Consider the following 56733-nt stretch of genomic DNA (forward strand, 5'->3'; position numbering starts at 1 on the left):
CTAGAGTCGGAATCGAGCTTTTAGTCCCGCCCACCCCTTCAAGTCTAAACATACAAGCGAGCCTGCTCGCGAATGCGCCGTCTCAGTCAACATCATCGTTGAGTGAACAACCGCCTTCGCGAGCAGGCTCGCTCCCACAGGGGATTGAGTTGATTTCGAGATATTTGAATTTCGCGGAGTTTTTGCCCCTATGAAGCACACCGTCATCCTTGTCGTGCTCGACGGCCTCAACTACGAGGTCGCGCGTCACGCCATGGGGCATCTGCAGGCTTACGTTGGCGCAGGACGCGCCGCGCTCTACCAGTTGGAGTGCGAGCTGCCGGCCCTGTCCCGACCACTTTACGAATGCATCCTCACCGGCGTGCCGCCGATCGACAGCGGCATCGTCCACAACAACGTCTCGCGCCTGTCCAACCAGCGCAGCATCTATCACTACGCCCGCGATGCCGGTCTGAAAACCGCCGCTGCGGCGTACCACTGGGTCAGTGAGCTGTACAACCGCTCGCCGTTCGTGGCGGCACGGGATCGGCATACCGATGACCCGACGCTACCGATCCAGCACGGCCACTTCTACTGGAACGATCACTACCCGGACTCGCACCTGTTCGCCGACGCGGAAAACCTGCGTCTGCGCCATGCACCGGACTTTCTGCTGATCCATCCGATGAACATCGACGACGCCGGGCACAAGCACGGCCTCGACACCCCGCAATACCGCAACAGCGCGCGCAGCGCCGACATCATCCTCGCCGACTACCTGCAAGGCTGGCTCGACGCCGGCTGCCAGGTGCTGGTGACCGCCGACCACGGCATGAACAACGACCGCTCGCACAACGGCCTGCTGCCGGAAGAGCGCCAGGTGCCGCTGTTCGTACTCGGTGATGCCTTCAGCCTGAACAGCGAAGCTGCACCCAAGCAGACCGACATCTGCGGCACCGTCTGCGAGCTGCTCGGCGTGCCCCACGACAAACCTGTGTGCCGGGAGTTGCTCAAGTGAACTCAATGACTCGCGGCAAATGGCTGGCCGCCCTGTGCCTGGTGCCTTTCGCACTGTTCTTTATCGTGTTCGAAATCGCCCCGCTGATCTGGGTGATGATCAACAGCCTGCAATCGGAAGAATTCGGTTGGGGCTTTGCCAACTTCAGCAAGATCTTCAATTCGAAGTTCTATCTGCAGGCGATCCAGTACAGCCTCGAAATCAGTTTCTGGTCGAGTGTGTTCGGCATCATCATCGCGGTGCTGGGCGCCTACTCCCTGCGCCGGGTCGACTCGAAACTGCGCAACTTCGTCAACGCCTTCGCCAACATGACCAGCAACTTTGCCGGCGTGCCCCTGGCCTTCGCGTTCATCATCCTGCTCGGCTTCAACGGCAGCATCACCATCATGCTGAAGCAGGCCGGGATCATCGAGGACTTCAACCTGTATTCGAAAACCGGGCTGATCATCCTCTACACCTACTTCCAGATTCCCCTCGGCGTCTTGCTGCTGTACCCGGCATTCGACGCCCTGCGTGAAGACTGGCGCGAATCCGCCGCACTGCTCGGCGCCGACAGCTGGCAGTTCTGGCGCCACATCGGCCTGCCGGTACTGACCCCGGCCCTGCTCGGCACCTTCGTGATCCTGCTGGCCAACGCCCTCGGCGCCTACGCCACGGTCTACGCGCTGACCACCGGCAACTTCAACGTATTGCCGATCCGGATTGCGGCGATGGTCTCCGGCGACATTTCCCTCGATCCGAACCTGGCCAGTGCCCTGGCCGTGGTGCTGGTGGCGCTGATGACCCTGGTGACCGTCGTGCATCAACTGCTGCTGAAGAGGAGCTACCATGTCTCGCGCTGAATCCGGACCGGCCGGCGTCTACCACCGCGTCGTGGTCTATCTGTTGTTCGCCATCCTGCTGCTGCCGCTGGTGGGCACGCTGATCTATTCGATCGCCAGCAGTTGGTCGGCCACCATCCTGCCCAGCGGTTTCACCTTCAAGTGGTACCTCCAGCTGTGGAGCGATCCGCGTTTTCTGCACGCCTTCGGCCAGTCGTTGCTGGTGTGCGTCGGCGCGCTGTTCCTGTCGGTGGTGCTGATCCTGCCGCTGCTGTTCGTGGTGCATTACCACTTCCCGAAACTCGATGCGCTGATGAACATCCTGATCCTGCTGCCCTTTGCGGTGCCGCCGGTGGTGTCGTCGGTGGGGCTGTTGCAGCTCTACGGTTCCGGGCCGTTCGCGATGGTCGGCACGCCGTGGATCCTGATCGGTTGCTACTTCACCGTGGCGCTGCCGTTCATGTACCGGGCGATCACCAACAACCTGCAAGCGATCAATCTGCGCGACCTGATGGACGCTGCCCAACTGCTCGGGGCCAGCACCTTTCAGGCAGCCTTCCTGGTGGTGCTGCCGAACCTGCGCAAAGGCCTGATGGTCGCGTTGCTGCTGTCGTTCTCGTTCCTGTTCGGTGAGTTCGTGTTCGCCAACATCCTGGTCGGCACCCGCTACGAGACCCTGCAGGTCTACCTCAACAACATGCGCAACAGCAGCGGCCACTTCACCAGCGCGCTGGTGATCTCCTACTTCTTTTTCGTGCTGGTCCTGACCTGGGTCGCCAACATCTTGAACAAGGACAAAAGCGAATGAGCTATGTCAGCGTCCAACACCTGCAAAAAAACTACGCCGGCACCACGGTGTTCAGCGACATCAACTGCGAAATCCAGAAGGGTGAATTCGTCACCCTGCTCGGCCCGTCCGGTTGCGGCAAATCCACCCTGCTGCGTTGCATCGCCGGGCTGACGCCGGTGGATGGCGGCAAGATTCTGCTCGATGGTGTCGACATCGTGCCGCTTACCCCGCAGAAACGCGGGATCGGCATGGTGTTCCAGAGCTACGCGCTGTTCCCCAACATGACCGTCGAACAAAACGTCGCCTTCGGCTTGCGCATGCAAAAGGTCAACACCGACGACAGCCACAAGCGAGTTGCCGAGGTGTTGAAACTGGTTGAACTCAACGATTTCGCCAGCCGCTATCCGCATCAGCTGTCCGGCGGTCAATGCCAACGTGTCGCCCTCGCCCGCTCGCTGGTGACCCGTCCGCGCCTTTTGCTGCTGGATGAACCGCTGTCGGCCCTTGATGCGCGGATTCGCAAACACCTGCGCGAACAGATCCGTCAGATCCAGCGCGAACTCGGCCTGACCACGATTTTCGTCACTCACGATCAGGAAGAAGCCCTGACCATGTCTGACCGGATTTTCCTGATGAATCAGGGAAAGATCGTACAAAGCGGCGATGCCGAAACCCTCTACACCGCGCCCGTCGACGTATTCGCCGCCGGCTTCATCGGCAACTACAACCTGCTGGATGCCGAGAGTGCGTCGAAGCTGTTGCAACGGCCGATCAACCACCGCATCGCGATTCGCCCGGAGGCCATCGAACTCAGCCTCAACGGGGAGCCCGACGCGCAAATCCGCAGCCACAGCCTGCTGGGCAACGTGATTCGCTACCGCGTCGAAGCCCGGGGCGTGGAACTGGTAGTGGATGTGCTCAACCGCTCGGCGGCGGATCTGCATCCCGACGGTCAGCGCCTGTCACTTTCCATCGATCCCACCGCCCTGTGTGAGGTAGCTTGAAAACAGCTGCAAGCTGCGAGCTACAAGCTTCAAGCTGTAGACTGCGGCATACCTGATTCCAATTCTTGCTGCTCGAAGCTTGTAGCTTGCAGCTGTTCTCGGAGAGAACCGATGGCTCTGGCAATTTTTGATCTGGACGACACCCTGATCCACGGCGACTGCGCCACCCTCTGGTGCGAGCAGATGGGGCGCCTGGGCTGGGTCGATCCTGAGTCGTTCATGCGCAGGAACAACGAGCTGATGGACGCCTACAGCCATGGCAAGTTGCGCATGGAAGACTATATGGACTTCAGCCTCGAACCGATGATCGGGCGTACCCCGGAGGAGGTCGAGCATCTGGTCGGGCCTTGGGTGGAAGACTTCATCGAGCCGATCATCTTCAGCGACGCCACCAAGACCATCGCTGCTCATCGCAAGGCCGGCGACCGGATCCTGGTGATCTCGGCCTCGGGCACGCACCTGGTCAAACCCATCGCCGAGCGACTGGGCATCGACGAGGTCCTGGCAATCGAGCTGGAAGTGGCGCACGGCGTATTCAGCGGCCACACCGTGGGCACCCTGACCTACCGCGAAGGCAAGATCACCCGTCTGCTGGAATGGCTGGATGCCGAAGAGGAAAACCTTGAGGGCGCGAGTTTCTATTCCGACTCACGCAATGATCTGCCGCTGCTGTTGAAAGTGGATTACCCACATGTGGTCAACCCGGATCCGGTACTGCTGGCAGAGGCCGAGAAATCCGGCTGGCCGATCCACCTCTGGAAATAGGCAATTGGCTTGTGGGAGCAGCCTGCTCCCACAACCGTCGATGATCAGCTCAGGCTTTCGTCGATCACCAGCACCAACTTCCCTGCCACCGTGTTGCTCGCCAGCTCGGCGAAGGCAGCCTCGGCATCCTTGATCGGGAACGTCCTGGCCAGTTGCGGCTTCAGGCGACCTTCGGAAAACAGCGGCCACACGTGCTGGCTCAGATCGCTGAACAGATCCGCCTTGAACTGATCGTCACGGCTGCGTAGGGTCGAACCCAGCAGTTGCACGCGCTTGGCCAGCACCTGGGCCAGATCCAGTTTTGCCTCGCGGCCGCCCATCAGGCCGATCAGCACCCAGCGTCCGTCCTGCGCCATCAGCTTGAGATTCAATGCCGAATAGTTGCCGCCCACCGGATCCAGAATCACATCGAACGGCCCGAAATCCCGCAGGCTTTCCAGGTCGTCGGTGCGCACCACCCCGCCCTGAGCACCCAGCGATTCGCAATAGACCAAGCGCTCCGCCGAACCGACGCTGACCCAGCACGGATTGCCGAAAGCCTTGCACAGTTGAATGGCGGCCGAGCCGATGCCACTGGCTCCGGCGTGCAGAAGAATTTTCTCACCCGGTTTGAGCGCCGCAAGTTGAAACACATTCAGCCAGACGGTCGCGTACACCTCGGGCAAGCCAGCGGCCTCGATCAGGGATACACCTTCCGGAACCGGCAGCACATGCCGTCCGTCGACGACCACTTCTTCGGCCATCCCGCCCCCGGCCAGCAAGGCGCAGACCCGGTCACCGACCTGCCAGGACGATCCTGCACCGACCTCGCTGATCACCCCGGAACACTCAAGACCCAGCACCTGGCTGGCACCCGGAGGGGGTGGATAAAGTCCTGCTTTCTGTAATAAATCCGCGCGATTGAGGCCCGCTGCCGCCACCCGGATGCGAACTTGTCCTACATCGCATGTAGGACTTGGTTCATCAACCCATGCCACTTGACCTTCAACGCCTTGCAATGCCTTCACAGTGCCTCCATAGTGAGTCTGGACTGAGCCCGAAGCTGTAGCGCCGGGCTTTTTGCATTATGCGACCGGCCCTGGGGTCTGAACGAACGCTGAACAGCAGTTATCGTACAGAGCGTAGCGGTACCGGCGACTTCAAAGACGGCCTAATATGCGTTATCAATTGTCCCCGCGTCGAATCAGCATGAAGCATCTGCTCCCCAGCACCGCCCTCGCTCTTTTCATCGGTATCGGTCTGTTGCCGGTGTCGGGCACCACATTCGCAGCCAACAGCTGGGACAAGTTACAGCCTGATCGCGACGAAGTGATCGCCAGTCTGAACGTCGTCGAGTTGCTCAAGCGTCATCACTACAGCAAGCCGCCGCTCGACGATGCGCGCTCGGTGATCATCTACGACAGCTACATCAAGCTGCTCGACCCGTCGCGCAGCTATTTCATGGCCAGCGACATCGCCGAATTCGACAAGTGGAAGACCCAGTTCGACGACTTCCTCAAGAGCGGCGACCTCAACGCCGGGTTCACCATCTACAAGCGCTACCTGGACCGCGTGAAGGCGCGTCTGGACTTCGCCCTTGCCGAGCTGAACAAAGGCGTCGACAAGATGGACTTCACCACCAGGGAAACCTTGCTGATCGATCGCAAGGACGCTCCGTGGCTCAAGTCCACCGCCGAACTCGATGACCTGTGGCGCAAACGCGTCAAGGACGAAGTGCTGCGGCAGAAGATCGCCGGCAAAGAGCCGAAGCAGATCCAGGAAACCCTGACCAAGCGCTACAAGAATCAACTGGCGCGTCTGGACCAGACCCGCGCCGAAGACATCTTCCAGGCGTACATCAACACCTTCGCCATGTCTTACGATCCGCACACCAACTATCTGTCGCCGGATAACGCGGAGAACTTCGACATCAACATGAGCCTGTCCCTCGAGGGCATCGGCGCCGTGTTGCAGAGCGACAACGACCAGGTGAAAGTCGTGCGTCTGGTACCGGCAGGCCCGGCCGACAAGACCAAGCAGGTTGCTCCGGCCGACAAGATCATCGGCGTTGCCCAGGGCAACAAAGAGATGGTCGACGTGGTTGGCTGGCGTCTGGACGAAGTGGTCAAACTGATCCGTGGCCCGAAAGGCACCGTGGTGCGTCTGGAAGTCATCCCGGCCAGCAATGCGCCGAACGACCAGACCAGCAAGATCGTGCCGATCACCCGTGAAGCGGTGAAGCTAGAAGACCAGGCCGTGAAGAAGTCCGTGCTGAACCTGAAACAGGACGGCAAGGACTACAAGCTCGGCGTGATCGAGATTCCGGCGTTCTACCTCGACTTCAAGGCCTTCCGTGCCGGCGATCCGGACTACAAGAGCACCACGCGCGACGTCAAGAAGCTGCTGACCGAACTGCAGAAAGAGAAAGTCGACGGCGTGGTGATCGACCTGCGCAACAACGGCGGCGGCTCCCTGCAGGAAGCCACCGAGCTGACCAGCCTGTTCATCGACAAAGGCCCTACCGTGCTCGTGCGTAACGCCGATGGCCGGGTCGATGTGCTTGAAGATGAAAACCCGGGCGCGTTCTACAAAGGCCCGATGGCGCTGCTGGTCAACCGTCTGTCCGCCTCGGCTTCGGAGATCTTCGCCGGCGCCATGCAGGACTATCACCGTGCGCTGATCATCGGTGGCCAGACCTTCGGCAAAGGCACCGTGCAGACCATCCAGCCGCTGAACCACGGCGAACTGAAACTCACCCTGGCCAAGTTCTACCGGGTTTCCGGCCAGAGCACCCAGCATCAGGGCGTACTGCCGGACATCGATTACCCGTCGATCATCGACACCAAGGAAATCGGCGAAAGCGCCCTGCCGGAAGCCATGCCGTGGGACACCATCCGCGCAGCGATCAAACCGGCGAGCGATCCGTTCAAGCCGTACCTGGCCCAGCTGAAATCCGAGCATGACAGCCGTTCCGCCAAGGACGCGGAGTTTGTGTTCATCCGTGACAAGCTGGCCCTGGCGCAGAAGCTGCTGGAAGAAAAAACCGTCAGCCTCAATGAAGCCGAACGCCGTGCCCAGCACGCCGACATCGACGCCAAGCAACTGGCGATGGAGAACATCCGTCGCAAGGCCAAAGGCGAAGAACCGCTCAAAGAGCTGAAGAAAGAAGACGATGACGCCCTGGCGGCCGCCGAGCCGGACAAGGTCAAACCGGAAGACGACGCCTACCTGAGCGAGACCGGGCGCGTGTTGCTGGATTACCTGAAGCTGAGCAACCAGGTCGCAAAGAAGTAAGGTGATGGCAATTTAATGCTGACGATCCCCGGATCGTCATCAAACAGTCATCATTCTGTCGTGCAATAAAGGACTGGGAGCGGTTCTCTTCATCGAGAACGCTCCCAGTCCTTTTTTTATCGCCAGAGATTGCCATGACCACGACCGAACAGCTGAGTGCCTTGAGCTCGATCCTGACTCAAAGCGGATTACACAGCCTGTTCCAGCCGATCATTTGCCTCTCCGAACGGCGCATTCTCGGCTACGAAGCCCTGACCCGCGGCCCGTCCAACAGCCCGCTGCACTCCCCCATCGCCCTGTTCGCCGTGGCCCGCCAGGCCGGACGCTTGAGTGAACTGGAAATCGCCTGCCGCCAAAGTGCCTGTCGTCGTTTCAACGAACAGCAATTACCAGGCAAGCTGTTTCTCAACGTCTCTCCGGAATCCCTGCTCGAAGCGGCGCACCAACCGGGGCGTACGCTGCAATTGCTGCAGGACTTTGGCATCCCGCCGAGCCAGGTGGTCATCGAACTTACCGAACAGACGCCGATCGATGATTTCCAGTTGCTGCAGACCGCACTGCATCACTATCGGGCGATGGGGTTTTCGATTGCCCTCGATGATCTTGGCGCCGGTTATTCGAGCCTGCGTCTGTGGTCGGAGTTGCGGCCGGATTACGTGAAGATCGACCGGCACTTCATCGACGGCATTCATCAGGATGCATTGAAACGCGAGTTTGTCGGATCGATCCTGCAAATCGCCAAGGCCTCGCGTGCGCAGGTAATCGCCGAAGGCATCGAGCTGCCGGAAGAACTGGCAGTGCTGACCGAGATGGGGGTGGATCTGGTGCAGGGCTACCTGCTCGGCCGTCCTCAGGAACACCCGCCGCGCGATGCCCGCGCCTTGATGCCCAAGCACGACAGCAGCGCCGTGGCGCTGAACGATGAAGGCAGCGATCTCAGCGCCCTGCTCAACGATCAACCCGCCGTGAATCGCGACACACCGACCGCCACCGTACTGGAGGCTTTCCGCCGCCAGGCCAACCTCAACTCGCTGGCGGTGCTCGATGAACAGGGCCAACCGTGCGGCATCGTTCATCGTCACTCGTTGTCCGATGCGCTGCTCAAACCCTTTGCCACCGACCTGTTCGCCCGCAAACCGATCAGCCGCCTGATGAACGACGACTTCCTCGCCGTGGAAATGAGCCAGTCGCTGCAACAGGTCAGCCGCCTGATCACCAGCCGCGCCCGCCAACGCATCGAAGAGGATTTCATCATCACCCTCAACGGCAGCTACCTGGGCCTGGGCCGGGTGATTGACGTGCTCAAACTGATCACCGAACTGAAAATCCAGCAGGCCCGCTATGCCAATCCGCTGACCTTGCTGCCGGGGAATGTGCCGATTCAGCAATGTTTGACGAGGTTGCTGCAGCAGGGGCGCGAGTCGGTCATTTGCTATGTCGACATCGACAGTTTCAAACCCTTTAACGATATCTACGGGTATGGACGTGGGGATGAGGTGCTGCTGTGTCTGGCGCAATGCCTCAACGAACGCGTCGACCCGTCTCGCGACTTTGTCGGGCATATTGGAGGGGACGATTTTCTGTTGGTGCTCGGCCCGGAGGATTGGCGCAAACGACTTAACCAGTTGCTGGATGATTTCCAGAGCCAATGCCGACGGTTTTATCGTCCCGAACACCTTGAGGCTGGGTGTTTTGTTGCGCCTAACCGCCAGGGTATACGACAGGAGTTTCCGTTGCTGTCACTGTCCATTGGCGTGGTGCATTTGCATCCTGAAGCGTGTGCACAACTGGATGCGAGTCAGTTGGCAGAGATGGCTTCGCAGGCGAAGCATCATGCGAAGAATGTTCCGGGGTATAGCGTGCATGTTATCGATAGCATACGTGCGCTACCTTTTAACGAGGCGCTCGTTTCAGGTCATCGCTGATTTAAAGGCTCGATAACTACCATGTTGACCGATCCTCTCCAGCGGCTTTCGCAAGATCCTCCCTCCAAGCTTCCTTCGCAAACTTATAGATATCCTGGAAGAAGCCGCGTGGATCTTCTAGAGAGTACCATTCTCCCCGCGGCCAACTTGCTGCTTCGTATTCATCGACCTCGAATAGCTCTTGAAAGTCATAATTTTGCTCCAAGAGCAGCAACTCCAAACTTTCAACTAGCACTAGCTTATGCCTATAGGAAAGGTATGGCAGATTAAGACAATACTTCCTGATAAGAAGCTCTCTATCAGCGGAATCATTAGGATTGTAAACCTCGAGTTCCGCACCTCGAGTTTCCTCCCGATCATAAACGTCGAAAACGCCTATAAACCACATCAAATCCGGTTCAAACTTTTCATTTAAATATGGATCTTTCAACATCACTTCACCACGATCGGAAACGTGGCGAACTAACTTTGGTTAAATAAATTAGCTCCAAAAATTTTCACCATCATTATAAAAACCAAATAAAACAACCATTCTACCAAAAACCCAAAACATATAAAAACCTCAAGCCTAGAATGTAATTCTAGAAATTTTTAACTTTACCTATCTCAGCCTGATATAAGGAAAGACATTCTAGCAACACGCGCATAAAGCCACGCCCATCGACTATCTCGTCAGAAAATAAAAAACTCCTCTTTTCCAAAACCTCAACAAATGTTTCTCCCCTTTCCAAATAATAGGAAATCGTATCAATTATCCAACACCTATCCGATTCAGAGTACCCAACAAATTCCGGTTTCAGAACAGCATCAAAAACCCTAATCAAATCAGAAGAGTCATTTACATCAGCCAGACATATCAGTTCTTCAACGGCCCCTTCATGAGGATAGTCAATGTCAAAAACAAATAGAAAGCCAGGCAAAATTGAAAGTTTTGGATTAGGTTTCATTTGATATCAATCCACATAAGCTGTTATAGCCTCACCATGACTATCGAGTATAACAACAGTTCTTGTTGGCTCTATATATTCCACTTGTTTCCCCCTATACCCCTCCCCTACCTTTCTTCCCATTTCCACTGGGAGCGATGAGAGCGATAGACTCCCAGTCCGTCGGAAAATTAATTTAGCACGATTAATTGCATTCAATTGATCCCTATGACTCATAAATTTAGTTGCAGCTCGCGGAATGCTTGGCTCCATAAGCTTAGTTTTTTTATTTAATTTCATCTCAACTTTACCCGTAGTAGGGTTTTTAGCATATAGCAGACGTTCTTGCTGCGAAGCAAGAGTGGTTTGGGCGCCATGTTTTTGTAAAAAGTGAGATTTTTTGTTAGCGCTCTCCATTTGTTTCAACTCTTTTAATGCAATATTTTCTGCTAACTCATCAATTCTCGCCCTCCGCTCCTGCGCAGTCATCTTCGGTAGCGCTGGCTCCCCCTCATCAACAACCGAACCACTCACCCCATCTGGAACGGGACATCCCGGCTTGTTCGGCGGCGGACAATTGGACGTCAACCCCAACGGATCCACCCACCCCGTCGGATTCGGCACGTACCGGTACTGATTCAACCCACCCGCCAGCTTCACCGGATCCGGCGTCAGGTACCGGCCCACGTCCGGGTCGTAATACCGGTGTCGGTTGTAATGCAGTCCGCTTTCGTCATCGAAGTACTGCCCCTGAAAGCGCAGCGGCTGGTTCAGGTAGTCTTCGGTTGCGAGCTCCAGCGAGGTGACCTTGCCGTAGGCGCTGTATTTGGCCGACCAGACGATCTCGCCGCTGTAGTCGGTCAACTCCTGCGGGGTGCCGAGGTGGTCGAGCTGGTAGTAGAACGGGCAGGCGCGTTTCGGGCCTTTGCCGTCGAGCATCGCCAGCGGGCGGAAGGTGCCGGGTTCGTAGATGAAGCTGCGGTGTTGGGTCGGGCTGCTTTCGGCGATCAGGTGGTCGCCTTGCCAGAAAAACTCGGTGGTCTGGCCGTTGACGGTCTTGCGGATGCGCCGGCCGAAGGCGTCGTATTGGTAGGTGGCGCTGCTGCCGTCGGGGCGGGTCAGGCCGATCAGGCGGTGCTGGCTGTCGTAGCGGTATTCGGTGACGAGGGTTTGCGCGCGGCCGCGGCGTTCGCGGATCAGATTGCCGAAGGCGTCGTAGTCGTAGTGCCGGTCGCCCTGCATCCGCAGGCGATTGCCGTTGATCTGTGTCGGGCCCGGGCGGTCCTGCATCAGCAGGTTGCCGGCCGGGTCGTGGGCAAAGTTTTCCGGCACATCGTCGCGGGTGTGGCGCACGCGGATCAGCCGGTCGAGGGCGTCGTAGGTGTAGCTGCGCTGGCCGTGGCGGGTGTCGGCGATGTGTTCGAGGTTGCCGTTGGCGCTGTAGGCAAAGTCGCGGCGGTACAGCGCACTGCGCTGATGGCCTACGGCGTGGGCGCGTAAGCGGCCCTGTTCGTCGTAGGCATATTCGCTGAGCAGCAGGCCTTGCTGGCGTTGCTGTTCGCGGCCGTGCTGGTAGACGTGGCGGGTCAGCAAGGCGCCGTTGAGGTCGATCGCGGTCAGCGCACCGCCCTTGGCATAGTGATAATCGAGCTTGCTGTTGTCCGGCAGACGCATGCGAGTCAGTTGGCCGCAGGCGTCGTAGGTGTAACGCAAGGTGCCCCAGCCCTGATGCTCGCGCACCAGCCGGTCCTGCAGGTCGTATTCGAAAGCCAGCGGGTGATCCTGGCCGTCATCCACGCCGACCAAACGGCCTAAACGGTCATAGCGGTAGCTGACCTCGACCCCGTCCGGCAGGGTCTTGAGCAGCAATCGCCCGGCGCTGTCGCGCTGGTAAGTGGTGACCAGCGTCGAGCCGTCGTCGCCATACTCGGTCTTTTCCAGCAGATGACCGTTGCGGTCGTAGACATACGCCGTACGCCGGCCATCGAAGCCGGTTTCCTGTCGGATCAGTCCGGTGGGCGTGTAGTCCAGCCGGTACTTTTCGCCCGACTCGTTTTCGATTTCCGTCAGCAGCAGCTGCGCATGGTCGTAGCGGTACCGGAGTTGCGTGCCGTCGGGGTTGATCCGCCGGCTGACCAAATGCAGGTCATCGTCATATTCGTAGCGGGTGATGCGCCCCAGTTCATCGCGTTCGGCGGTGATCTGGCCGTAGGCGCTGTAGGACCAGGCGCGGGTGGCGCCATTCGGCGAGGTGGTCTGGATCAGCCGGCCAACGGCATCCCATGCATGACGGGTGACCGCGCCATGCTCGTCCTGCGCCGTAATCCGCCGCCCTAGCGCATCGTAGGAAAACTTGCGAACCCCACCGTCCGGCAGACTTTCTTCGACCAGTTGGCCCAGGTCGTTCCACACGAACACATGCCGACCCGAATCCGGATAACGGACCGACAGCAACCGCCCCTGCGGGTCGTAGTGGTAATGGGTGACATGGCCGTCCGGATCGACCGCCTCGGTGATATCCCCTTGGGCATTACGCCGGTAGGTCCACACCGCATCGCCACGTGAGCGGCTGTGCAGGAAACCGTTGCGGTACTCGTAGGACGTCGGCGCATCGTCCGGCGGAATCAGCGCGATCAGCCGTCCGGCATCGTCGTAGCGGTATTCGGTGACCGCCCCCAGCGCATCCTGCTCGGCGACCAATCGGCCCTGCGCGTCGTAGGCCTTGAGCTGTTCGCCACCATCGGCGGCGACCTGACGCACCAGCCGCGCCGTAACGTCGTGGACGTAGGTTTCTTCAGTGCCGTCGACGTACTGCACCGTGACACGGCCGGCGTCATCCCAGACGTAACGCGTATCCATCTGCGAAAACGACGCCCAGTGCCGCACGCAGCGCGCCGCTTTGCCGGCACGCTCCCATTCCCAGAAGAAACTCGCACCGCCGGCCAGCTGCCGTTGCAGGATGACGTGCTGGTCGTCGTAGTCGTAACGCTCAGTCTCGCCGACGGCGTTGGACGCCTCGATCAATCGATGGCGGGCATCAAAGCGGTAGCTGACCAGCGTCTGCTCGGTACGCCAGGCAGACTCCCGAAAAACCTGATAATCGACCGCGACCAGATGCGCCCGCTCATAGCGCAGCAACAGGGAACGACCGGCCCCGTTATCGAGGCGCTCAACGCGATCCAGACGATCCCGCGTAATACGCAACCGGTTACCGTACGCATCGCTGACCGCCGTCAGACGCCCAACCCGAAAGTGATAAAACCGCGCCGCGTCCCCCGCCAGCGCAACAATCAACTCCTCCGGCTCATCCCCGAGAAAGATCGCCGCCCGCGACAAGCTGTTGTGAATGGCCGGCCGCTCGACATTCGGCAGCGGAAACCGCGTCCGCCGGTTCTCATGGTCGACCCAGACCACCGAAGCGCCATCAATCTCCAGCCGATGCGCCAGCGAGTGACTCCAGCCAAACCCCAGCCCAACATCAATCTCGGCCGCGCTGCTGCGGTACAACCGGCTGAACTCAAATGGAAGCAGCCCATCGAGCACACCATCGGTCAGCGTTAGCAGCTCTTCACCGGTGACCATCGAAACCGGACAGCCATTGGTGCAGGTCCTCGGTGCACAATCGGCACTGTCACCGTTGGGGTTCTTCGCCTGATCTGGCGTGTCGTCGTGGTGCTCGTCTTTTTTCAGGGAAGCATTACGCCGGGCATCCCAGCGCAATTGCATGCGGCCCTTTTTCACCCCGGCGGCGATGCCTCGTGCGGCGACGGTTTTGTACTGGTTCACGTAGCCGATGAAGGTGCTGACGATGCCGAACATCGCCTTCACCAGGCGCGTCACCGCCGACAGCAACTGAGCGCCACGCTCCGCCAGACGCAAGGTCAGATACGCAATCCCCGCCCCGGCACCGACAAAGGTCAGCACAACGCCGATCAACACATCGATCAGCAGTTGCACCACCACCATCGAGACGGCCTCGGCGGTTTTCCCGGCAATTTCATTAGGTGGCAGCATCTCCAGCCAGAGGCTGGCGGTACGCAGCAACAGACACAGCGCCGCCTCGTCACTGACGAGCAGTTGGAGCTGCTCCATCTTTTCGGGCATCGATACCGCGAACTCGGCCAACGCTGTCGCGCTGTCTCCCAGACGACCACCAAACTCGAGCGGATTCTTGAGAATCTCCGACAACAACCCGATGCTGTCCCACACTCCCTCGATCGCCGCCCAGCTCCCGGCCAGCATGCCGTTCCCGGCTGCTGTGGCCACCGACTGCGACCATTGCGGCTTGAATCTCTGCCACTCGCTGCGCAGCCAGCCATCCAGCTGCCGAGTCAGGCCATCGTAGGATTCGAAAAGCGCATCAACCTGCTGCTCGCTGGCCTCGCCGTGCACCACTACCCGATAAAACTTGCCCGCCTCACCGGTGAACACCCCCTTGCCCTGAGCATCGAGGGTGACCGACTTGACTGCGCCGCCCTCCACCGCCACCACATCGACAACGATGTCACCCAACGGAATGTCGTAGGCCGACTCGAACTTGCTTTCGATCTCCATCGGCCCGGATTTCGGGCATTGCACGACCGCAGAAAAGAAGCGGTTGTCGTCAATCGCGACTGCCGTGCTGTGCTCGCCGAAACGGATGATCCGCTCCATCCCCATCAGCGAAGGCAGATCGGCCGCATGACTGACGCCGTCTGCCGAGCGACTGAGCCAGTGCTTCAGCTGTTCGCGATAGAGATCGAGGGTGCGGGGAAAGCTGTCGAGTTCTTGCTCGATGCGGGTGACGGCATCCATCAGCGCATTCCCATGCGCATGGCGAAACGAAAAACCGGGTCGAACATATGCGTTCCCTCGCGCAAAAATCAGGCGAGGGACTTTGCGGGGGATCAAACAGAAAAGAAGTCAGGCGAGTAGGCAGAGGATGTAGGAGAAGTCTGTAACTGATTTTTATCGAATTGCAGACGCAAAAACGGGGCGGGAGGTTTCCCTCACGCCCCGTTCACAGAACAGATGATTTGCTTATTGAGAGGCGTCTCGGCCGGCCAGCTCTTTCAACTTGAGCTCCGCCAACGGATGCCCGGCCCTAGCGGCCATGGTCCACCAGCGAGCGGCTTCCGAAGGATCCGGCGCTTTGCTCGGTGTACCTGCAAGACTGATGACACCGACTTGATACGCCGCCTTGCCATCCCCGGCCAGCGCCGCCAGTCGCAGCAACCGAACACCTTCCTCACGTGCGCCCAGGCCAACCCCGCGAAACGTCAGGATGTGCCCGTAAAAGCTTTGCGCGCCGACATCGCCCAGATTGGCCATGCGCGCAAACTGCCCTTCGAGCCAGCGCCAGCCGCGGGGCTGACGAACAAACCACGACCAGTGAAACAGCCTACGGGCCAGCCAGTAACTTGCCCGCGCCTTGAGTCGTAAAAACACTCAGGCCTCCGCCGATTCCGGGTATTCGTACTCAAACACCCGTACCACTTCCGAGGCATGCCAGGAGGCGGCGGCAACACCGTCGGACGGCCCGGAAAAACGCCCCAGACGCTCGACACACTCAAAGAAACCGGTGCGTGGCAGACGACTGGCACCCTGGCTGATCACCAGCGAGCTGCGCAACGGTTGTTCGGCTTTCGCGTCCAGTGCGGCGAGATGCTCCAGTGCTGCAGTCAATGTCTGCATGGCCGGCGTGGGCAGTTGCAGACGTTCAAGCAAGGCTCGATAAGTCAAAAGATGGCGCTGCCTGCGCGCCTGATCCAGTTCCCCCAGCAATCCGTCCCAATGTTGACGACTGATGCGTACGCTCACGATTGTTCCCTCCACCCTGGCACCGTCAACTCCCAGGCCAGGCTGCGGCGAATCGCGGCGTTGGGCAGACGCTCGCCACTTTCAATCATGGCCAGGTAAGACGGGCTGATGCCTACCGTGCGGGCCAGCGCCTCAATGGCGATGCCCTTCCCTTCGCGCAAACTGCGTAACTGATCCAGACCTGGAAGAATCGGGTCCGGGGTTGCCGCAAGCGGCTCTGGAGCCGGTTGCGACGGTGCTTCATTGATGCCTGCTGCTTTCAGTAGAGCCTGATACTGAGCCCATGGCAGAACCGCATATTCGGGCTCGCCATCGCGTGCAATTATCTGAATATCCATGACTACCCCGTAGGACAACAACACTTAGCGAGTCGGCACTTTTCCCTAGAAGTGTAATCCTAACAGCGGCCAAGGTCGTGGGGGGTATCTATCTCTGTACGAGGCTGTCGCGATTCAGGACTTTTTCGGCCCCTGAAGCTGAAGTTGCTCGGGCGTATCGGGCAGACGCTCGACCACTCTGAGCTTTTCCGGCGCCTGGCGCTGACGCCACAGGCGGAAGGCGTTCAGTTCATCGTCGAGGGTTTTCATCAGCCAGGCGAGGACGGCGATGTCATCGAGCATGCCGAACATGGGAATGAAATCCGGGATCGCATCCACCGGGCTGAGGAAGTACATCAGGCCGGCCACTACCGAAACGATCGCCTTGGCGCTGATCGCGCGGTACTCGCCGCGCCAGTACGCCAGACACAACGACTGCAATAGACGCAGATCGTCCTTCAGTTTGCCGAGGCGATTGCCTTGGGCAGCGCCTTTGCTGGCCACGGCGAACAACAAGGTCGGCAAGCGGCCTCGAGCCAGCAAGCGTCCGGCCAAAGGCAGGAATCGGGCGAAATTCCACGGCGCTTTCATTTATTTCTCCCGTTGAAATGTTATCCACACAAATTGTGGATAACCTTGTGAACAGAGCTGCATTTCAGCGCTGAGAGCCCCGTTTCATAAGGGCTGCGCTTAAATCGGGCGTTTTTTACTCACATAAAAAATCCCAATATTTCATTGACTTGGCGGCTCCGGGCGTCTAGCGCGAACAACCTTAAAGTCTAGGACTGCCATGACCGGCATCGGTTCGGTCTGTTTACGCCGACCATCGTCCAGATGCAACAACGCCCCGCATAAGCGAGGCGTTGTTGTTGAAACCGGTGCCGATGCTTATTGCTTGGCGGCAGCGGCGTCTTCTTTGGCTGGATCCTTGATACCCAGCAGTTCCAGGTCGAAGACCAGAACCGAGTTGGCCGGGATTGCCGGGCTTGGCGATTGTGCGCCGTAAGCCAGGTCGCTAGGGATGTACAGCTTGTACTTCTCGCCAACGTGCATCAGTTGCAGGCCTTCGACCCAACCCGGAATCACACCGCTGACCGGCAGATCGATCGGGCTGCCGCGCTCTACGGAGCTGTCGAAAACGGTGCCATTGGTCAGCTTGCCGGTGTAGTGAACGGTCACGACATCGGTAGGCTTGGGCTGTGGACCGTCGGCTTTCTTGACCACTTCGTACTGCAAGCCGGAAGCGGTGGTGGTCACGCCAGCCTTCTTGCCGTTTTCTTCGAGGAATTTCTTGCCGGCGGCTGCCGACTCTTCGCTCATCTTGGCCATACGCTCTTCGGCACGCTTTTGCAGCGCGGCGAAAGCTTCGACCAGTTCTTCATCTTTCAGCTTCTGTTCTTTCTTGCCGACGGCATCTTCGATGCCCTGGGCTACCGCTTTGGAGTCCAGATCATCCATGCCTTCCTGAGCAAGGCTCTTGCCCATGTTCAGGCCGATACCGTAGGAAGCTTTTTGCGCCGGGGTTTTCAGCTCTACGCTGGTCTGCGAATCACAACCCGCGAGTACCAGGCTAACCAGGGCAACCGCCGCCGCCAACCGATGCTGTTTCATGCTATTTCCTTGTTCATGCGCCGAAAGGGCAATCGAGTAAAGCCGCGAGCTTATCAGGCCGCCACGACCAATGGCTACCGGCATGAGAGCAGGAATCTTCCGATAAGTTCAGGGATTAAAACGCATTTGGCCAACGCCGTGATGAAGCTTCTGTCATCTGGCTCTGACGACAATTGATGTCACCTCCCACAACACTTGGCGTAATGGCCACTTGCCGCACACCACCCGCCTCAGGCATAACAGCGCAACAAATCGACAAGGATGTTCATCTTGCGCCTCTTATACCGTGTGCTGACGCTGATCGTGGTGCTGCTGGGACTGGTCCTGGCAGTGGTTCTTTACTATGTCGCCAATCCGAAATTGCCCTTCCCGACGCCCGCGAAACAGGTGCATTACCTGGATCAGTGGACTGAGCAAGAGCGCCAGACCTACTACTTCACCCCGCAGGGGACGCAGGTCAAGGGCCTGCGCTATGAGTGGTTCCAGGCGCTGGAGCTGCCGTTCTCGCAGCAACGCTTCGCTTCCCCGGAATACCTCGCGCGTTTCGGTTTTCTGATCGATCCGCAGCAGAAAGCCACGCCGGACAACCCGGGCAATCTGCCGGTGGGTTTCGCCCGTCACCGGAATCCCGGGAGCTCCGAGCAATATCTCGACATCACTTGCGCGGCCTGCCATACCGGCGAACTGCACTTCAATGGCCAGGCAGTGCGCATCGATGGCGGCTCGGCCCAGCACGTGTTGCCTTCCAGCGTTCCTACGTTGCGCGGCGGAAGTTTCGGACAGGCATTGGTCGCCAGTCTCACCTCGACTTACTACAACCCGTGGAAATTCGAACGTTTCGCCCGCCATGTGCTGGGCGACGACTACGACGCGCGCCACGAACAACTGCGCAAAGACTTCAAACGCTCACTGAACACCTTCATCAAAGTGGCCTGGAACGACACCCATCGCGGCCTCTACCCCACCGAAGAAGGCCCCGGCCGCACCGATGCCTTCGGGCGTATCGCCAACGCGACCTTCGGCGATGCGATCTCCCCGAGCAACTACCGCGTGGCCAACGCCCCGGTGGATTACCCGCAGCTATGGGACATGTGGACCTTCGACTGGGTGCAATGGAACGGCTCGGCGCAGCAACCGATGGCGCGCAATATCGGCGAGGCGCTGGGGGTCGGCGCCACCCTGAATTTCTTCGACGCCAACGGTCAGCCACTGCAGGGCGATGAGCGCTATGCCTCCAGCGTACGCGTGCGTGATCTGCACAAGATCGAAGAAACCCTGCAAAAACTGCGACCGCCGGCCTGGCCTGAAGAGGTGCTCGGCGTCGTCGACAAACCCTTGGCGGCCAAGGGCCGAGCCCTGTTCGCCGAGAACTGCGCCGGATGCCATGTGCCGCGCCAGACCCAGGAAGGCGAACGCTGGGTGCAGCACCTGCACATGCTACCGGTGGACGTCATCGGCACCGACCCGAATGCGGCCAACAACATTGCCAATCACCGCTTCGACCTGACCGCTCTGCAATGGAACCCGGCGGAGTTGGAACAAATGGACGTGAAGTTGCACCCCAAACCCAAGGAGCCGCTGGACCTCAGCCAACTGTCGGTGGCCAAGGGACTGGCTTACGTCACCGCCTTCGTGGAGAACCGCGCGTACCGCGAAGCCGGCGTCACTGCTGCCGAGAAACCACAGCTCGACGGCTTCGGTCTGCCAATCGGCGTTCGCGAAAAAGTCGCCTACAAGGCCCGACCGCTGGCCGGCGTATGGGCCACGGCCCCATTTCTGCACAACGGCTCGGTGCCGAGCCTTTATCAGTTGCTGTCACCTCAGGACGAGCGGGCCACCACGTTCTATAAAGGCACCTTCGAATACGACCCGCGCCATCTGGGCTACCGCACCGAAGCCTTCACCAACGGCTTCCTGTTCGACACCCGCATCACCGGCAACCACAACAGCGGCCACGAATTTCGCGCCGGCGAGCGCGGCAAAGGCGTCATCGGCCGACTGCTGCAGCCTGAAGAACGCTGGGCGTTGCTGGAATACCTGAAAGTGCTGGGCGGCCCGCTGGAGGCGCAACTGCCATGATCTTCAACTCCTTCAAAAGACCTTCGATGCTGGCGCGTTTCTGGCTCTGGCTGGGACGGATACTGGGCAAAACCTTGCTGATCTTGCTGGTGATCGGCCTGATCGGCTGGGCCCTGGCGACCACCTGGTTCGCCTGGCAGCACCGTGGTCCGGTGTCGGCACTGGAACAGATTCCAGATGGCGAAGCCGCCATGACCCAGGACGTGATTCAGACCGCGGTGCGCATCGTCGATCAGCACCGCGAAAGCACCCGCTACCTGCGCGACGCCCATGCCAAAGCCCATGGCTGCGTGAAGGCCGATGTGCAGGTGTTGCCGGATCTGGCTCAGGAATTGCGCCAGGGCGTCTTCAGCGAACCGGGCAAGCTGTGGAAAGCGACGATGCGCCTGTCCAACGGCAACGCGTATCCGCAATTCGACAGCATCCGCGATGCCCGGGGCATGGCGCTCAAACTGCTCGATGTGCCGGGCAAGCAGTTGCTGGGTGACCGTCAGGGTCTGAATGAGCAGGACTTTGTGATGTTCAGTCACCCGAACTTCTTTGTCAGCGATGTCGCCGAGTACCGTAAGAATGTGGCGGCGCAGGCTGACGGCAAGAAGGTCATGGCGTTTTTTCCGGGGTGGGATCCGCGCCAGTGGCAAATTCGGCACCTGTTCATTGCGCTGGCGACCCTTTCGCCACCACCAGAGAGCCCGACACGTACGACCTACTTTTCGGTATCGCCCTACAAGTTCGGCGAGGCCAATGCCAAGTTCCGGGTGATGCCGGATCCGGAGCGCTGCCCCGCTTATACCTTGCCGAAACAGAACCGGGATCTGCCGAACTTCCTGCGCAGTGCGTTGAATCAACAGCTGTCGACCGACCGGATGCCGGCGTGTTTCGTGTTGCAGATCCAGCGCCAGGACGCGAACAAGTACATGCCGATCGAAGACACCAGCATCGAATGGCGCGAGCAGGACAGCCCATTCCAGACAGTGGCGAGGATCACCCTGCCCCCGCAGGACTTCGACACCCCGGCGTTGAACCTGCAATGCGACAACCTGTCGTTCAATCCCTGGTTCGGCATCGACGCTCATCGCCCCATTGGCGGGATCAACCGCCTGCGCAAAGCGGTGTATGAAGCGGTGAGTGATTACCGCCACAGCCGCAACTCGGCGCAATAGCAGCGCCAGAAACGAAAAAAGCGACCGTCAAAGGTCGCTTTCTCATGTTCAGGCCCTGCAAAAGCCAAATCCCGGACAGCAAAAAGCCCGCACCAGGCGGGCTTTCTGTGGTGATCTGGCGTTCAGTGTTCCAGATGACCGAATATGGCGCAGCGGACGGGACTCGAACCCGCGACCCCCGGCGTGACAGGCCGGTATTCTAACCGACTGAACTACCGCTGCGCTAAACACTTGAAACGAATGGTGGGTGATGACGGGATCGAACCGCCGACATTCTGCTTGTAAGGCAGACGCTCTCCCAGCTGAGCTAATCACCCTTCGCTTCGGTGTGGCGCGCATTCTACGGAGCGACCCAACCTCTGGCAAGCACTTTTTTAAATAATTTTCTCAGGCCTTCCAAAGGCTTAGAGAAGGGTTGGCCTATGACCCGGCGAAGACAATAATGCCCCCCTTTGTATAAAGGAGAGACTCACCCCATGTGGTTCAAGAACCTGCTTATCTATCGCCTGACCCAAGACCTGCCTGTCGATGCCGAGGCGCTGGAAACTGCACTGGCCACCAAACTGGCGCGTCCATGTGCAAGCCAGGAGTTGACCACCTACGGTTTCGTCGCGCCGTTCGGCAAGGGCGAAGATGCTCCACTGGTGCACGTCAGCGGTGACTTTCTGCTGATCTCCGCCCGTAAAGAAGAACGCATTCTGCCGGGCAGCGTCGTGCGCGATGCGGTCAAGGAAAAGGTCGAAGAGATCGAAGCCGAGCAGATGCGCAAGGTCTATAAGAAGGAACGCGATCAGATCAAGGATGAAATCATCCAGGCGTTCCTGCCGCGCGCGTTTATCCGCCGCTCGTCGACCTTCGCCGCCATCGCGCCGAAACAGGGCCTGATCCTGGTCAACTCGGCCAGCCCGAAACGCGCCGAAGACCTGCTCTCCACCCTGCGTGAAGTGATCGGCACCCTGCCGGTTCGTCCGCTGACAGTGAAAACCGCGCCGACCGCCGTGATGACCGAATGGGTCACCACCCAGCAAGCCGCCCCGGACTTCTTCGTCCTGGACGAGTGCGAACTGCGTGACACCCACGAAGACGGCGGCATCGTGCGTTGCAAGCGTCAGGACCTGACCAGCGAAGAAATCCAGCTGCACCTGAGCACCGGCAAGGTGGTGACGCAACTGTCGCTGGCCTGGCAGGACAAACTGTCGTTCATGCTCGACGACAAGATGACCGTCAAGCGCCTGAAATTCGAAGACCTGTTGCAGGATCAGGCGGAACAGGATGGCGGCGACGAAGCCCTCGGCCAACTCGACGCCAGCTTCACCCTGATGATGCTGACGTTCGGCGACTTCCTGCCGGCGCTGGTTGAAGCACTCGGTGGCGAAGAGACTCCGCAGGGCATCTAAGCCTCTGCGCAGTCTTTGGGTTATCTTCAAACGCCACCGCTTCGGTGGCGTTTTCACATAATAAGGAACAGGCCATGCGCGCACTGGCTGCACTGAGTCGTTTTGTTGGCAACACCTTCGCTTACTGGGTTCTGATTTTCGCGGTGATCGCGTTCTTGCAACCAGCCTGGTTCCTCGGCCTCAAAGGCGCGATCGTGCCGTTGCTCGGGCTGGTGATGTTCGGCATGGGCCTGACCCTCAAACTCGACGACTTCGCCGCCGTCGCCCGCCATCCGTGGCGTGTGGCACTGGGCGTGGTCGCGCATTTCGTGATCATGCCGGGGATGGCCTGGTTGCTGTGCCAGATCTTTCATCTGCCGCCGGAAATCGCCGTCGGCGTGATTCTGGTGGGGTGCTGCCCGAGCGGCACGTCCTCGAACGTCATGACCTGGCTGGCCCGTGGCGATCTGGCGCTGTCGGTGGCCATCGCCGCCGTCACCACCCTCCTCGCCCCGCTGCTGACGCCAGCGCTGATCTGGCTGCTGGCCTCGGCCTGGTTGCCGGTTTCGTTCATGGAATTGTTCTGGTCGATCCTGCAAGTGGTCCTGCTGCCGATCATCCTCGGCGTGGTCGCGCAACGTGTGCTTGGTGACAAGGTGCGCCACGCGGTGGAAGTGCTGCCGCTGGTGTCGGTGGTCAGCATCGTGATCATCGTTGCCGCCGTGGTTGCCGCCAGCCAGGCGAAAATCGCCGAATCCGGCCTGCTGATCATGGCCGTGGTGATGCTGCACAACAGCTTCGGTTATCTGCTGGGTTATTTCACCGGACGCCTGTTCGGCCTGCCGCTGCCGCAGCGCAAGTCCCTGGCGCTGGAAGTCGGCATGCAGAACTCGGGGCTGGGTGCCGCGCTGGCCAGTGCGCACTTTTCGCCACTGGCGGCGGTGCCAAGTGCACTGTTCAGTGTGTGGCACAACATTTCCGGGGCGCTGCTGTCGACCTGGTTCCGGCGGATGAGCGAAAAAGAAGACCGTGAGACGTTGGCACAACAGACGGCCGACTGATTCCGGATCGCGGTGCGGCGCACATTTTTAGGTAGTATGTGCGCCACGCGGGGACGACCCTGTGGCTCAATCGAGTTTTCAATCTGGGGACGGCCCCGTCAATCGATGGAGGTCTTTCATGTCCTGGATCATTCTGTTTTTCGCCGGCCTGTTCGAAGTCGGCTGGGCCGTCGGCCTGAAATACACTGATGGTTTCACCCGTCCGCTTCCAACCGTTCTCACCGTTGCCGCCATGGCAGTCAGCTTGGGATTGCTGGGTCTGGCGATGAAGGAATTGCCGCTGGGCACGGCCTATGCGATCTGGACTGGCGTCGGTGCCGTGGGCACGGTGATTGCCGGGATCATCCTGTTTGGCGAATCGATGGCGTTGATTCGCCTGGCCAGTGTCGCGTTGATCGTCACCGGACTGATCGGGCTCAAGGTCAGCGCTTAAGCCACTGGCCTCATCACGGGCTTGCCCGCGATGAGGCCGGCACAGCCAATGATTATCTGACAGTCCCGCGTAATTCCCCGACCAACACCTGCAGCTCCGCCGGTTGCGCTGCTTCAACGGCGACCGGCGAACCCGCCACCAGCGTCACCCGCGACCACAAGCGCCGGAACAGTCCTTTATTGGGATCGCGGCTGAAGAAACTCCCCCACAATCCCTGCAACGCCAGCGGAATCACCGGCACCGGTGTCTCTTCGAGAATCCGCGTCAGCCCGCCCTTGAACTCGTTGATCTCGCCATCGGCGGTCAACTTGCCTTCCGGGAAGATGCAGACCAGCTCACCTTCCTTCAGATACTGGGCAATCCGGGTGAAGGCCTTTTCGTAGATCTGGATGTCTTCCTGGCGTCCGGCGATAGGAATCGTCCCCGCCGTGCGGAAGATAAAGTTCAGCACCGGCAGGTTGTAGATCTTGTAGTACATGACAAAGCGAATCGGCCGACGCACCGCACCGCCGATCAGCAAGGCATCGACGAACGACACGTGGTTGCACACCAGCAACGCCGCGCCCTCATCCGGAATCGCTTCAAGGTTGCGATGCTCGACGCGGTACATGGAATGGCTGAGCAGCCAGATCATGAAACGCATGCTGAACTCGGGGACGATCTTGAAGATGTAGGCGTTAACGCCGATGTTCAGCAGCGACACCACCAGGAACAGCTGCGGAACCGACAGCTTGACCACGCTCAGCAACACGATGGTGACAATCGCCGAGATCACCATGAACAGCGCGTTGAGAATGTTGTTGGCCGCGATTACCCTGGCCCGTTCGTTCTCGGCGGTGCGCGACTGGATCAATGCGTACAGCGGCACGATGTAGAAACCGCCAAAGATCCCGAGGCCCAGCACATCGATCAACACCGCCCAGGCATGACCGAAACTCAGCACTTCGGTCCAGCTATGGCCAACAGCGCTTTCTGGTATTCCACCGGAATGCCACCACAGCAGCAGCCCGAAAACGGTCAGGCCGAACGAGCCAAACGGCACCAGGCCGATCTCGACTTTGCGCCCGGAAAGCTTCTCGCACAGCATCGAACCGAGGGCAATACCGACCGAAAACACCGTCAGAATCAGGGTAACGACGGTTTCGTCGCCGTGCATCCACTCCTTGGCGTAAGCCGGGATCTGCGTCAGATAAATCGCCCCGACGAACCAGAACCACGAGTTGCCGACAATCGAGCGCGACACCGCTGGCGTCTGCCCCAGGCCCAGCTTCAAGGTCGCCCAGGACTGACTGAAGATGTTCCAGTTCAGGCGCATCTCCGGGGTGGCCGCCGCGGCGCGGGGAATGCTGCGACTGGCCAGATAACCCAGCACGGCGATGCCGACAATCGCGGCGGATACCACCGGCGCGTAATTGGCCGACGACATCATCACCCCGGCGCCGATGGTGCCGGCCAGGATCGCCAGGAACGTGCCCATTTCCACCAGCCCGTTGCCGCCGACCAGTTCGTCGTCCCGCAATGCCTGCGGCAGGATCGAATACTTCACCGGCCCGAACAGCGCGGAGTGCGTGCCCATGGCGAACAGCGCCACCAGCATCAGCGACAGGTGATCGAACAGGAAGCCGACGGATCCCACGGCCATAATGGCGATTTCTGCCAGTTTGATCAGACGGATCAACGCGTCCTTGGCGAATTTTTCCCCGAACTGCCCGGCCAGCGCCGAGAACAGAAAGAACGGCAGAATAAACAGCAGCGCACACAGGTTGACCCAGATGGAGCGGTCACCTTCGATGGTCAGCCGATAGAGGATGGCGAGGATCAGCGACTGCTTGAACACGTTGTCGTTGAACGCGCCCAGCGACTGGGTGATGAAGAACGGCAGGAAGCGCCGGGTGCGCAGCAGGTTGAACTGTGAGGGGTGACTCATCTTCCGTGTGACCCTGTTGTTTTTGGAAAGAGAAGGTAGCGAGTGGCCTGGCTACGCTTATAAGAATCTCGAACCGCGATCCAGGCCACACATTACCTAATCTTTGCAGGTTATTTCTTCAAACCTGCAATGCACGGTGAAACAAACAGCTCACCGCGCCACGCGCCTTGCAGCGTGCGTTTACCGACGATCAGCCACATCACCGCCAGCAACGTCACCAGTACACAACCGACCACACTGAAAAACGTCAGGTGCAAGGTGCTGCCCAGTTTCAGGGTTGCCAGCGAATAAACGCCCAACGGGAAGGTGAAACCCCACCAGCCAAGGTTGAACGGGATGCCATCACGCAGGTAACGCACGGTGATCAGCAGCGCCATCAGCATCCACCACAGACCGAAGCCCCACAGCGTGATCCCGGCGATCAGGCCCAGGCCCGAAGCGATTTCACCGATGCCCGGCAGACCGTTGGCCGCGAAGATCGCCGGGGCATCGCCGCCCAGCAGCAACATGCCCAAGGCGCCGGTGCCGATCGGGCCGAGAGCCAGCCAGCTCGACGCCGCCATGTTTTCGTGGGGCAGTTTGTGCAAGGCCATGCGCAGCAACAGGATGGTCAGGATGCTGAACGCCACCGGCAGAGAAAAGGCCCAGAGCACGTAACTGGTCACCAGCACCACCAGTTGCGAGTGCGCATCGGCGAGATGCGGCGCCAGCAGTCCACCGCTGGCCGCCGCCACTTCCGCGGCCACCACCGGCAACAGCCAGACGGCGGTCATCTGATCGATGCTGTGTTCCTGACGGGTAAACATCATGTAGGGAATCAGCACGCCGCAGGCCAGCGACATCGCCACGTCCAGCCACCACAACACTTCGGCCAGTTGAATGACCCCATCGCCCCAGCGCGGCAGACCGAACAGCAGAAAGCCGTTGATGATGGTCGCCAGGCCCATGGGAATGGTGCCGAAGAACATCGATACCGTGGAGTGCCCGAAGATCCGCCGAGCTTCGTCGAAGAACAGAATCCAGCGGGCGGCGTAGGCAGCGGTAAACAGCACGAACAACAGAATGTTGAACAGCCACAGCCCTTCGGCCACGGCGTGCAGGCCGGGAATGGAAACGGGCAATTGCGCCAGCGCCAAGGCCAGCACGCCGGTGCCCATGGTGGCGGCGAACCAGTTCGGGGTGAATTGGCGGATCACTTCACGCGGGTGCTGAAGCTGGCTGAATGGCTTGATGCCGGGTTTGGCGCTGTTGGGGCAAATCATCATGAACTCCTGTCCTCAGGTGAGGTTGAGCTCATGGTAGAACCGAATCGAATATCTATATAACGGGTAATATCTCTAACTGTTATCTGTTTTGTAGATATGAAGTCAGACACTGCCTTCGGTTTCGATCACCAGAATCCGCGCCGCGCCCTGAGGATGAGCGACGTGTTCAGTGCCGATGGACGCGTAGAAGATGTCGCCAACATCAAGCAAGACCTGCTTCTCCTCACCTTCTTCGCGGTAGTGCATGAGCACTTTGCCGTCGAGCACCACAAACACTTCTTCACCGTCATTGACGTGCCATTTGTAAGGCTGATCGGTCCAGTGCAGACGCGTGGTGATGCCGTTCATGTTGGCGATGTCGAGCGCGCCCCAGGCGCGCTCGGCGGTGAAGGTCTTGCTGCGGATGATCTTCATGCGTCGGTCCGTGAGAAGAAGGGGCTGGCCAAGGCTAACCGAATCCAGAGGTGTTATGGAGCGCTGCAAGTCTTGGCCGCTTGCGCCCGGAAACTCATCAGCAGCGCACCGACCGCCAGCACAATCAGCACCGCGCCATACACATCGGTGGTGGTCAGCAGGCCCACGCTGTGGGTGAAATGTCCGGCCAGCAACGCCGGCAGGCAGAACGCCAGGTAACTCAGCACATAAAATGCCGACATCAAACCGGCACGCTCATGGGGCAATGCCAGCGGCACCAGACTGCGCACCGCACCGAGAAAACCAGAGCCAAAGCCACAACCGGCCACCAGCGTGCCAAAGAAGAACAGCGACAGACTGGCGCTGTGCACGCCCAACAGAATCAGCACGATACCGGCCGGCAGCAGGCTCGCCCCAAGTTGCAGCGCCCGGGAGGCGTGACGATTGCGCAAGGTGAAGATCATCAGCGCACCGGTCACCGTCAGCGCCGCCACGGTGGCGCCGCCGATCAGGTTAGAAGTGGAACCGGTGGCCGTGCGCACCAGCGACGGTGCCAGCGAGGCATAGAAACCACCGAGCGCCCAGGTCGCGGTGTTCAACGGCAACACTCGCCACAGTGTCGAACGTGCCTGGACCGGCACGTGCAGGGTCGGCCGCAACGAGGCCCACGCCCCGGCCTGCGGCGAGACGCTCTCCGACAGGCGCCACACATAGATGCCCTGCAACACAAACAGCGCGAGCAGCAGCCAATAGGTCAATTGCAACGGCGCCGGGGCGAATTCCGCCAGCAAACCGCAGCCCATGCCGCCCAACGCCATGCCCAGCAACGGCGCAACGCTGTTGATCAGCGGCCCCTGCTGGCGATCAATGTCCAGCAGCGTCGCACTCAACACAGCGGTGGCCATGCCGGTGGCAAAACCTTGCAGCACCCGCGCGCCGATCAGCCAGCCCACGCTGTCGGCGTAGATAAACAGCAGCATCGCCAGCGCATTGAGCGTCACGGCGGTGAAGATTACCGGTTTGCGTCCCAGGTGGTCCGACAGCGAACCGACCGTCAGCAATGCGGCCAGCAGACTGAGGGCGTAGACGCCGAAAATCAGGGTCAGTACTGCTGCCGAAAAATGCAGCTGATCCTGATACAGGTGGTACAACGGCGTCGGCGCAGTGGAAGCGGCGAGAAAACTCAGTAAGGTGATCGCCAGAAACCACAGGCTGGAACGGTTGGAAGCAAGGCTGGTCATGGGCACACTCCGCAAAAGCTAATTTTTTGCTTTTGCGGAGTGTGCTCTTGGCTTGCGCTTAAAGCAAATTCTTTGTGTTAAGGTCTGCCGCATGGCTATTAAAGAAGGTTTACGCCCCGGCGGTCGCAGCGCCCGGGTGCAGGAGTCGATTCACTCGGCAGTCCGCGCGCTTCTGCAAGAACAGGAGCGCTCAACGGTGACCGTCCCGCAAATCGCGGCGCGCGCCGGGGTAACGCCATCAACCATTTATCGGCGCTGGGGCGATCTGGCGACCTTGCTGGCCGACGTTGCCCTCGCCCGCATGCGCCCCGACAGCGAGCCGGCTGAAACCGGCAGTCTGCGCAGCGATCTCCGCGCGTGGGCCGAACAATACCTCGACGAAATGAGTTCGGAACCCGGGCGCAACATGATGCGCGACGTGCAGGCAAGTGCGACGCCGGGCTATTGCGTGGCGATCATCGGCGCGCAGTTGCAGACCATCATCGAGCGCCACCCCAAGGAACCGGCGCCGAGCGTGGATCGGCTGATCAATCTGGTGGTGTCCCCGGTGGTGTTCCGCATTCTGTTTTCGGCAGCGCCGCTGGAAGTCGGAGAACTGCACCGCTTGATCGACATCGCGCTGAAACCGGACTGACCGCAGAACCGGCCGGTTCTGTTCCTGCGACACCCCGCCGCGCCACGACCTTGGTCGACACTGACTAACCGCCGCGCCCGTGCGAGACTGTCTGACCGGGCGCGAGTCCGGTCGTTTTCTGTCGGGAGTGTTCCATGTCGTTGTCCACCGGGCTGATCGCCGCCGTCGCCCTGGCCTATATGGCCATCATGTTCGCCATCGCCTTCTACGGCGACCGTCGCAGCACACCGCTGCCGCCACGGGTGCGTGCCTGGGTGTACAGCCTGTCGCTGGCGGTCTACTGCACCAGCTGGACCTTCTTTGGCGCAGTCGGCCAGGCCGCCGAACAACTCTGGTCATTTCTGCCGATTTACCTCGGGCCGATCCTGCTGCTGCTCGGTGCGCCGTGGGTGCTGCAGAAAATGGTGATGATCAGCAAGCAGGAGAACATCACCTCCATCGCCGACTTCATCGCCGCCCGCTACGGTAAATCCCAATCGCTGGCGGTGGTCGTCGCGCTGATCTGTCTGGTCGGCGTCCTCCCCTACATAGCCTTGCAGCTCAAAGGCATCGTCCTTGGCGTGAACCTGCTGATCGGTGCCGGCGCCGACGCCATGGGCACCCGCGCCCAGGACACCGCGCTGATCGTGTCGCTGGTGCTGGCGCTGTTCACCATCGTCTTCGGTACGCGCAACCTCGATGCCACCGAGCACCACCGGGGCATGGTGCTGGCGATTGCCTTTGAATCGCTGGTCAAGCTGTTCGCCTTCCTCGCCGTCGGCGCCTTCGTCACTTATGGCCTGTATGACGGCTTCGACGACCTGTTCAACCAGGCGATGCTCGCCCCGCGCCTGGAGGAATACTGGAAAGAAACCATCAACTGGCCGTCGATGGTGGTACAGACCGGCGTGGCGATGATGGCGATCATCTGCCTGCCCCGCCAGTTCCACGTGACGGTGGTCGAGAACATCGACCCACAGGATCTGCGCCTGGCCAAATGGGTGTTCCCCGCCTACCTCGCACTGGCCGCGCTGTTTGTAGTCCCTATCGCCCTGGCCGGTCAGATGATGCTGCCCAGCTCGGTCATCCCCGACTCTTTCGTCATCAGCCTGCCATTGGCCCAGGCCCATCCGGCGCTGGCGATGCTGGCGTTTATCGGCGGTGCGTCGGCAGCCACCGGCATGGTGATCGTGGCGAGTGTGGCGCTGTCGACCATGGTCTCCAACGACATGCTGTTGCCGTGGCTGCTGCGCCGCAACAATGCCGAGCGGCCGTTCGAAGTGTTCCGCCAGTGGATGCTCTCGGTGCGTCGCGTCAGCATCGTGCTGATTCTGTTGCTGGCCTACGTCAGCTACCGTTTGCTCGGCTCGACCGCGAGCCTGGCGACCATCGGCCAGATCGCCTTCGCCGCCGTCACCCAACTGGCCCCGGCGATGCTCGGCGCGCTGTACTGGAAACAGGCCAACCGGCGTGGTGTATTCGCCGGTCTCGCCGCCGGTACGTTCCTGTGGTTCTACACCTTGATCCTGCCGATCGCTGCGCGCAGCCTCGGTTGGTCGCTGGACAGTTTCCCCGGACTCGCCTGGCTGCACAGCAACCCGTTGAACCTGCCGATCACCCCGCTGACCCAAGGCGTGGTGCTGTCGCTGGCAGGCAACTTCACCCTGTTCGCCTGGGTCTCGGTGCTGTCGCGCACCCGCGTGTCGGAGCACTGGCAGGCCGGGCGTTTTATCGGCCAGGAAATCAGCGCCCGGCCGAATGCACGCTCGATGCTGGCGGTGCAGATCGACGATTTGCTGCAATTGGCGGCACGCTTTGTCGGCGAAGAACGCGCGCGCCAGAGCTTCATTCGCTTCGCCTACCGTCAGGGCAAAGGCTTCAACCCGAACCAGAACGCCGACGGCGAATGGATCGCCCACACCGAGCGTTTGCTGGCCGGTGTCCTTGGCGCTTCGTCAACGCGAGCGGTCGTGAAAGCCGCCATCGAAGGTCGAGAAATGCAGCTGGAGGACGTCGTGCGGATCGCCGACGAAGCCTCGGAAGTGCTGCAGTTCAACCGCGCGCTGCTGCAAGGCGCCATCGAGAACATTACCCAGGGCATCAGCGTGGTCGACCAGTCGCTGAGACTGGTGGCCTGGAACCGCCGCTATCTCGAGCTGTTCAACTATCCGGACGGTTTGATCAGCGTCGGCCGACCGATTGCCGACATCATTCGCCATAACGCCGAGCGTGGTTTGTGCGGTCCCGGTGAAGCGGAAGTCCACGTCGCCCGGCGCCTGCACTGGATGCGCCAGGGACGCGCCCACACCTCCGAGCGACTGTTCCCCAATGGCCGGGTGATCGAGCTGATCGGCAACCCGATGCCTGGCGGCGGTTTCGTCATGAGCTTCACCGACATCACCGCGTTCCGCGAAGCCGAGCAGGCTTTGACCGAGGCCAACGAAGGGCTGGAGCAACGGGTCAGCGAACGGACCCAGGAACTGTCGCAACTCAACGTCGCGCTGACCGAAGCCAAGGGCAATGCCGAGGCGGCCAACCAGTCCAAGACCCGCTTCCTCGCCGCCGTCAGTCACGACCTGATGCAGCCCTTGAACGCCGCACGGCTATTCTCCGCCGCCCTCTCCCATCAGGAAGACGGCCTGAGCGCCGAGGCGCAGAAACTGGTGCAGCATCTCGACAGTTCGCTGCGTTCGGCCGAAGACCTGATCAGCGACCTGCTGGACATTTCCCGCCTTGAGAACGGCAAGATCAACCCGGATCGCAAGCCGTTCGCGGTCAATGAGCTGTTCGATATTCTCGGCGCGGAATTCAAGGCACTGGCTCAGGAACAGGGCTTGAGTTTCCGGGTACGGGGCAGTCAGTTGCGCATCGACAGCGACATCAAGTTGCTGCGGCGGATTCTGCAGAACTTCCTCACCAACGCTTTCCGCTACGCAAAAGGCCCGGTGCTGCTGGGCGTGCGTCGGCGCAAAGGCGAGATTTGTCTGGAAGTGTGGGATCGCGGGCCGGGGATTCCGGAGGACAAACAGCAGGTGATCTTCGAGGAATTCAAACGCCTCGACAGCCACCAGACCCGCGCTGAGAAAGGTCTCGGCCTGGGCTTGGCGATCGCCGATGGCCTGTGCCGCGTGCTCGGCCACACCTTGCGTGTGCGCTCATGGCCGGGGCGCGGCAGCGTGTTCAGTGTCCGTGTGCCATTGGCCAAAGCACAGACCGTGCAACCGCCGGCAGCGGTGGAAATCAATGGCAAACTGCACAGCGGCGCGCAGGTGCTGTGCATCGACAATGAAGACAGCATTCTGATCGGCATGAACAGCCTGCTCACGCGCTGGGGCTGTCAGGTCTGGACCGCGCGCAACCGCGAAGAATGTGCGGCGCTGCTCGATGACGGCGTGCGGCCACAATTGGCGCTGGTGGACTATCACCTCGATCACGGCGAAACCGGCACCGAGTTGATGGCCTGGTTGCGCACAAGGCTGGGCGAGCCGGTGCCCGGCGTGGTGATCAGCGCCGACGGGCATCCAGAAACCGTGGCGCAGGTGCATGCAGCGGGGCTGGATTATCTGGCCAAACCGGTGAAACCGGCGGCGTTGCGGGCGTTGTTGAGTCGCTATTTGCCGCTCTAGCAGAGCGGCTTATTCAGGCAGTTCGACCAGGCCGTCGGCGTCGGTCATCGCGCGCTCCAGCAGATCCGCTGGCAGGCTTTTGCTGGCACGCGCGCCGAGCAATTTGAGCTGTTCGCTGCGGCTGACCAGGTTGCCGCGCCCTTCTGTCAGCTTGTTGCGCGCCGCGCTGTAGGCTTTGTCCAGTTGCTGCAAGCGATTGCCGACTTCGTCCAGATCCTGAATGAACAACACGAACTTGTCATACAGCCAACCGGCGCGCTCGGCGATTTCCCGGGCGTTCTGACTCTGGCGCTCCTGCTTCCACAGGCTGTCGATCACCCGCAGGGTGGCGAGCAGCGTGGTCGGACTGACGATCACGATGTTGCGATCAAAAGCTTCCTGAAACAGTGACGGCTCGGCTTGCAATGCAGCGGAAAACGCCGCTTCGATGGGCACGAACAGCAAGACGAAATCGAGGCTGTGCAAGCCTTCCAGACGCTTGTAATCCTTGCCGGCCAGGCCTTTGACGTGGCTGCGCAAGGACAGCACGTGCTGCTTCATGGCGATCTGGCCGATGGCATCGTCGTCCGCCGCCACGTATTGCTGATAGGCGGTGAGGCTGACCTTGGAGTCGACCACCACCTGCTTGTCGCCCGGCAGGTAAATGATCACGTCCGGCTGGAAACGCTCGCCATCCGGGCCCTTGAGATTGACCTGGGTCTGGTACTCGCGGCCCTTCTCCAGCCCGGCATGCTCAAGCACGCGTTCGAGAATCAGCTCGCCCCAGTTGCCTTGGGTTTTCTGGCCCTTCAGGGCGCGAGTCAGGTTGGTCGCTTCGTCGCTGAGGCGCAGGTTCAGTTGTTGCAGACGCTCCAGTTCCTTGGCCAGCGAAAAACGCTCGCGGGCTTCGGCCTGGTAGCTTTCCTCGACGCGCTTTTCGAACGACTGGATACGCTCCTTTAACGGGTCGAGCAACTGGCCGAGGCGCTGCTGGCTGGTTTCGGCAAAGCGTTGTTCGCGCTCATCGAAGATCTTGCCGGCCAGTTCGGCGAACTGTGCGCGCAGCTCGTCACGGGAACCTTGCAGGTCATCCAGGCGTTGTTGATGGCTTTCCTGTTGCTCGCGCAATTCGGCATTCAGCGAAGCCGCCTGGGCGTCCAGGCGCCGCAATTCGGCTTCCTTGTTCGCGCGTTCGAGGTTCCAGGCATGGGCGGCGTCACGGGCGTCGTCGCGCTCGATCTGCAACAGCTCGACTTCCCGGCGTACGGCGGCGAGCTCCGCTTGTTTCGAGGCATTGGCCTGGCCGAGGTCGGCGACTTCATCGCGGCAGGCTTCAAGTTGTGCAGTAAGGCCGTCCTGGGCCATTTGCGCCATGGCCAGCCGCTCCTCGAGCAACGCGACTTCAGACTGGTTCTGACTGGCCCGACGTTGCAGTTGCCAGGCCAATGCCAGCAACGGCACCGCCGCACCTGCCAGCCCCAGCAGGATGCTGGTCAAGTCCATCGCCATAGTGACTCCCGCCGATCCGATAAAGCCTGAAGGTTAACCAAGGCGTCTGGTCTTGGACAGCTCAGTCTTCGATCAGGCCGAGTTCCTGTTGCGCGCGTCGGTCACCGGCGCGGGCGGCCTGGCGCAGCAGGTCCTGGCCGATCCGGCGATCCCGGGCATTGCCGCACTCGCGACACATCAACTGGCCGAGGCGACTCTGCGCCGCGACCACCCCTTCCCGGGCCGGTTGCTTGAGCAGGCGGCCGGCGAGGTGCTTGGCATTTCGGCTGTCGCCCAGGCGCGGGCTGTCGAGCAGCCATTCGGCTACGCGCACGGAAAATCGCTTGGGAGCGGTAACACGAGGGGGTTGGGAGGTAACAGATTCTGGAGCTGAACGAAACTTCATAAAACACTGTGGGACAGATCGGAAGGCGCGCCACTCTACTCTTTTTTTCGCACAGGTAAAGTCGAAAAAAACCCGGCACGCCCGTGCTAGAGCAAGCGCTCGGGACAATCCACAGAAGCTGTGGATAACTCAGTGGACAACCGCCCTCCAGTCGCCGCAAAGCCTTGTGGAACGGGGCTCGCAGTCAAACTGACGATTTTTTCACCAGTTAAAAAAAGCGATGTTTTTCATTGACTTAAACTTTCGATGCAGGCAGCCATCGGGGTCAGGATTGTTGTGACAGCGCCGTTACAGTCTGCGCAACTAATGTGCACAAGTACCTGTTACGCGGTTATATCGATGCGCCTTTTCGGGTCGTTTTGGCATTCGTGCTGGGGATAAGCCGCTGCGCAGAGCGTCAGAATCTTTCGGGTCGTGGCGACCGACGGAGGTAAAGTGAGCCAGATCGGGGCAGGCGGGGAGCCCGGGCAGCGGATTCTGATTTTTTTGATCATCGGGTTTGCCTTCTGCGGTTCGTTCCGTTAGTATCCGCGGCGTTAGTACCAAGCTGAAAGTCAATTCCGGTCGAACACACCCCCACGGTCAAGTTTCTCTCACAGAGACCTTCACTGAAAAAAGCGGGATCGACCCCTCGATGGTTTCCAGGTAAATCTTGCGACGACACAGTCTTTGAATCGAATGCAAAGAGTGTTGCGAAGACCACTTACTCTGACCGAACCAACCTGCAAATTGATCAGGATCTTCACCAAGGGCCCAGAACCTCTGCCCTTGATATGTTGCCTGTCCTCCTAAGTACCTACCTGCCAGCCCAAGCGCGCCAACTTTTATAGCGCTCGAACTGGCTGCCTTGTTCCAGTCGGGTTCTTCGTTCGACCAATGGTGGTTGACGTTACTGGAACGTTTTAACGTTGCACGGTTCTTATCCGTGTCATTTGTAGGAACACCTAATAACTATGTCGACTCAAATCCAGACTCAGGATGCCATTCGCACCCTAACCAACGCTTTTGCTCCAATGAACTGCCTGATCATGGCCGCTCGCAAAGGCTGCTTCAGCTTCACCGTGGTCAATGAACACGGGATCGCCCGCCACAGCGAGCGTCTGTACCCCGATCAATACTCCAGCGCCGAACCGCTGCAGGCCGTGATTGATCGCACCCGTCAGGCATTGATCGCCTGAGAGGCCGAAATGGCTGCAAAAGCAAAAGCCCCGCTGAAAATGCGGGGCTTTTTATTGCCCGATGTTTCACTTTTACCTCTTTCCGCTTAAGCACCAACCGGTATAACGGTTATAACGGCGCGCCGGAAATATTTTAAAAACAGTCCTTTACGTCGCGAATATGACACTACACTTCAACTCAAGCGGCGTGATCCGCTTCCGGCGAGCCTGAGTCGATCCACAGCTGCCAAGCTCCCCCTTCAGGCCTCGCCGCCCAATAACAAGATCCGAGGGTTTTATGGGTATCGCTGCCAGCGAACTGTGCCGCTATGTGATCCGTCCTACGCTGATCTACCTGGGACGTCACTGCGCAACCGCCGAATCCCTGCTGCTGGGCATTGCCGCCAGCCAGTCCGCCCTTGGTTCCGCCCTGCATGACCGTCGTGGCCACGGCCTGTACCGGATTGCCGAACACCGCCACCAAGCCCTTTGGGACCATTATCTTGCGCTGGATCCGGAACGCGCCAGCCTGGTTCGCGGCCTCGCCAGCCAGCATGCCTTCCTCAGCGGCCCGCACCTCGAACTGACCGTCAATTTGCGTTATGCCACAGCCATCGCCTGGCTGCTGGTCGAAGAACAAAACACTCCCCTCCCCGAGCCGGACGATCTGCTGGGCATGGCGCGTATCTGGCGTCAGACCTTTCAGCCCCAAGGTCGTCTGCGCGACTTCACCTGCGCCTGGCAAACCTGTGTTTCACCGCTGAATCAGGTCGCTTGCTGACGCGCTGTTTTCACAACATCGCCCAACAGGCAGTGATTTTGGTCGGATTGTCCTACAAAACCGCTCTAACTCAAGGCATACGGACTATAGCGCCGGGACGAAAATGTTGGTAATTTTCGCCCCGGTGATCACCAGGAGTTCTAATAATGAAAAAAGTCATGCTCAAAACCACCCTTAGCCTTGCCGTAACCGTGGCATCCACCCAGATCTTCGCAGCTGGCTTTGCCATCAACGAACACAGCATCAGCGGGATGGGGACTGGGTACGCCGGGCGATCTTCTTCTGCCGACGACGCAAGCACCGTTTATGGCAACCCTGCCGGCATGTCGCGCATCACGCGCGAACAAATCACCGGTGGCGTTGCATTCCTCGACGCAAAAACCGATATCAGCGACGCCAGCTCCAGCCCGAACGGCGGCAGCAACAAAGGCGACATGGTGCCCTTCACCTCCGTACCTATGGGCTACTACGTCAAGCCGATCGACGAGCATTGGGCATTCGGTCTGGGTGTGTACGTACCCTTCGGCCTGATCACCGACTATGAAAACGGCTTCGCCGGCCGTTACTTCGGCAGCAAGTCAGAAGTCAAGATCATCACCTTCCAGCCAACGGTCAGCTACAAGTTCAACGATGTCGTATCGATCGGTTTCGGCCCGACCATCAACCGCATCGACGGCTCGCTGGAATCCAACCTGTCGATCACTCAGGCAGCGCCGGACGGCAAGGTCAAGATCAAGGGCGACGACACCGCACTGGGCTACAACATCGGCGTGCTGGTACAGGCTACCGACAGCACTCGCCTGGGTCTGACCTACCACTCGAAAGTCGACTACAAGCTCGATGGCAACACCAAGGTCAACTACGGTGTGCTGGGCGCGATCGGCCTGGGTGCGAACCAGAAGTACGACGCTTCGCTGAAGATCACCACGCCTGAATCCGTGGACCTCTCGGTCACCCAGGCGATCAACGATCGCTGGAACGTCTACGCCGGTACCACCTGGACCCGCTGGAGCCAGCTGGAAAAGATCACCGTCAAGAACTCCGGCGTTCAGCCACTGCTGGCTGGCCAGTTCGGCGAGATCACCGAAGAACAGAACTGGCATGACACCTGGGCTTACGCCATCGGTACGTCCTACCAGTTGAACAAGGAATGGGTACTGCGTACCGGCCTGACGTTCGACCAGTCGCCGACCAACAACGTCGACCGTTCGCCACGCATCCCGACCGGCGACCGGACCATCTTCAGCATCGGTGCCGGATGGAGCCCGACCGAAGACCTGACCATCGACGTCGCCTACTCGTACCTGAAGGAAGAGAAGGTCAACATCCGCAACGAAAACAATCGTGGCCAGAGCTACAACTCGCAGTATGAAAACTCGGCGAACGGCTTCGGTGTCGGCGCAACCTACCGCTTCTGATGCTGTACGGCGAGGCTAATGCCTCGCCCACTAAAAAGCCCCGCTCTCTTCACAGAGGCGGGGCTTTTTAATGGGCGTCGATCAGGGTTTCAGCGGCTGGGAGGCAATGGCTTTCTCGATGGCCGCCAGAAATTCAGGATCATCCGGTTTGGTCAGGCTGGAGAAATTGGCGATCACCTTGCCTTGGCGGTCGATGACGTATTTGTAGAAATTCCACTTCGGTGCGCTGCTCTGTTTGGCCAGCACCTGGAACAAGTGAGTCGCATCGTCACCCCGGACCTTCTGCGGTTCGGTCATGGTGAACGTCACGCCGTAGTTGGCGTAGCAGACCTTGGCGGTCTCGGCGCTGTCCTTGGACTCCTGCTTGAAGTCATTGGAAGGCACGCCGAGCATTTCCAGGCCCTGGGCCTTGTAGCGCTGATTCAGCGCTTCGAGCCCCTCGAACTGCGGCGCAAAACCACAGAAGCTGGCGGTGTTGATCACCACCAGCGGTTTGTCGGCGTAGCGCTGACACAGGTCGATGGATTCCTTGGCCCGCAACTTGGGCAACGAACCTTGCAACAGATCCGGACAGTCCGCGGCCTGGGCCAGTCCGGTCAACGCCATCAGCAACGCGGGAACAGCACACCAGCGCTTGAGCATGTCGGGCATCCTTGAGCAATCGTCAGGCCTCGACGTTACTCGCCCTCCCGCCGGTCTAGCAAGCACCCATGCCCAACTGCATCAGCGCCAACCCGCCCTGATGCCAGCCCCACCACACCAGCGCCAGCAACGCGGCGCCGAGTGCGGTGACGACGATCTGCGGCCAGAAACGGTTCATGCAGCGCTCGCACGCGGTTGCAGGCGCTCGACCGGGCGCTCGCGCACCGGCCAGTTCAGCGCCGCCGCCAGCAGACTCAGGAGAATCGCCACTTGCCAGATCAAGTCATAACTCCCGGTTCGGTCATACACCACCCCGCCCAGCCAGCCGCCGAGGAACGAACCCAACTGATGGAACAGAAACACGATGCCGCCGAGCATGGACAGGTTTCGCACGCCAAACAAGGTCGCCACCGTACCGTTGGTCAACGGCACCGTCGACAGCCAGAGGAAGCCCATGGCCATGCCGAACAGATAGGCCGAAGTCGTCGTGACCGGCAGCCACAGGAACAGCACGATCACCACGGCGCGCAGCAGATAAAGTCCGGTCAGCAGACGCGGTTTGGACATCCGCCCGCCGAGCCAACCGGCGGTGTACGTACCGAAGATGTTGAACAGGCCGATCAACGCCAGCACCGTGGTGCCGACACTCGCCGGCAAATGCTGATCGACCAGATACGCCGGCAAGTGCACGCCGATGAACACCACCTGAAATCCGCAGACGAAAAAACCGAATGCCAGCAACCAGAAACCGGAGTGCGAACACGCCTCGCGCAGGGCTTCGGACAGGGTTTGCTCATGGCCGAGCACCGGCAGCGGTTTGTCCTTGAGCATGCTCACCAGCGGCACGATCAGCGCCACCAGCAGGCCCAGCACCAGCAATGCCGCCGACCAGCCGAGCCAGCCGATCAGCCCGAGGGTGCCCGGCAGCATGGCGAACTGGCCGAAAGAACCGGCAGCACTGGCAATGCCCATGCCCATGCTGCGTTTCTCCGGCGGCACGGCGCGGCCGACGACCCCGAGGATGACCGAGAACGAGGTGCCGGACAGACCAATGCCGATCAGCAGACCGGCACTCAGGGACAGGCCCAGCGCCGTTTCCGACAGGCCCATGAACACCAGGCCCAAGGCGTAGAGCACCCCGCCGATCAGCACCACTTTCGCAGCGCCAAAGCGGTCGGCCAGCGCGCCGGTAAACGGTTGCGCCAGGCCCCAGATCAGGTTCTGCAAGGCGATGGCAAAGGCGAACACTTCACGGCCCCAGCCGAACTGGGCGCTCATCGGCGACAGGAACAGTCCGAAGCCGTGCCGCACGCCCAATGACAACGCCAGAATCAGCGCACTCCCCAGCAACACCCAACCGCACGTACGCCACATCGAACTCATTATTATTCTCCAGTCGCGGGTATATACCCGCTTAGATTCGGAAAAAACCGGCCCTCAGGCCAGTTCATCCAATAGCCGCAGCAAGGTTTCACGCTTCTCGGCACCCAGCCGGTCGATCAACCGCTGTTGCGCCGCTTCCCAGGCCGGCAAGGCTGCTGCCAGGCGTTGCGCACCGGTTTCGGTGAGCCGGACGATGCGGTTGCGCATGTCTTCGCCCTCGGCCAGCGCCACCAGGCCCTCGCCTTCCAGCACCCGCAGATTGCGCCCGAGGGTGCTGCGATCCAGGCCCATGGCCTCGGCCAGTTCGGAAATGCTCGGCTGATCCAGGCGCTGCAGATTGCACAGCAGAGAATACTGGGCAACGTTGATCCCGAAGCCGTCGAGAGCGCCGTCGTAATGCCTGCTGACGCCACGCGCGGCGCGTCGCAGGTTGGTGCACAAACACTGAGAAGGAAGCATGATGCGTGTATATACCCGCGACTGTGTTAAATCAAGTTACAGATCAAAGTTACTTATCAAAACAAGGCCAGCCCGACCAGCACTGACATTTCCAGCAATTCCAGCAACGCGCCGGCCGTATCACCGGTGGTTCCACCCAGTCGCCGCACCATCAAATGCCGCAGCCAGATGAACACGACAACCGCCAGCAGCAACGCCACGACAGCGTCGAACCCGGCGATCGCCACACACGCCGCCGCACTCCCCGCCAGCACCTGCCAACCCGCCTTGCGCGGCAGATGATCGGCCAGCGCCTGCCCCAACCCGCCGGCCCGCACATAAGTCGTGGTGAGAAACAGCCCGAGCAACGCCGCTCGGCCGATCAGCGGCACGATGATCAACGCCGTGCCCTGCTGTTGTTCGATCAACGCCAGCAACGCGGCGAACTTGAGCAGCAACACCAGCACCAGCGTCACCACCGCGATCGGCCCGCTGCGCGGATCCTTCATGATCGTCAGCGTACGCTCGCGATCACCGAACCCGCCGAGCCACGCGTCGGCGCTGTCCGCCAGGCCATCAAGGTGCAACGCGCCGCTGAGCAGCACCCACACCGTCAGCAACAGCGCCGCATGCAACAGCAACGGCGTGCCGGCCAAGGCAATGTTCAGCGCCCAGAGAATGACACCGAACAACAGGCCCACCAGCGGATAAAACAGCAGCGACCGGCCAAGCTGTTCGGGCGTCGGCATCCCCGGCAGACGAATCGGCAGGCTGCCGAGAAATTGCAGGGCGATCCACAGAGGCAGCATGTCAGAGCACTTCCCTGAGCGAACCGTCGGCCTCGACGATCAGCGAAAACAGCGCGCCGTGGCCGACTTCGACATTGAGCAGTTGTTCGCGAGGCAAACCACGGGCCCGAGCCAGCAACAGACGCATGACGCCGCCATGACTGACCAGCAACACCCGCTCACCCGCGTGCGCCGCGTGCAGTCGCATCACCGCCGCCAGCACCCGCGCCGAAAAGTCACTGACCGGTTCACCCTGCGGCGGAGTAAATCCATACGGATCGGCCCAGAACAGTCCCAGCGCTTCAGCATAAGTCTCCATCAACGCCGCCGCGCTCTGCCCTTCCCAGGCACCGAAATGCAACTCCTGCAGATCCCTGTCCAAAGAAACCGGCAGATCCCGCTGCGCGCTCAACTCTTCAGCAAACCGCGCACAACGCCGCAACGGCGAACTGACCAGCCGATCCCACGGCCCCTGCCCGCTCACCGCCTCGCGCATCTGCGCCCAGCCTTTTTCGGTCAACGCATCGTCGAGGCTGCCGCGCAGGCCGCCGCCGAGTTCGGTTTCACCGTGGCGCAGCAGATCCAGACGCAGCGTCATGCCGGGCGGTCCGCTACCGCGGCTTCAGCGAAGGTTGCCATCTGGCCGTGCAGGTCGCAGGCCAGGCGCAACAACGGCACCGCCAGCGCCGCGCCACTGCCCTCGCCCAGACGCAGGCCCAGCTCGAGCAGCGGTTCAGCGCCGAGGGTTTCCAGTACATGGCGATGGCCCGGCTCGGCACCACGGTGACCGAACAGCAGCCATTCACGGCAGGCCGGATTCAGGCGCACCGCCACCAGTGCCGCGACCGTGCAGATGAAACCATCCACCAGCACCGCCACACCTTCCTGAGCGCACGCCAGATAGGCGCCAACCAGTGCCGCAATCTCGAAGCCGCCGAGATTGAACAGCGTCTGCAACGCATCGCCACGTTGCGCCGCATGCAGTGCCAGCGCCCGCTCGATCACCTGCGCCTTGTGGCTGACGCCTTCGGCATTCAGCCCGGTGCCGGGGCCGGTCAGATGCGCCACCGGGCAATCCAGCAAGGCACAAGCCAGCGCACTGGCGGCGGTGGTGTTGCCGATGCCCATTTCACCGCCGATGAACAATTGCGCACCCGCCGCCTTCGCCCGCAGCACGCTGTCGCGACCGCCCTGCAAGGCGAGTTCACCCTGAGCCTGACTCATCGCCGCGCCCTTGGCGAAATTCGCCGTGCCCGGGCCGATGTTCAGGTGGCGCACGCCCGGCAGGTTCAACGACGGGGTCACGGTGCCCAGATCCACCACTTCCAGCTGCGCGCCGAGTTGCCGCGCCAGCACGCTGATCGCCGCGCCGCCGCTGACGAAGTTCAGCAGCATCTGCCCGGTGACTTCCTGCGGAAACGCGGAAACCCCTTCGGCAACAACGCCATGGTCGCCAGCAAAAATCGCGATCCAGACCTGATCCAGCTTCGGCTTGATCTGGCCCTGCAATCCCGCCAGTTGCACCGCCACCGATTCGAGCCGCCCGAGAGAGCCCGCTGGTTTGGTCAATTGCTGTTGACGCGCCGCCGCGTTTTCAACGGCGTCCGTATCCACCGGTTTGCACGGGTTCAGCCACCAGGCTTGGGTCATAACGCAGGTCCTTTCAAAGTCAGGGGCAGGCCGGCGACCGTCAGGACAACTCGCTGACAACGCTCGGCCAGAGCTTGATGCAGCCAACCGGCTTCATCGACGTAGCGGCGAGTCAATTCGCCCAGCGGCACGACACCCATTCCGGTCTCGTTGCTGACAAAAATGATTTCACCCGGCAGCGACGCCAGGCATTCGAGCAAGGCTTCACGCTCGGCGGCGAGGCGTTCGGCGTCGTCGAGCATCAGCAGATTGGTCAGCCACAGCGTCAGGCAATCCACCAGCAGGCAACGCTCGGCACTGGCGGTTTCGCGCAGGACACGGGCCAGTTCCAGCGGTTCTTCGATCAACGCCCACTCGACGGGACGACGGGCGCGATGATGGGCGACACGCTCATTCATCTCCCCATCCAGCGGTTGGCTGGTGGCGATGTAAGTGACGGCCAGCGCGCTGTCAGTGGCGAGTTTTTCGGCCAGGCGACTTTTGCCGGAGCGGGCGCCGCCGAGGATCAACTGGAGCATGGGGAGATTCCACAGAGTTCACGTAACAGCCCGGTATCCAGGTGCTTCTCCACCAGATCCGCCAGCCGTTCGATATCGCGTTCACGCAGGCCGTGGTAATCCACCTCCTGCACATTGTTCAGACCGGCCCAGCGCAACAGCGCGGCACTGGCCGCCGGCGATTCGAACAGGCCATGCAGGTAGGTGCCGAAAATCTGCCCGTCGAGACTTTGCGCGCCGTCGCAGCGACCGTCGTCCAGATGCACGGCAGCATTTTCCAGCGCAGGTCCCGTGGTCACGCCGGCATGGATTTCATAACCGCTGACCTCCGCATCTTCCAGCGCCAGACGCCCGCGCACATTGCGCAACTGCTTCTCGGCTTCGAGCTGTGTTTCGAACCCCAGCAAACCCAGACCGGCACTGGAGCCCGGTGCGCCTTCCAGGCCCAGCGGATCGTGCACCTGCTCGCCGAGCATTTGCAGACCGCCGCAGATCCCCAGCAGCTTGCCGCCGTAACGCAGGTGACGGCGAATGGCGGTTTCCCAGCCATTGGCGCGCAGATACGCCAAGTCACTGCGCACACTTTTCGAGCCCGGCAGGATGATCAGATCAGCCGGGGGAATCGCTTGCCCCGGGCCGATGAATTGCAGATCAACTTGCGGATGCAGACGCAACGGATCGAAATCGGTGTGGTTGCTGATACGCGGCAGCACCGGCACCACCACTTTCAAAACTTGCTCGGCCTTGTCGGTCTGGCGCTGGTCAATGCCGTCCTCGGCCTCCAGATGCAAGTCCATCACGTACGGCAGCACGCCCACCACCGGTTTGCCGGTGCGCTGTTCCAGCCAGTCGAGGCCCGGTTGCAGCAAGGCGATGTCGCCGCGAAAGCGGTTGATGATGAAACCTTTGACCCGCGCCTGTTCGCTCGGTGACAGCAGTTCCAGCGTGCCCACCAGATGAGCGAAGACGCCGCCACGATTGATATCGGCAATCAACAGCACCGGGCAATCCACCGCTTCGGCGAAGCCCATGTTGGCGATGTCGCCGGCGCGCAGATTGATCTCGGCCGGCGACCCCGCACCTTCGACCATCACCAGCGGATAGGCGGCACTCAAACGTTCGTGGGAGGCGAGCACCGCCTGCATGGCGATGGCTTTGTAGTCGTGATAGGCGACGGCGTTCATGCTGGTGACCGCTCGACCGTGAATGATGACTTGGGCGCCGGTGTCGCTGTTGGGCTTGAGCAGCACCGGGTTCATGTCAGTGTGCGGTTCAAGGAACGCCGCCTGGGCTTGCACCGCTTGCGCGCGACCAATCTCGCCGCCGTCGGCAGTCACTGCGCTGTTGAGCGCCATGTTCTGCGGTTTGAACGGCACCACGGCAACGCCCTGACGGGTTGCCCAGCGGCACAGCGCCGTCACCAGCGTGCTTTTGCCGGCGTCGGAGGTGGTGCCTTGCACCATTAATGTGGTCATGCTGGTTTTTCCATGGAGCAATGCTTGGCGAATGCTTGCAGGGCTTGCTCAAGGCGCGCCTCGTCGGCGGCATCGACGGGCAGGCCGAATCGCAGGCTGCTGTTGTGCGCAAACAGGCGCAGAAGAATGCCGCGTCGAGCCATGAATTCGTGCAACGTGGCAGCCTGTTCGGTGATCAGCCACTGAAACAGCGCGCAACCGCCCTGCGGTTTGAAGCCGGAGCGTTCAAGCAGCGCAGCCAGCCGTTCGCTGGCCTCGTCGCTGCGGATGCGCTGGCGGGTATGGCCTTCGGTGTCGCGCAGACAGGCCTGACCCAGCACCCGGGTCGGCCCGCTGACTGCCCAGGGCCCGACCTGTTCGGCCAGCAACCTAAGCAACTTGCGCTCGGCCAGCACGAACCCGAGCCGTACACCTGCCAGACCGAAAAACTTGCCGAACGAGCGCAACACGATCAACCCAACCTGATGCGCATGCGGGGCGAGACTCAACTGCGGCGTGTTGTCCATGAACGCTTCGTCGACCACCAGCCAGCCGCCGCGCTGGGCCAGCCGCGCATGCCAGTCGAGCAGGCGCGCCGGGGTCAGATTCAGGCCCGTGGGATTGTTTGGATTGACCACCACCAGCACGTCGAGGCTGTCGAGAAAGAAGTCGACTTCCTGCTCCAGCACCTCACGCACGATATAGCCGCTGCGCCGCCAGGCTTCAGCATGCTCGGCGTAACACGGCGACAGCACGCCGACCTTGCCGGCACGGCGCAATCGCGGCAGCAGTTGAATGGCCATCTGCGAACCGGCCACCGGCAACACCTGACTGGCACCGTAGTAATCGCAGGCGGCCTGCTCCAGACCGTCATCGTTTTCCGGCAGGCGCGCCCACGCCCGCAGCGGAATCTCCGGGACCGGAAACGGCCACGGCGCAAGACCCGTGGACAGGTCGAGCCAGTCTTCTTCCGCGATGCCGTATTCGAGCGCCGCCCTGCGCAACCGGCCACCGTGCTCAAGCATAGAATTCAGCCCCCACGCAGAGAATCAGCAGCCATAACCATACCCCGCGCTGGACCAATTGCCAGCCGCGATCAATGGAATCGGCATCCGCCGGTGTGCCCTCGCCCAATTGCGGACGCTCGTGCAGCTCGCCGTGGTAAATCGCCGGCCCGCCCAGTTCGACACCCAGCGCACCCGCGCCGGCGGCCATCACCGGGCCGGCGTTCGGGCTGTCCCATTTCGGCGCCTGGGTGCGCCAGCATTTCAACGCCAGTCGGGTTTTGCCGAGCAGCGCGTAGGTCAACGCTACCAGCCGCGCAGGAATGTAGTTGAGGACGTCGTCGATTTTTGCCGCCGCCCAGCCGAAACGCTCGAAACGCTCGTTGCGATAGCCCCACATCGCGTCGAGCGTATTGCTCAAACGGTAGAGCACCACGCCCGGCGCACCGGCCACGGCAAACCAGAACAGCGCGGCAAACACCGCATCGCTGCCGTTTTCCAGCACCGACTCGGTGGCGGCGCGGGCGACGGCGGTGCTGTCCAGCTCATCGGTCTGACGGCTGACCAGATAACCCACACGCTTGCGCGCCTCTGCCAGATCATCGGCGCGCAAAGCCTTGGCCACCGGCTCGACGTGCTCACCCAGGCTGCGCATGCCGAGGGCGCAATACAGCGCAAGAATCTCGACGATCCAGCCCACGTAAGGCGCCCAGGAAAACGCCGTGGCCAGCAGGGTCAGCGGCAACACCGCGATTACCCACGCGGTGACGCCATGGCTGCGCCAGCCACGACCAGCGCTATTGAAACGTTGCTCGATGCGCCCGGCGAAATTGCCGAACGCCACCAGCGGATGCCAGCGTTTCGGTTCACCCAGCAGCGCATCCAGCGCAACCGCGGCGACACTCAACAACGCCACACTCATTGACTCACTCCCCAAAAATTTTCGTACAGCAGCTCATTGAGCGGACGCGCCTGCGCCCACCCTTCGAGTACCAGCATCGGCGCCGGATAGAATTCCTTGACCGGCCCCAGGCAAAGCACCGCCAGCGGCTTGGCCCCGGCCGGCAGTTTCAGCAGATCGGCCAGCGCCTGTGGCTCGAACAACGATACCCAACCCATGCCCAGGCCTTCGGCACGCGCGGCCAGCCACAGGTTCTGGATCGCGCAGGACAATGAGGCCATGTCCATTTCCGGCAGCGTGCGACGACCAAAGATGTGTTTTTCGCGATCGTCCATCAACGCGGCAACCAATACTTCGGCGCAGTCGTTGATGCCCTCGACCTTGAGTTTCATGAATTCGTCGCTGCGCTCGCCGAGGGCTTCGGCGGTACACACGCGTTCTTCTTCAACAAGGTTCTGGATCTGGCCACGTAGAGCGCGGTCGCTGATGCGGATGAAGCGCCACGGCTGCATCAGGCCGACGCTCGGTGCCTGATGCGCGGCTTCAAGCAAACGGCGCAACACGTCAGGCTCGACCGTACCGCCGCTGAAGTGGCGCATGTCGCGGCGTTCGGCGATGGCGCGGTAAACCGCTTCGCGCTCGGCGTCAGTAAAGGCGTTGTCGGTCATGGCACCAACAGTGCGGCAATCGCCGACGGATTCGACGGGAAGTAAAAGTGCACGTACGAGGCGGTCATCCGCCCTTCCCTGTAAACCGCTTCCGCGCCGCGCCCGCCGTTGGGGCTGTGGCCACGGGCAATCGGCGTCAGTTCGGTGGTGGTCAGGGAATGGTGATAGGTATGGCCGCGCAACAAGCCTTCCGGCAGGTCGACCTCTTGCAAGGCCAGTGCGGCGAGGCGCTTTTGCATCACGGCGTCGCCACTCAACAGGCCGACCAAATCAGCGCGGGTGCCTTCGACATCCGTCAACGAGTCGAGCAGATAAAGCATGCCGCCACATTCGGCGAGCAGCGGTTTGCCGGCCGCATGATGCGCGCGGATCGCTTTGAGCATGTCAGTGTTCTGCGCCAAGGCAACGTGGTGCAATTCCGGATAACCGCCAGGCAGGTACAAGCTGTCGGCTTCAGGCAATTGCGCATCGCGGATCGGCGAGAAGAAACTCAGCTCCGCCCCCATCGCTCGCAACAGATCGAGACTGGCGCCGTAGGTGAAGGCAAAGGCTTCGTCGCGGGCGACGGCAATTCGCACGCCTTCAAGCAGCTTTTCGGTCTCAACGATTGCTGGCGCGGCGAATGCCACGGCCGGTGGCAGCGCTACCTCACATGTGCCGGCGAGTGCTTCGGCGGCGGCGTCGAGACGTACGTCGAGGTCATTCAGTTCACTGGCCTGCACCAGACCGAGATGGCGGCTCGGCAGTTCGATCCCGGTTTCCCGGGACAATGCGCCGTACCAGCGCAAACCTTCGGTGAGGCTGCCTTCCAGCAACTGTGCATGGCGCACGGTGCCGACGCGGTTAGCCAGTACGCCAGCGAACGGCAGATCCGGCTGATAGCGCGCCAGACCCAGAGCCAAGGCGCCAAAGGTCTGGGCCATGGCCGTGCCGTCGATCACGCCGAGCACCGGCACGCCGAAATGTCGCGCCAGATCGGCACTCGACGGCGTACCGTCAAACAAACCCATCACGCCTTCGATCAGGATCAGGTCGGCTTCAGCGGCGGCTTCCCACAACAGGCGACGACTTTCCTGCTCGCCGACCATCCACATGTCCAGTTGATAAACCGGCGCACCGCTGGCGCGCTCGAGGATCATCGGGTCGAGAAAGTCCGGACCGCATTTGAACACGCGGACCTTGCGCCCCTGATTGCGATGCAGACGAGCCAGTGCGGCGGTGACGGTGGTCTTGCCCTGACCGGAGGCCGGCGCGGCGATCAGGACCGCCGGGCAGTGACGTGGTTGATTCAAAGTTCGACGCCTTTCTGCGCTTTGATGCCGGCCTGGAAGGCGTGCTTGATCATGCCCATTTCGGTGACGGTGTCGCCCATCTCGATCATTTCCGGCTTGGCGGCGCGACCGGTGACGATCACGTGCTGCATCGGCGGACGCGCCTGCAGATCGCTGAGTACCTGATCCAGGTCGAGGTAACCGTGCTTGAGCGCGATGTTCAGTTCATCGAGCACCACCAGACCGATCGATGGATCGCGCAGCAGTTCGCGGGAGACATCCCAGGCTGCTTCGGCGGCGGCGATGTCGCGCTGGCGGTCCTGGGTTTCCCAGGTGAAGCCCTCGCCCATCACGTGAAAACGCACTTGCTCGGGGAAGCGGCGGAAGAACATTTCTTCGCCGGTGCTGTTGCGGCCCTTGATGAACTGCACCACACCGCACTGCATGCCGTGGCCCATGGCGCGGGCGAGCATGCCGAATGCCGAGCTGCTTTTGCCTTTGCCATTGCCGGTCAGCACCAGCACCAGGCCGCATTCGTCTGGCGAATTGGCGATGCGCTCATCGATCACGGCTTTTTTGCGCTGCATGCGCGCGAGATGGCGCTCGTCGCGTTCGGGGGAATCAGTCATGGGGGAGCTCTCCGTTGAGGCTGGATAACGGCGGGCAGGCACAAGAATAGACGGCAACAAGCCTGGCATCGCCCACCGTGATGCCGCTGGATGGATCAGGCCGGTCTCCGGGCTCATGAGCGGCTTGCGCCTGGCTGCGCGCCTTCCCGCTTTTACGCAGTGGCATCAGACGCAGCTTTTACTCATTTACCGTTGCGGGGGCAGCGCCGGGATCGTGAGGGTTCATCGCTTGAAGACCCGCCTCACCGGCTTCCCTGTTTCACTCTGTCGACATGCGCCACAGAGCACCTGAAACAAGCCGCGAAGGTTAGAGGGTTGGGGGTGGAGCGTCAATTGAAGAGGGGCTTGTGCGGCGAATAACTGCCGCCGATCAATTAACTGACGCCAATCTTGTGCCACACTGCCAGCAGTGATATCAAAGAGCCATGCTCTTTGACTGCAGAGAGCCCATCACAATAACAAGGGAGAGCCCCATGCAAGGCATGATCATCAGCAATCCGCGGCTGGAATTCCTGCGCCCGGTGCTGGAACGCTGGTTTGACTGTATCGACCGCTACAACGCCGTGCGCGGCGACAACGACACGCCCTACTGGCACGACGAAAAAGCCAACCTCGGTCTGCTGTCGGCCGCCGCGTGGATGGCTGAACTGGTCACGCTGCGCGACACTGCCACCCGCAAACAGAACGAAGAGGGCGAGCGCAACGCCCGTGCCGATTTGTTTATTGCTGGCGCCGAGGATCGCGCCTTCATTCAGGCGACCCAACGCTGGCCGCGCGTCACCAGCCTGAATCTGACCCAGGCCCTGGCGGATATCACCAGCGACGCCAAGCGCATCAGCTACGCCAGCGACCTGAAACTCGGCTGCCTGTTCGTCGCCCCGCAAAAAGCCCAGCACAGCGCCAGCCCGGAGGAATTGCAGGACATGGTCGACGACCTGCAGAAGGAACACACCTGCGCCGTCGCCTGGTATTTCCCCTACGCCTACCGCAAATTGCGCAGCGAAGCCGGCAACTATCACCCCGGCATTGCCGTGCTGTTCAAGGAAGCCCGCGGCTGAGGGTTGAACCATCGGGCTTGTGCGCTTCTCTATGTTTAGGAATGCATTCATAGGGAAGATCAGCAATGCGCAAGCCCCAGCTCGTTTTCGTCATCGTGCTCGCCGGAGGGCTCGCCGCCTGTGGTGAATCCTCCAGCCTGCAAGTCTCCGACGGCACCGGTCCGTCACCGAAACTGCCCGAACCGAACAAGACCCTGATCCCGACGGTGAACATCGCCCCGGCCATTGGCTGGCCGGCCGGCGCGAAGCCGACGGCAGCGGCAGGCACTCAGGTGGCAGCCTTTGCGGAAAATCTCGATCACCCGCGCTGGTTGTATGTGCTACCCAACGGCGACGTGCTGGTGGCGGAAACCAACGCCCCACCCAAACCCGACGACGGCAAGGGCATTCGCGGCTGGGTGATGAAGAAAGTCATGGGCCGTGCCGGCGCCGGCGTGCCCAGCCCGAACCGCATCACACTGTTGCGCGATGCCGATCATGATGGCGTGGCCGAAACTCGCACGGTGTTCCTGCAAAACCTCAACTCGCCGTTCGGCATGACCCTGGTCGGCAACGATCTGTACGTGGCCGATACCGATCGCCTGCTGCGCTTCAACTACGAGCCCGGCGCGACCGAAATCAAGAGCCAGCCGATCAAGGTCGTGGATTTGCCGGGCGGCACGCTCAACCATCACTGGACCAAGAACGTCATCGCCAGCAAAGACGGCAGCAAGCTGTACGTCACCGTCGGCTCGAACAGCAACGTCGGCGAAAACGGCCTCGATCAGGAAGAAGGCCGCGCGGCGATCTGGGAAGTAGATCGCGCCACCGGCAACCACCGGATTTTCGCTTCGGGCATCCGCAACCCCAACGGCCTGGCGTGGGAGCCGCAAAGCGGCGCGCTGTGGACTGCCGTGAACGAGCGCGACGAAATCGGCAGCGACCTGGTGCCGGACTACATCACTTCGGTCAAGGACGGTGGCTTCTATGGCTGGCCGTTCAGCTACTACGGCCAGCACGTTGACGTGCGCGTGGAACCCCAGCGGCCGGACATGGTAGCCAAGGCCATCGCTCCGGACTACGCCGTCGGCCCGCACACCGCATCACTGGGGCTGACCTTCGCCGAGGGCAATCGCTTGCCGGCACAGTTCAAAGAAGGCGCATTCATTGGCCAGCACGGCTCGTGGAACCGCAAGCCGCACAGTGGCTACAAGGTGATCTTTGTGCCGTTTGCCGCTGGCAAGCCGAGCGGAACGCCGGTGGACGTACTGACCGGATTTCTCGACAAGGACGAGAACGCTTTGGGTCGCCCGGTCGGCGTGGTGATCGATCAGCAAGGTGGGTTGCTGGTAGCCGATGACGTGGGGAACAAGGTGTGGCGGGTGTCAGCGGCCCGCTAATGTATTGCAGGCATTAAAAAACCCGTGGGAGCCATTCAGCTCCCACGGGTTTTTAAGTATCTGGATTACGGGTTGTGCGCCAGATGCTCCGGCTGCAGAACGCGCTTGGCGCTCAGATAGGCTTTCTGCCAATACGCTTTTGACAGACTGTCCAGCTTCACCGTCCCGCCAGTGGCTGGTGCATGAACGAAGCGCCCTTCCCCGACGTAGATCCCCGCATGGCTGACCTGAGAGCCGCCATTGGTGGCGAAGAAGATCAGGTCGCCGGTCTGCAGCCCTTCCTTGCCGACGTTCGGCGCCTGCATGACGATCATCTCGCGGGTCGAACGCGGCAGGCTGATGCCGGCGGCATCGCGGTAAACGAAACCGATCAGGCCACTGCAATCAAAGCCCGAATCCGGCGTATTGCCGCCCCAGCGATAAGGCGTGCCGACCAGCCCCAGCGCGCGGAACAGCACGTCTTCGGCAGCAGGCGAAAAGGTCTGGGAGGATCCGAACACGATCGGAGCGCGAACCACCGGCGCAGGCGGCGGAGTGCGGCTGGCGCAGGCGCTGAGCAGCGCGGCGAAGAACATCAAGGCAAAGCGGGCCGACATCGTCATATGCAGAACATCCTGATCTGGCTGAGGCTTTGACTGCCGATTCGACAGAAAACAAAACCGCCTGCGTTTGGACGCAGGCGGTTTGCCATCAATATAGATCAGGATTCTAGCGGCTACGCGGCAAACTTCAAGTAAGACTTTAACTTCACCTTGTAAAGTTTAAGTCTATTGCCCCTGAGGGACCGCTTGTCGCCACGAGCGTGGCGACAAAAGCGTGATTACTTGCGAGCGGTAACCACGGTTGGAGCGTTCGCCAAAGCGCGTTTGGCTTCGATAAAGGTCTTGCTCCAGTAGCTGTCGCCCAGGCTGTCGATGCGAACACCGCCGCTGCGACGAGAGCTGGAATGGATGAACTGGTTGTCGCCCAGGTAGATCCCGGCGTGACTGACACGACCGCGACGACCATTGGTGGCGAAGAACAGCAGGTCGCCCGGCTCGAGGTTGCTGCGCGAAACCAGCGGTGCATCCACGTTGATCATTTCGCGAGTGGAGCGTGGCAGGTTCATGCCGGCTTCTTCGCGGAACAGATAGCCGATGAAACCGCTGCAATCGAAACCGGCTTCAGAGGTACCGCCGAAACGGTAACGGGTACCGATCAGGGACATGCCGCGTTCGAGGATGCTGTCGGCCAGAACCGGAAGCTGGTAAGGCTTCTTGCCGTTGAAGTCGGCGAGTTCTTTTTCGGTGTCCAGCTCTTCCTGGTAAATAACGGAAGACTGGGCGGTGGCAGAGTTTTTTACCTGTTGTTGCTGCTCTTGATTAACAGGTGAATGAGCAGCGCAACCGAACAACAGGGTGACGAGTGCGAGAGGCACGAGGGGTGCGAAGCGCTTTAGCATGGGCACGACCGTGGCTGATAGTTGTAAAGAAGCCGAGACTATGCCCGCTATCAGCCTCATTTGCAAATTCAATCGATCTTTTTGTGACTTCCCGGTTTCTCGTTTACATCTAAGCGCTTAAGCCTATTTGAATCGAGACGCGGCCTGTGCAACCCACAGGAAAGCGGGTTTTCTGGCGCCTGAAATATGCCGAAACCGGCTGAAAGCCCCGGTTTTACCAGCCCAGGGTTTCTTTCAGGAAGGGAATGGTCAGCTTGCGCTGAGCCTGCAAAGAGGCCTGATCGAGCTGCTCCAGCAGATCGAAAAGCGCGCTCATGCTGCGGGTACCGCGAGTCAAAATAAAATGCCCGACTTCATCGGTCAGGTGCAGACCGCGACGGGATGCGCGCAATTGCAGGGCACGCAATTTGTCTTCATCGGAGAGAGGACGCATCTGGAAGATCAGCGCCAGGGTCAGGCGCGATTTCAGGTCGGCGAGTTTGATCGGCAGTTCACGCGGCGAAGTGGATGCCGCGATCAGCAGACGGCGACCGCTGTCACGCAGACGGTTGAACAGATGAAACATCGCCTCTTCCCAGTCCGCCTTGCCGGCAATCACCTGCAAGTCATCCAGGCAGACCAGTTCGTACTGTTCGAGGTTGTCGAGAATTTCGATGCCGCGATCCATCAACTCGGCCAGCGGCAGGTACACCGCCGGTTCACCCATCTGCTCGAAACGCAGGCATGCAGCCTGCAACAGATGCGTACGTCCTACCCCGTGCTTGCCCCACAGATAGATCAGGCTTTCGGTCCAGCCGGCGTCGGCTTCGCATAGACGCTCGACATAGCCGAGTGCAGCGGCATTGGCGCCTGGGTAGTAGTTGATGAAGGTGGCGTCGTCACGCAGACGCACACCTAGGGGCAGCTGAATCGGTTTCATGCTGACTGAACAGTTCCCAAGGAACCGTTAGTGGCCTCTGTGTAAAGTGAGCGAAGTTTATACCCGTGAAGCGGAGCGCACAATGCGACAGACCCCAAGCAAAATCAAAGGTTTGCGTTAACGTGCTGGTTTTATGACAGTTTCTTTGGCGCCACGGCCTGCAGGAGACGGGCCAACCCGGCAATCCACCGGGCAGCCCGCGCGTCACGATTACAACTCCGGCTCATCCACCCCGCTATAGATGTCGGAATCCTTGTACAGATCGTGGACGTGTCGCACCAGCACCATGATCACCGCCGCCACCGGCAATGCCAGCAGCACACCGGTGAAGCCGAACAGCTCGCCACCGGCCAGAATCGCGAAAATCACCGCCACCGGGTGCAGACCGATCCGATCCCCCACCAGCAAAGGCGTCAGCACCATGCCTTCCAGTGCCTGGCCGACCATGAACACCGCGACGATCCCGATCATCGGATACAGATCGCCACCAAACTGGAACAACCCGGCAATCAGCGCCGCGCCGATGCCGATCACAAACCCCATGTACGGCACAATCGCCGCCAGCCCTGCAATCAGACCGATCAACAGGCCCAGCTCCAGCCCGACAATCATCAGACCGGCCGCATAGATCACGCCCAACGCCAGCATCACCAGCAACTGCCCGCGCACGAACGCGCCCAGCACTTCATGGCACTCACCCGCCAGCGCCACCACACGTTCTTCGCGATCACGGGGCAACAGGCCACGGATCTTGGCCATCATCACGTCCCAGTCACGCAGCAGGTAAAAGCTCACCACCGGGATCAGCACCAGATTCGCCAGCCAGCCGATCAGCGCCAGGCTCGAGGCCGTCGCCTGACTCAGCACCACACCGACGATGTCGGTGGTCTGGCCCATGTGTTCGCTGATCGCGGCTTTGACCTTGTCGAACTTCCAGAAGCCGTCAGACAGCCCCAGCTTCGATTGCGCCCATGGCACGGCAGTGTGCTGCAACCAGTCGAGCATTTGCGGCGCCAGTTCATACAGCCGTACTAATTGCTTGGCGAGCATCGGCACCAGCACCAGCAACAACGCAGTGACGATCAGGGTGAACAAGGCGAACACCGCGATAACACCCCAGGTGCGAGACAGCCCCAGGCGTTCCAGACGATCGACGAGCGGATCGAACAGATAGGCGAGCAGCAGCGCCACCAGAAACGGCGTAAGGATCGGATGCAGCAACCAGACAAACGCGCAAAGCAGGAGCACCCCACCGAGCCAGAACCAACGCCGCGTATCGGCCATGTAACACTCCATTGCTTATATATAAGAAAGAAAAACTACCAGCGGAACCGCAAGGACGGCGCCGCCGGTGTCGGTGTCGGTGTCGGCGCAACGGTTGGCGCCGCCCCGACGACCGCAGGCTGAGGCGCAGCCACCGGAGCCGGTGCCTCGGCCGGCAGTTCCTGCAACTTCGCCAGCGACAATTGCGCTCGCAATTGATCGGCACTGCCGTTGACCCGATAGAGGATGCGATCGGCATCGACACTCTGCAGACGCACGCCGAACGGTTCGAGTAACCGCAGCAGCGCCGCGTAGTGCTCCAGATTCATGCCCTGCACTTCCAGGGTCTGCTGGCCGGACGCGCCCGGCTTGGCCACAAAGCGTGGCGCCAGACGTTCAGTGACCGCCAGCATCACCGCATCGGCCACCGCCGCCTGATCCGCGCCCTGCACGTTGCCCGCCTCTTTTTTATCGCCCAGCCACAATTGCCATTTGGCCTGCCATTGCCCGCTTTCTTCGCGCGCATGCACGGCGAGCAAGGCGTCGGCGTTGTAGCGCTCGGAAGCGTTACGCAGCGGCGCCGGGTCGGCACCTTCAAGCGCAGGCGCGGTTGCGACCAATTGCTCACTCAAGTCCGCCAAAGGCAGGCGCAACGGCAATCCACGGTGCTGGGCGGCGCGGCGCAACGGTGCG

At 60.8% G+C, this 56733-nt stretch carries 52 protein-coding genes, 2 tRNA genes, 1 pseudogene and 1 riboswitch (1 of these 56 only partly in view); of the genes and pseudogenes, 19 read left to right on the forward strand and 36 right to left on the reverse strand.

What is annotated here, in order from left to right; all coding sequences use genetic code 11:
• Nucleotides 1-190: 190 nt before the first annotated feature.
• The 5 genes from AC07Y2_RS22030 to AC07Y2_RS22050 all read left to right on the forward strand — a co-directional run bounded on the left by AC07Y2_RS22030 (nt 191) and on the right by AC07Y2_RS22050 (nt 4377).
• Nucleotides 191-997, forward strand: a complete 807-nt coding sequence (locus AC07Y2_RS22030) for an alkaline phosphatase family protein (RefSeq protein ID WP_039769866.1) — start codon at nt 191-193, stop codon at nt 995-997.
• A 5-nt stretch (nt 998-1002) separates the two neighbouring features.
• Entirely contained in the window at nt 1003-1839 is an 837-nt protein-coding gene (locus tag AC07Y2_RS22035) for an ABC transporter permease (RefSeq protein WP_011333175.1), read from the forward strand.
• Nucleotides 1826-2626 (forward strand): ABC transporter permease, encoded by an 801-nt coding sequence (locus AC07Y2_RS22040; RefSeq protein ID WP_039769862.1) that lies wholly within the window; start codon nt 1826-1828, stop codon nt 2624-2626. Before AC07Y2_RS22035 ends, AC07Y2_RS22040 begins: the two co-directional genes overlap by 14 nt.
• Nucleotides 2623-3612 (forward strand): ABC transporter ATP-binding protein, encoded by a 990-nt coding sequence (locus AC07Y2_RS22045; RefSeq protein ID WP_074687590.1) that lies wholly within the window; start codon nt 2623-2625, stop codon nt 3610-3612. The genes AC07Y2_RS22040 and AC07Y2_RS22045 overlap by 4 nt, the downstream gene beginning before the upstream one ends.
• A 111-nt stretch (nt 3613-3723) precedes the next feature.
• Nucleotides 3724-4377, forward strand: coding sequence for an HAD family hydrolase (locus tag AC07Y2_RS22050; protein WP_039769860.1), 654 nt, complete (start codon nt 3724-3726; stop codon nt 4375-4377).
• Nucleotides 4378-4421: 44 nt separating this feature from the next.
• On the opposite strand, the gene AC07Y2_RS22055 is transcribed toward AC07Y2_RS22050, so the two are convergent.
• Complete coding sequence (locus AC07Y2_RS22055; RefSeq protein WP_074687589.1) at nt 4422-5384, reverse strand: zinc-binding dehydrogenase; 963 nt, start codon at nt 5382-5384, stop codon at nt 4422-4424.
• Between the two features lie 181 nt (nt 5385-5565).
• Here AC07Y2_RS22055 and AC07Y2_RS22060 point away from each other — a divergent pair, with 181 nt between their 5' ends.
• Entirely contained in the window at nt 5566-7650 is a 2085-nt protein-coding gene (locus AC07Y2_RS22060) for a carboxy terminal-processing peptidase (protein WP_166742345.1), read from the forward strand.
• A 134-nt stretch (nt 7651-7784) separates the two neighbouring features.
• Nucleotides 7785-9575, forward strand: a complete 1791-nt coding sequence (locus AC07Y2_RS22065; protein ID WP_064378697.1) for a bifunctional diguanylate cyclase/phosphodiesterase — start codon at nt 7785-7787, stop codon at nt 9573-9575.
• Between the two features lie 16 nt (nt 9576-9591).
• Here the strand turns inward: AC07Y2_RS22065 and AC07Y2_RS22070 are convergent, their stop codons facing one another.
• The 8 genes from AC07Y2_RS22070 to bamJ form a co-directional block, all read right to left on the reverse strand.
• A complete protein-coding gene (locus tag AC07Y2_RS22070; protein WP_074687588.1) occupies nt 9592-10008 on the reverse strand; it encodes a hypothetical protein in 417 nt (138 codons plus the stop codon).
• Between the two features lie 148 nt (nt 10009-10156).
• A complete protein-coding gene (locus AC07Y2_RS22075; protein ID WP_074687587.1) occupies nt 10157-10522 on the reverse strand; it encodes a hypothetical protein in 366 nt (121 codons plus the stop codon).
• 6 nt (nt 10523-10528) lie between these two features.
• On the reverse strand, nt 10529-15295 hold the full coding sequence (locus tag AC07Y2_RS22080) for an RHS repeat-associated core domain-containing protein (protein ID WP_494990415.1): 4767 nt from the start codon (nt 15293-15295) through the stop codon (nt 10529-10531).
• Nucleotides 15296-15520: 225 nt separating this feature from the next.
• Nucleotides 15521-15928, reverse strand: coding sequence for an SEL1-like repeat protein (locus tag AC07Y2_RS22085; protein ID WP_039769853.1), 408 nt, complete (start codon nt 15926-15928; stop codon nt 15521-15523).
• Nucleotides 15929-16300, reverse strand: a complete 372-nt coding sequence (locus tag AC07Y2_RS22090) for a hypothetical protein (RefSeq protein WP_003223109.1) — start codon at nt 16298-16300, stop codon at nt 15929-15931.
• Nucleotides 16297-16638: a helix-turn-helix domain-containing protein gene (locus AC07Y2_RS22095; protein WP_103387436.1), complete on the reverse strand. Its 342-nt coding sequence runs from the start codon at nt 16636-16638 to the stop codon at nt 16297-16299. The genes AC07Y2_RS22090 and AC07Y2_RS22095 overlap by 4 nt, the downstream gene beginning before the upstream one ends.
• Before the next feature lie 114 nt (nt 16639-16752).
• The gene (locus AC07Y2_RS22100) at nt 16753-17208 is read right to left on the reverse strand and encodes a YkvA family protein (protein ID WP_074687585.1); all 456 of its coding nucleotides are present in this window, start codon (nt 17206-17208) and stop codon (nt 16753-16755) included.
• 297 nt (nt 17209-17505) lie between these two features.
• Complete coding sequence (gene bamJ, locus AC07Y2_RS22105; RefSeq protein WP_039769851.1) at nt 17506-18228, reverse strand: BamJ family beta-barrel-assembly machinery protein; 723 nt, start codon at nt 18226-18228, stop codon at nt 17506-17508.
• Nucleotides 18229-18498: 270 nt separating this feature from the next.
• Between bamJ and AC07Y2_RS22110 the strand changes: the two genes are divergently transcribed.
• Nucleotides 18499-20307, forward strand: a complete 1809-nt coding sequence (locus tag AC07Y2_RS22110) for a di-heme-cytochrome C peroxidase (protein WP_039770168.1) — start codon at nt 18499-18501, stop codon at nt 20305-20307.
• A 26-nt stretch (nt 20308-20333) separates the two neighbouring features.
• The gene (locus tag AC07Y2_RS22115) at nt 20334-21470 is read left to right on the forward strand and encodes a catalase family protein (protein ID WP_103387435.1); all 1137 of its coding nucleotides are present in this window, start codon (nt 20334-20336) and stop codon (nt 21468-21470) included.
• Between the two features lie 145 nt (nt 21471-21615).
• On the opposite strand, the gene AC07Y2_RS22120 is transcribed toward AC07Y2_RS22115, so the two are convergent.
• Both AC07Y2_RS22120 and AC07Y2_RS22125 read right to left on the reverse strand, forming a co-directional pair.
• A tRNA-Asp gene (locus AC07Y2_RS22120) sits at nt 21616-21692 on the reverse strand.
• A gap of 19 nt (nt 21693-21711) precedes the next feature.
• Nucleotides 21712-21787, reverse strand: a tRNA-Val gene (locus AC07Y2_RS22125).
• Nucleotides 21788-21946: 159 nt separating this feature from the next.
• On the opposite strand from AC07Y2_RS22125, the gene rdgC reads away from it, so the two are divergent.
• From rdgC to sugE, 3 genes are all read left to right on the forward strand, one after another.
• A complete protein-coding gene (gene rdgC, locus AC07Y2_RS22130) occupies nt 21947-22867 on the forward strand; it encodes a recombination-associated protein RdgC (RefSeq protein WP_007950430.1) in 921 nt (306 codons plus the stop codon).
• Between the two features lie 74 nt (nt 22868-22941).
• Complete coding sequence (locus AC07Y2_RS22135; RefSeq protein WP_039769848.1) at nt 22942-23907, forward strand: bile acid:sodium symporter family protein; 966 nt, start codon at nt 22942-22944, stop codon at nt 23905-23907.
• A gap of 118 nt (nt 23908-24025) precedes the next feature.
• Nucleotides 24026-24340, forward strand: a complete 315-nt coding sequence (gene sugE / locus AC07Y2_RS22140) for a quaternary ammonium compound efflux SMR transporter SugE (RefSeq protein ID WP_039769847.1) — start codon at nt 24026-24028, stop codon at nt 24338-24340.
• A 52-nt stretch (nt 24341-24392) separates the two neighbouring features.
• Here the strand turns inward: sugE and AC07Y2_RS22145 are convergent, their stop codons facing one another.
• The 4 genes from AC07Y2_RS22145 to AC07Y2_RS22160 all read right to left on the reverse strand — a co-directional run bounded on the left by AC07Y2_RS22145 (nt 24393) and on the right by AC07Y2_RS22160 (nt 29187).
• Complete coding sequence (locus tag AC07Y2_RS22145) at nt 24393-26267, reverse strand: MFS transporter (RefSeq protein ID WP_103387079.1); 1875 nt, start codon at nt 26265-26267, stop codon at nt 24393-24395.
• A gap of 110 nt (nt 26268-26377) precedes the next feature.
• Nucleotides 26378-27529, reverse strand: coding sequence for a TDT family transporter (locus AC07Y2_RS22150; RefSeq protein ID WP_103387078.1), 1152 nt, complete (start codon nt 27527-27529; stop codon nt 26378-26380).
• Between the two features lie 105 nt (nt 27530-27634).
• On the reverse strand, nt 27635-27946 hold the full coding sequence (locus AC07Y2_RS22155; RefSeq protein ID WP_074687581.1) for a cupin domain-containing protein: 312 nt from the start codon (nt 27944-27946) through the stop codon (nt 27635-27637).
• A 53-nt stretch (nt 27947-27999) separates the two neighbouring features.
• Nucleotides 28000-29187, reverse strand: a complete 1188-nt coding sequence (locus AC07Y2_RS22160; RefSeq protein ID WP_103387077.1) for an MFS transporter — start codon at nt 29185-29187, stop codon at nt 28000-28002.
• Nucleotides 29188-29278: 91 nt separating this feature from the next.
• Between AC07Y2_RS22160 and AC07Y2_RS22165 the strand changes: the two genes are divergently transcribed.
• Together AC07Y2_RS22165 and AC07Y2_RS22170 are read left to right on the forward strand one after the other, a co-directional pair.
• A complete protein-coding gene (locus AC07Y2_RS22165; RefSeq protein WP_074687579.1) occupies nt 29279-29821 on the forward strand; it encodes a TetR/AcrR family transcriptional regulator in 543 nt (180 codons plus the stop codon).
• A 134-nt stretch (nt 29822-29955) separates the two neighbouring features.
• A complete protein-coding gene (locus tag AC07Y2_RS22170; protein ID WP_103387076.1) occupies nt 29956-33426 on the forward strand; it encodes a hybrid sensor histidine kinase/response regulator in 3471 nt (1156 codons plus the stop codon).
• Nucleotides 33427-33435: 9 nt separating this feature from the next.
• Here the strand turns inward: AC07Y2_RS22170 and AC07Y2_RS22175 are convergent, their stop codons facing one another.
• Both AC07Y2_RS22175 and AC07Y2_RS22180 read right to left on the reverse strand, forming a co-directional pair.
• On the reverse strand, nt 33436-34800 hold the full coding sequence (locus tag AC07Y2_RS22175; protein WP_178076170.1) for a DNA recombination protein RmuC: 1365 nt from the start codon (nt 34798-34800) through the stop codon (nt 33436-33438).
• A gap of 175 nt (nt 34801-34975) precedes the next feature.
• On the reverse strand, nt 34976-35299 hold the full coding sequence (locus AC07Y2_RS22180) for an SEL1-like repeat protein (RefSeq protein ID WP_074687576.1): 324 nt from the start codon (nt 35297-35299) through the stop codon (nt 34976-34978).
• A gap of 953 nt (nt 35300-36252) precedes the next feature.
• Between AC07Y2_RS22180 and AC07Y2_RS22185 the strand changes: the two genes are divergently transcribed.
• The 3 genes from AC07Y2_RS22185 (at nt 36253) to AC07Y2_RS22195 (ending at nt 38655) form a co-directional block, all read left to right on the forward strand.
• Complete coding sequence (locus AC07Y2_RS22185; RefSeq protein WP_007950419.1) at nt 36253-36477, forward strand: hypothetical protein; 225 nt, start codon at nt 36253-36255, stop codon at nt 36475-36477.
• Between the two features lie 277 nt (nt 36478-36754).
• Nucleotides 36755-37237: a hypothetical protein gene (locus tag AC07Y2_RS22190; RefSeq protein ID WP_039769836.1), complete on the forward strand. Its 483-nt coding sequence runs from the start codon at nt 36755-36757 to the stop codon at nt 37235-37237.
• A 146-nt stretch (nt 37238-37383) separates the two neighbouring features.
• The gene (locus AC07Y2_RS22195; protein WP_074687575.1) at nt 37384-38655 is read left to right on the forward strand and encodes an OmpP1/FadL family transporter; all 1272 of its coding nucleotides are present in this window, start codon (nt 37384-37386) and stop codon (nt 38653-38655) included.
• 81 nt (nt 38656-38736) lie between these two features.
• On the opposite strand, the gene AC07Y2_RS22200 is transcribed toward AC07Y2_RS22195, so the two are convergent.
• From AC07Y2_RS22200 to cobO, 14 genes and pseudogenes are all read right to left on the reverse strand, one after another.
• A complete protein-coding gene (locus AC07Y2_RS22200) occupies nt 38737-39297 on the reverse strand; it encodes a glutathione peroxidase (RefSeq protein WP_039769833.1) in 561 nt (186 codons plus the stop codon).
• A gap of 55 nt (nt 39298-39352) precedes the next feature.
• A complete protein-coding gene (locus tag AC07Y2_RS22205; protein ID WP_007950415.1) occupies nt 39353-39475 on the reverse strand; it encodes a hypothetical protein in 123 nt (40 codons plus the stop codon).
• On the reverse strand, nt 39472-40680 hold the full coding sequence (locus AC07Y2_RS22210; RefSeq protein ID WP_039769832.1) for an MFS transporter: 1209 nt from the start codon (nt 40678-40680) through the stop codon (nt 39472-39474). The genes AC07Y2_RS22205 and AC07Y2_RS22210 overlap by 4 nt, the downstream gene beginning before the upstream one ends.
• Before the next feature lie 54 nt (nt 40681-40734).
• Nucleotides 40735-41139 carry a MarR family winged helix-turn-helix transcriptional regulator gene (locus tag AC07Y2_RS22215; protein WP_007950413.1) on the reverse strand — a complete coding sequence of 135 codons (405 nt, stop codon included), beginning with the start codon at nt 41137-41139 and terminating at the stop codon, nt 40735-40737.
• A 56-nt stretch (nt 41140-41195) separates the two neighbouring features.
• Complete coding sequence (locus AC07Y2_RS22220) at nt 41196-41927, reverse strand: adenosylcobinamide-GDP ribazoletransferase (protein WP_074687574.1); 732 nt, start codon at nt 41925-41927, stop codon at nt 41196-41198.
• 1 nt (nt 41928) lies between these two features.
• The gene (gene cobC, locus AC07Y2_RS22225) at nt 41929-42504 is read right to left on the reverse strand and encodes an alpha-ribazole phosphatase family protein (protein ID WP_103387075.1); all 576 of its coding nucleotides are present in this window, start codon (nt 42502-42504) and stop codon (nt 41929-41931) included.
• Nucleotides 42501-43556, reverse strand: coding sequence for a nicotinate-nucleotide--dimethylbenzimidazole phosphoribosyltransferase (cobT, locus tag AC07Y2_RS22230; protein WP_103387074.1), 1056 nt, complete (start codon nt 43554-43556; stop codon nt 42501-42503). The genes cobC and cobT overlap by 4 nt, the downstream gene beginning before the upstream one ends.
• A complete protein-coding gene (cobU, locus tag AC07Y2_RS22235) occupies nt 43553-44074 on the reverse strand; it encodes a bifunctional adenosylcobinamide kinase/adenosylcobinamide-phosphate guanylyltransferase (RefSeq protein WP_103387073.1) in 522 nt (173 codons plus the stop codon). The genes cobT and cobU overlap by 4 nt, the downstream gene beginning before the upstream one ends.
• Nucleotides 44070-45528: pseudogene (locus AC07Y2_RS22240) on the reverse strand (cobyric acid synthase); the annotation flags it as partial. The gene cobU and the pseudogene AC07Y2_RS22240, both read right to left, overlap by 5 nt.
• Nucleotides 45525-46532 carry a threonine-phosphate decarboxylase CobD gene (cobD, locus tag AC07Y2_RS22245; RefSeq protein ID WP_103387072.1) on the reverse strand — a complete coding sequence of 336 codons (1008 nt, stop codon included), beginning with the start codon at nt 46530-46532 and terminating at the stop codon, nt 45525-45527. The pseudogene AC07Y2_RS22240 and the gene cobD, both read right to left, overlap by 4 nt.
• Nucleotides 46525-47433 (reverse strand): adenosylcobinamide-phosphate synthase CbiB, encoded by a 909-nt coding sequence (gene cbiB / locus AC07Y2_RS22250; protein WP_103387071.1) that lies wholly within the window; start codon nt 47431-47433, stop codon nt 46525-46527. The genes cobD and cbiB overlap by 8 nt, the downstream gene beginning before the upstream one ends.
• Complete coding sequence (gene bluB, locus AC07Y2_RS22255; protein WP_039769819.1) at nt 47430-48080, reverse strand: 5,6-dimethylbenzimidazole synthase; 651 nt, start codon at nt 48078-48080, stop codon at nt 47430-47432. Before bluB ends, cbiB begins: the two co-directional genes overlap by 4 nt.
• On the reverse strand, nt 48077-49372 hold the full coding sequence (locus AC07Y2_RS22260; protein WP_103387070.1) for a cobyrinic acid a,c-diamide synthase CobB: 1296 nt from the start codon (nt 49370-49372) through the stop codon (nt 48077-48079). Before AC07Y2_RS22260 ends, bluB begins: the two co-directional genes overlap by 4 nt.
• Nucleotides 49369-49980 (reverse strand): cob(I)yrinic acid a,c-diamide adenosyltransferase, encoded by a 612-nt coding sequence (gene cobO / locus AC07Y2_RS22265; protein ID WP_074687567.1) that lies wholly within the window; start codon nt 49978-49980, stop codon nt 49369-49371. Before cobO ends, AC07Y2_RS22260 begins: the two co-directional genes overlap by 4 nt.
• Before the next feature lie 81 nt (nt 49981-50061).
• Nucleotides 50062-50287: riboswitch (cobalamin riboswitch) on the reverse strand.
• A 166-nt stretch (nt 50288-50453) separates the two neighbouring features.
• On the opposite strand from cobO, the gene AC07Y2_RS22270 reads away from it, so the two are divergent.
• Both AC07Y2_RS22270 and AC07Y2_RS22275 read left to right on the forward strand, forming a co-directional pair.
• Complete coding sequence (locus AC07Y2_RS22270; RefSeq protein WP_039769816.1) at nt 50454-51038, forward strand: hypothetical protein; 585 nt, start codon at nt 50454-50456, stop codon at nt 51036-51038.
• Between the two features lie 65 nt (nt 51039-51103).
• The gene (locus AC07Y2_RS22275; RefSeq protein ID WP_074687566.1) at nt 51104-52417 is read left to right on the forward strand and encodes a PQQ-dependent sugar dehydrogenase; all 1314 of its coding nucleotides are present in this window, start codon (nt 51104-51106) and stop codon (nt 52415-52417) included.
• Between the two features lie 65 nt (nt 52418-52482).
• On the opposite strand, the gene AC07Y2_RS22280 is transcribed toward AC07Y2_RS22275, so the two are convergent.
• From AC07Y2_RS22280 to AC07Y2_RS22300, 5 genes are all read right to left on the reverse strand, one after another.
• The gene (locus tag AC07Y2_RS22280) at nt 52483-53019 is read right to left on the reverse strand and encodes a C40 family peptidase (RefSeq protein ID WP_039769812.1); all 537 of its coding nucleotides are present in this window, start codon (nt 53017-53019) and stop codon (nt 52483-52485) included.
• 218 nt (nt 53020-53237) lie between these two features.
• Nucleotides 53238-53858 carry a C40 family peptidase gene (locus AC07Y2_RS22285; protein WP_039769810.1) on the reverse strand — a complete coding sequence of 207 codons (621 nt, stop codon included), beginning with the start codon at nt 53856-53858 and terminating at the stop codon, nt 53238-53240.
• Between the two features lie 214 nt (nt 53859-54072).
• Nucleotides 54073-54777, reverse strand: a complete 705-nt coding sequence (gene hda / locus AC07Y2_RS22290; RefSeq protein WP_007950396.1) for a DnaA regulatory inactivator Hda — start codon at nt 54775-54777, stop codon at nt 54073-54075.
• Between the two features lie 210 nt (nt 54778-54987).
• Complete coding sequence (locus AC07Y2_RS22295; protein ID WP_039769808.1) at nt 54988-56061, reverse strand: AI-2E family transporter; 1074 nt, start codon at nt 56059-56061, stop codon at nt 54988-54990.
• A gap of 35 nt (nt 56062-56096) precedes the next feature.
• Nucleotides 56097-56733: the 3' portion of a DUF2066 domain-containing protein gene (locus tag AC07Y2_RS22300; RefSeq protein WP_074687565.1), read on the reverse strand. Its footprint extends 428 nt past the window's final position; the window shows 637 of its 1065 coding nt (coding positions 429-1065); the start codon falls outside the window, past its right edge; its stop codon occupies nt 56097-56099.

The organism is Pseudomonas sp. GW456-12-1-14-TSB6 (genome assembly GCF_059424205.1).

What these genes read in the sequence shown, in the direction of transcription:
- AC07Y2_RS22285 (WP_039769810.1), bottom strand. Translation starts at nt 53,858, where the DNA reads ATGCTAAAGCGCTTCGCACCCCTCGTGCCTCTCGCACTCGTCACCCTG.
- hda (WP_007950396.1), bottom strand. Translation starts at nt 54,777, where the DNA reads ATGAAACCGATTCAGCTGCCCCTAGGTGTGCGTCTGCGTGACGACGCC.
- AC07Y2_RS22200 (WP_039769833.1), bottom strand. Translation starts at nt 39,297, where the DNA reads ATGCTCAAGCGCTGGTGTGCTGTTCCCGCGTTGCTGATGGCGTTGACC.
- AC07Y2_RS22215 (WP_007950413.1), bottom strand. Translation starts at nt 41,139, where the DNA reads ATGCTTCCTTCTCAGTGTTTGTGCACCAACCTGCGACGCGCCGCGCGT.
- sugE (WP_039769847.1), top strand. Translation starts at nt 24,026, where the DNA reads ATGTCCTGGATCATTCTGTTTTTCGCCGGCCTGTTCGAAGTCGGCTGG.
- cbiB (WP_103387071.1), bottom strand. Translation starts at nt 47,433, where the DNA reads ATGAGTGTGGCGTTGTTGAGTGTCGCCGCGGTTGCGCTGGATGCGCTG.
- bamJ (WP_039769851.1), bottom strand. Translation starts at nt 18,228, where the DNA reads ATGAAACAGCATCGGTTGGCGGCGGCGGTTGCCCTGGTTAGCCTGGTA.
- AC07Y2_RS22070 (WP_074687588.1), bottom strand. Translation starts at nt 10,008, where the DNA reads ATGTTGAAAGATCCATATTTAAATGAAAAGTTTGAACCGGATTTGATG.
- AC07Y2_RS22065 (WP_064378697.1), top strand. Translation starts at nt 7,785, where the DNA reads ATGACCACGACCGAACAGCTGAGTGCCTTGAGCTCGATCCTGACTCAA.
- AC07Y2_RS22145 (WP_103387079.1), bottom strand. Translation starts at nt 26,267, where the DNA reads ATGAGTCACCCCTCACAGTTCAACCTGCTGCGCACCCGGCGCTTCCTG.
- AC07Y2_RS22045 (WP_074687590.1), top strand. Translation starts at nt 2,623, where the DNA reads ATGAGCTATGTCAGCGTCCAACACCTGCAAAAAAACTACGCCGGCACC.
- AC07Y2_RS22220 (WP_074687574.1), bottom strand. Translation starts at nt 41,927, where the DNA reads ATGCTGCCTCTGTGGATCGCCCTGCAATTTCTCGGCAGCCTGCCGATT.
- bluB (WP_039769819.1), bottom strand. Translation starts at nt 48,080, where the DNA reads ATGACCGACAACGCCTTTACTGACGCCGAGCGCGAAGCGGTTTACCGC.
- cobC (WP_103387075.1), bottom strand. Translation starts at nt 42,504, where the DNA reads ATGACGCTGCGTCTGGATCTGCTGCGCCACGGTGAAACCGAACTCGGC.
- cobD (WP_103387072.1), bottom strand. Translation starts at nt 46,532, where the DNA reads ATGCTTGAGCACGGTGGCCGGTTGCGCAGGGCGGCGCTCGAATACGGC.
- AC07Y2_RS22100 (WP_074687585.1), bottom strand. Translation starts at nt 17,208, where the DNA reads ATGAAAGCGCCGTGGAATTTCGCCCGATTCCTGCCTTTGGCCGGACGC.
- AC07Y2_RS22280 (WP_039769812.1), bottom strand. Translation starts at nt 53,019, where the DNA reads ATGACGATGTCGGCCCGCTTTGCCTTGATGTTCTTCGCCGCGCTGCTC.
- AC07Y2_RS22275 (WP_074687566.1), top strand. Translation starts at nt 51,104, where the DNA reads ATGCGCAAGCCCCAGCTCGTTTTCGTCATCGTGCTCGCCGGAGGGCTC.
- AC07Y2_RS22035 (WP_011333175.1), top strand. Translation starts at nt 1,003, where the DNA reads ATGACTCGCGGCAAATGGCTGGCCGCCCTGTGCCTGGTGCCTTTCGCA.
- AC07Y2_RS22060 (WP_166742345.1), top strand. Translation starts at nt 5,566, where the DNA reads ATGAAGCATCTGCTCCCCAGCACCGCCCTCGCTCTTTTCATCGGTATC.
- AC07Y2_RS22050 (WP_039769860.1), top strand. Translation starts at nt 3,724, where the DNA reads ATGGCTCTGGCAATTTTTGATCTGGACGACACCCTGATCCACGGCGAC.
- AC07Y2_RS22075 (WP_074687587.1), bottom strand. Translation starts at nt 10,522, where the DNA reads ATGAAACCTAATCCAAAACTTTCAATTTTGCCTGGCTTTCTATTTGTT.
- cobO (WP_074687567.1), bottom strand. Translation starts at nt 49,980, where the DNA reads ATGACTGATTCCCCCGAACGCGACGAGCGCCATCTCGCGCGCATGCAG.
- AC07Y2_RS22155 (WP_074687581.1), bottom strand. Translation starts at nt 27,946, where the DNA reads ATGAAGATCATCCGCAGCAAGACCTTCACCGCCGAGCGCGCCTGGGGC.
- cobU (WP_103387073.1), bottom strand. Translation starts at nt 44,074, where the DNA reads ATGCTCCAGTTGATCCTCGGCGGCGCCCGCTCCGGCAAAAGTCGCCTG.
- AC07Y2_RS22095 (WP_103387436.1), bottom strand. Translation starts at nt 16,638, where the DNA reads ATGGATATTCAGATAATTGCACGCGATGGCGAGCCCGAATATGCGGTT.
- AC07Y2_RS22165 (WP_074687579.1), top strand. Translation starts at nt 29,279, where the DNA reads ATGGCTATTAAAGAAGGTTTACGCCCCGGCGGTCGCAGCGCCCGGGTG.
- cobT (WP_103387074.1), bottom strand. Translation starts at nt 43,556, where the DNA reads ATGACCCAAGCCTGGTGGCTGAACCCGTGCAAACCGGTGGATACGGAC.
- AC07Y2_RS22180 (WP_074687576.1), bottom strand. Translation starts at nt 35,299, where the DNA reads ATGAAGTTTCGTTCAGCTCCAGAATCTGTTACCTCCCAACCCCCTCGT.
- AC07Y2_RS22080 (WP_494990415.1), bottom strand. Translation starts at nt 15,295, where the DNA reads ATGGATGCCGTCACCCGCATCGAGCAAGAACTCGACAGCTTTCCCCGC.
- AC07Y2_RS22170 (WP_103387076.1), top strand. Translation starts at nt 29,956, where the DNA reads ATGTCGTTGTCCACCGGGCTGATCGCCGCCGTCGCCCTGGCCTATATG.
- rdgC (WP_007950430.1), top strand. Translation starts at nt 21,947, where the DNA reads ATGTGGTTCAAGAACCTGCTTATCTATCGCCTGACCCAAGACCTGCCT.
- AC07Y2_RS22205 (WP_007950415.1), bottom strand. Translation starts at nt 39,475, where the DNA reads ATGAACCGTTTCTGGCCGCAGATCGTCGTCACCGCACTCGGCGCCGCG.
- AC07Y2_RS22030 (WP_039769866.1), top strand. Translation starts at nt 191, where the DNA reads ATGAAGCACACCGTCATCCTTGTCGTGCTCGACGGCCTCAACTACGAG.
- AC07Y2_RS22270 (WP_039769816.1), top strand. Translation starts at nt 50,454, where the DNA reads ATGCAAGGCATGATCATCAGCAATCCGCGGCTGGAATTCCTGCGCCCG.
- AC07Y2_RS22150 (WP_103387078.1), bottom strand. Translation starts at nt 27,529, where the DNA reads ATGATTTGCCCCAACAGCGCCAAACCCGGCATCAAGCCATTCAGCCAG.
- AC07Y2_RS22210 (WP_039769832.1), bottom strand. Translation starts at nt 40,680, where the DNA reads ATGAGTTCGATGTGGCGTACGTGCGGTTGGGTGTTGCTGGGGAGTGCG.
- AC07Y2_RS22195 (WP_074687575.1), top strand. Translation starts at nt 37,384, where the DNA reads ATGAAAAAAGTCATGCTCAAAACCACCCTTAGCCTTGCCGTAACCGTG.
- AC07Y2_RS22040 (WP_039769862.1), top strand. Translation starts at nt 1,826, where the DNA reads ATGTCTCGCGCTGAATCCGGACCGGCCGGCGTCTACCACCGCGTCGTG.
- AC07Y2_RS22295 (WP_039769808.1), bottom strand. Translation starts at nt 56,061, where the DNA reads ATGGCCGATACGCGGCGTTGGTTCTGGCTCGGTGGGGTGCTCCTGCTT.
- AC07Y2_RS22160 (WP_103387077.1), bottom strand. Translation starts at nt 29,187, where the DNA reads ATGACCAGCCTTGCTTCCAACCGTTCCAGCCTGTGGTTTCTGGCGATC.
- AC07Y2_RS22135 (WP_039769848.1), top strand. Translation starts at nt 22,942, where the DNA reads ATGCGCGCACTGGCTGCACTGAGTCGTTTTGTTGGCAACACCTTCGCT.
- AC07Y2_RS22185 (WP_007950419.1), top strand. Translation starts at nt 36,253, where the DNA reads ATGTCGACTCAAATCCAGACTCAGGATGCCATTCGCACCCTAACCAAC.
- AC07Y2_RS22115 (WP_103387435.1), top strand. Translation starts at nt 20,334, where the DNA reads ATGCTGGCGCGTTTCTGGCTCTGGCTGGGACGGATACTGGGCAAAACC.
- AC07Y2_RS22190 (WP_039769836.1), top strand. Translation starts at nt 36,755, where the DNA reads ATGGGTATCGCTGCCAGCGAACTGTGCCGCTATGTGATCCGTCCTACG.